Source organism: Legionella pneumophila subsp. fraseri (genome assembly GCF_000586315.1).
GTDB lineage: Bacteria > Pseudomonadota > Gammaproteobacteria > Legionellales > Legionellaceae > Legionella > Legionella pneumophila_B.
Genome location: NZ_JFIM01000014.1, coordinates 57,672 through 115,342, shown reverse-complemented (window position 1 = coordinate 115,342; position 57,671 = coordinate 57,672). Strand labels below are relative to the sequence as shown.

The window sequence follows — 57,671 nt, the reverse complement described above, 5'->3', positions numbered from 1 at the left end:
GTATTGCTGAGCCAAATTTAGGGGCAATTATTGAAGAATCAATCCTAAAACAAGCTCTATTTCGTCAAATATCATTAGAATCCAAAATTAGTTTATTTCCTCAAAGTGTAATAGACGAGGTGTGTAATTTAGAGCAGAGCATCAAGATCTCCGGCCAAAATACTGCCTGGGAAGGACAGTTATTGATGATCGCTGATGGCGCTAACTCCCCTATGCGCCATAAGCTCAAGGTGGATGTAACCAGTTGGTCGTATGAGCAGCAAGCGATAGTTGCGACCATAAATAGTGAGAAATCGCATCGAAATACGGCTTTTCAAGTATTTAATCCCGATGGCCCTTTGGCGTTTTTGCCATTATCTAATCCCAATCAGTGTTCTATCGTATGGTCAACTCATCCTGATAACGCAATGAGCTTGAAATTACTTGATGATAATGAATTTAGCAGGGAATTGACTAAGGCATTTGGAAGTGAGCTAGGGCAAATAAAGGTGGTAAGCGGTCGCCATCAATTTCCTTTACAAATGAGACATGTCAAGCAATATGCAGGGCATCGCTGGTTATTGCTTGGTGATGCAGCCCACACTATTCATCCATTAGCCGGTCTTGGGTTAAATGTTGGTCTGGCCGATGTGAAAAGCTGGATAAACTGTCTGGAAATGGGTAGAAGGGAATTGACATCAAATAAAATCTTGAGGGCATACCAAAGGGAACGGAAGTATTCTGTGTGGCAAATTATTTTACTTATGGAGGGATTTAAAAGATTATTTGGAACCGCCGCCTCTCCCGTTACCTCATTACGCAGCCTCGGATTGCGGGCATGCAATGAATTTATCCCGATTAAACGATTATTTATGCGCCAGGCTAGTGGTTTATAAGTAATTTTTTACCAAAATAAGTCATTTTTTTTTGCAATAGAGATGTTGCTTAATTTTTAGTTAATAATTGGAGTGTATAATTTTTTCGCTAACCTAAAAAACTCTCCGAGGTTTTTAAATCACTTATTCTTATTTCTGAAGTTTTTTAGGTTGCCTATCATTCCTGAGAGGTTAAGCAATGAACAGATTAAAATTTTTTTCCAAATTTCACAATGCGTTACTTAAATTTGAATCCAGCATTTCTAATTTAGGCGATCCTCTGGTTGGATTTAAAATCAAGGAATTACAGACTAAAAAAATATTGGTTCGGGCTGATGGACGTAGTTTAGATCATTTACACAAATTAGGTGGTTTGCCACAACGCGTTGAAAGCGAGAAGTTGGAAAAGGTTCGTGTTACCGATGTAGAAAGATACCAGAAATTTAATCTGAATCCATTTGGATGGGGTGCCTGTGCTTCTACAGAGGATTTACGAAAATTCCTGGAAACCTATCCAGAATTAACCAAACAAGCATGGGTTCATAAATTTTATGGAAGTTCAACTTCACTTCTTACTCTAAAGTCTGAAGTAGGAATAGGATGTGGTGAGCATGACGGGGAAAAAGAAGAACTCGTTGTCGATAGTGTCTCATTTGAGCAAATAATTGCATCAACTTGCCCAAAATACAGGGAAAAATACCTTGATGGGGGAGTGGTTCCCAATGCTATGAAGGATTTTAACCCCAAGGTCCCAGAAACCATGAAACTCGGCGATTTCAGTTCGGAAAAAAGCACTTTGGAATGGTTATTGATAAATGATTGTGAGGAAGAGTTTGCCAAGCTTTGCAAAGAAGTATACGGAGATACCCCTCTTAAAATTTTGTTGATGCGATTTGAGGGAGATAAGTATCTTGCAGACGCCGTAACTTATTATGCAAAGGAATCTTCATCATCCCCTAGGGTTTAATGCTTGATGAGGGTTGTGGCATAGAATTGGCTGTCAATTCAACGCCATGGTCCTTATTTATTTGTGCTTCAACATGATGAGATGGCTCTAAAATAAGCGGATTCATATGATGTACTTGGTCAAAGCGGATGGAACTATTATTTCCAATCATTGATTCAACGCTACCATATCCCCACTCATTTCCGGTTAGAGCAAACGCATCTGAAGGGTTAATAGCGGCAGGCAGATATTTTTCAATTTCTTCTTCACGAAACTCCAGAACATCGCGGGTGCTTTGATACACTTTGGTAGAACCATCATAGTCTTCAAAAATTGAATCAAACTGTTCTTGCTGAATTTCATTAAAAATGGGAAATTCAATTTTTGCAATCCATGGAAATTGGTGTTCAGTTAACAGTTTTTTATAAGCCCGTAAATAATAAGGAAAAATCATGTGTTGTATATCATAACCGCAATCAATTTTTGCAAAAAAACCCATTCCAACTGCAGTGGCTTTAAGCAAGGCCGCTTTTCCAGTTTCTTTTGCTGTTTGATTTACTGATGCCAACAGTAATGAAACGTCTTCCAGTTGATAGCGAAAATAAGCTTCAGATAGGAAGATAATAGCATTGGATTTGCTAAAGCTGGGATAAAAACCACCTGAAGAAAATCTTGCCAGATAAGGAAACCCCAAACGAATGCGAGCCATCACCTTGTCGGTATCATACTCACCCAACTCCTTTTTAGCCTCATCAAACTGAATGGGTAAACCATCATGCAAATGGCTAAAGAGTGGTGAATCAATTATCTTTTGTACAGGATCTAATAGAAATAAACGATAATGGAGGTAATTATTTTCAAAAGAAGGACCCGCTAGAGAAAAAATACTCACTTTAATTGGTTTTCGATAGGGTAATAATGGATTAGTTGACGGATAACCTCCAGATGCAGTGACCAGGCTGTGCGAAGAAACAACTTTCTTACTGCCTGTTAACCTTTCTATGGGGGATAATAATTCAGGATGTCCTACCGGGATTTTCTCGAAATATCCTGCTTCGTTCGGGAAAGGTAATCCATTTTGAAAATATCCGCTCTTATCTCCTGATACATCAACGGCCGTTATTTTAGTTAATGCCTCATTAATCTTTTGAGTGTCGGGAAGATATTTCTGATTAGCAAATACTCTGACAGAGGATTGGGTTTCTCTTAACTCATCTATGGAAAATTTTTTATCGAGGCCACTGTTTTTTAATTGTGTTTCAAACCAAATTTTAGGGGGGGTAGCTTTCATCGGTCTTGATGCACGTGTGAAAAATGAAAAAAATTTAGACCGCATAAGAAATCTCCCTAACAAATTTGGTATGCCAGCATTGCTCTGTTAATGATTTGCACTAAAGATGGACTTTAAACAAAATTTAATTCTCTCGTTTTCATATGCAGAAAGGGAGGGAAATTCTATTAATAAGACAATTAAAACCATCTGTTGTTTTATTATATTTCATTATGAGTCAAATTAAAACTTATGTTTTAAAAATTGTTAGTCGATTTATTTGCTAAATGTATATATTTTGCAATAATGCAATTTATTGATGATTTGAATGGAGAGTGCATGTTTGGACGATTATGGTTGCGTGCAGTTGGGCACCCCTCGACTCTTGACTTGTCAAAGATGGTTTTGGGTCGCATGCCTGCGGAGGCTACCTTTGAATCTGTAAAACGAGAGTTTGAACAGGAACTTCGTCGAGTTGGGTTGAAGCGATTTCAAGAAAACATTCATGCTGAGCAACTGATTTTGGAGCAATTATTAAAACAGCGGGAAGAGATGACAAAAAAAATTGATGAAAAATGTCTGCGCCCTGCATTACAGCGATCTGCGAACGGATACGATGTAACAGGATTATATTGGAGCAGGATTCAAGGGGATCTGGCAAAAATTCAGTCTAAAAAAGAACGTGTCGAGTTGGATGAAAGGATCGATTGGCTATGTGCTCGTCGCCGCTTTTTAAAGGAACGGAATAATTTGTCTCTGGATAAAGAACCAGATCATTCTGCTTCCCCCGCGCTTTAGCGTGCAAATTCTTTGCGGCAAAAACTTACTTTATCTGAAGTTGACTCTTTTCCACTTTCTTTAAAACGGGCTTCAATCGTTCTATAACGCTTTAGCCCGCCCTCGCGGTTGGCTATTTGTATATTTAATCCTGGTCTGGCATTCAATTCCAGCATTAATGGGCCATGGTCTTTATCAAGTACAATATCAACTCCAAGATAACCCAAACCAGTTAGCTCATAGCAACTGGAGGCTATTTCAAGAATTTGATTCCAATAAGGTACTTCGATGCCTACGATGGGATTTAGCGTGTCGGGATGGTAGTCTATGGTATCATTTTGAAACACGCCGCCAAGCGTTTTTCCTGTTGCAAGATCAACGCCAACGCCAATTGCTCCTTGATGTAAGTTGGCTTTTCCCCCGGATAGGCGGGTGGGAAGCCTTACCATGGCCATTGCAGGATAGCCTAGTAAAGTTATAATACGGATATCGGGTATGCCTTCATAGCTGACTTCTGCAAACACGGGGTCGACAACAACTCGTTTCTCAATGATAGCATAATCTGAAGACCCGCCAAGACTATAAGCTCCAGATAGCAAGCAAGATAAATGGTAACTCAGTTCCTGGACGGTGGTAAGCTTACCATTAATTTGCCGATATCGGCCGTAAACTTTATCCTTAAACACCAGTATCCCATCACCGCCTGAGCCTCTGGCCGGTTTTACCACAAAATCATTATAACTCGCAAATCGGGCTTCTATTGATTTGATTTGTTGCTCAGTTTCAATGATGTCATATAAGGCAGGAACTGCAATTCCCGCTTTTAAGGCCAGCTTTTTGGTTTTGAGCTTGTCATCAACCAAAGGGAATAACTTTCTTGGATTGTATCGTAATACAAAATCTGTATTCCGCTGGTTAATGCTTAAAACCCCATGATTTTTCAGGCGTCTAAACAGGTTAATCATTCTATCGCACTCGCAAGTGATTTAAAGCGTTTTAATTCGACTAAACGATAGCCGCGATATTGACCGAACCATAAAATCAAGGACAAAAGCACGAGAAGTAATTCGGGAAAAGCAAAGACCAAATATTGCAAGGGTTCATAACTCATTGCCCCATAAGAAATAACTGCTGCGGCAAGACTGCCAATTCCTGATTTTATTGCTTCGGAAGCTCCTCGCTCATCCCACGTGATGCACATGCGTTCGATAGTCATGGTTAAGATGACCATAGGGAATAATGCGACAGACATCCCGGTATCCAGACTAAGATTTTGGCATAGAACACTAATAAAGATCATTAACAGAATCACTACAGTGAGAATGGCTGCAAGTCTTGGGACTAGCAGCAGTCTTAATTGATCCAGATAAAAACGGGCTAATAGGCCAAAAGAAATAATAATGACGAATAAAGTAATACCCCACGCTACGTGAGTCTCTCTAAAGGCGAGTGCAATCAAGACGGGCATAAACGTGCCAAAAGTTTTAATGCCTATAAAATTACGTAGTATTAAAATGATGAATGCTCCAATAGGAACAGTTAACAAAATTTTATAGATCCCTTGTACATTGACGGGGAGCTGGAGTAGGGAGAAGCGTAAGAGTTGAGAGTCCGCTAATCCCCTCGATTTGGCTACACTTAAGGCATTAATAGGTGTTGGTGATACAGTTAATGAAAACTGGGCTCTATTGCCACCGACAACATTAAATAGAGGACCGTTCCCATATTGCCAAATAAGAAACTCTTTTGGCAAACCGGCACTGCCTGTTTTGGGGTTAATGTAAATCCAGTTTTTTCCGTTAAAAACGGTGAGCAAGGATTTCAAATCGGCCTTTTTTTGTTGGTTTAGATAAATCCCCTGGACTCTAATGGCTGGAATCTTTGATTGATTGAGAATCAAAATAGTGGCATTGATAATATTTTCATCATTGAACTCGTTTCCAACTAAAAGCTTCGCATTACCATCTTTTTTGTTTAACTCTTTAATCGTGCTTTGAGCAAATGTTTGAATATCCGCCGATGTGGATCTCACTTGATTGGTAATCGTTTCAACGGCTGATTTTTGACTATCATTCAAAGGTTGTGATTTGATTACTGAAGGTTTTGGCAAAGAAGACTCATCACTGTCCGTTTGACGGAAGATTGCTCTATAATAAAGTGATTGAGGACCATTACCACGCCGTATAGACCATACGGTTTCTCTATTGGAACCATTTAAATTGGTTGTGACGCCATAATTTCTGGACACAAAATATTCATCGAGTATGGCAAAATTGGGAGGCAGGTAAGGGATATTAAAACTTGCCTTTATCGGTGTATTTTTATCAGCGCTAAAACGTAGATTGGATTCAACCATCCAGCTATTGATCGTTTCAGTATCGGTCAGAGGGACATCCAGAACGATATGCCTATATAAAAAAATACCTGATCCTAAAACCATTAGAGTGAGGATCAAACCATAAACATGACGTTTGTTATTTTTCATTGTTCACTGGGCTCTTGGATTTAGTTGTGAAAGTAAGGGCAGGGTCAACGGCTCCATTAAAATCAATAATGGCATCTCTTCCCAACAATAAGGGATAGAGGAATCGTTTCCTGTTGGTTAAGTTGACTTTAATTGTTCTGACTTTATCGCCAAGTTTGATATTAAGTAAGACTACCGGTCTCTTGATGGGTGTTGTTCTTAACAATCCCGGATTGGCTTCACTCGACCTTACTTTAATTTTTACTTTACCCACGTACTCTCCTTCAAAGGAGTAATCACCGGTTTTAGTTGGAACGGTAAAGCGCAAATAAGGAACACCCTTTTTTTCAATTTCTGTGATATTTATGGCATGTAATGATGCTGATTTAGCACCTGTATCAAGCTTTGCGGATAGAGTGAGGTTTTGATCGATTAATGTGGCTTTCTCTACGTAGCCATAGATTTGAGCTTCACTGTTTGCCATAAGAGATCCTGTCAGTAGTGACATCAACATAAAGAGAACAAATTTTGATCTCATTTAATCCTCATATTGGGTTTTATTTTGGTGCAATATCGTAGCAGGTTTAAGGCATAAGTCACAGTCTGAGAGAGAATTTAATACAATTTTTTTATTTTTTTTTAATAATTTTGGCAAAAGGATGTGTTATGATGAAGGGTTTGAGGTCATTGTTGTATTTTTTTAATTCAGGATGAAAGCTTAATTGACATCAAGTCTAATTATGCATACAATAGCGCCCAATCTTAGCTGATAGCCCCATACCTATACATGCCTCATGCGAGTGATGAAAATCAGGCTTCCAAGCCTACTGATTTAGTTTTCATTTTAGCAATTGCTGGACGTATCGACGCGCAAAGTCGAATTCTCGCTCAAGAACTTGATAAAAGTCGCATTGTATATTATGCCTACGCTGTTTTGGATTCTCTAAGTTCTTCATACAGCATGTTCAAATATTTTTTTGATCTGTTTGCCTCTCCTAATGATAACGATGCAATGCATGAATTTTTAAATTCTCCGGCAGGCCTTATTACGATTACAGTTGAGTCTGTATTTTTAGTCACCTTTTCTTTTTTAGCCTGTCAATTTGAGAATGAAAAAGAAGATTCCTATAAAAAATTTATTGCTAGTGCCTGGCCCTATTTTCGTGACGTCATGAAAGGCTTGAAAAATGCTTACAAAGGCTGGAGAAGTGCTGTTGTTGCATTCAGTTTAATTGGAGGGGTGGATGCAAAATTTCTTATTCTTCCAATGGGAGTGATTTTGGGGGTATTTGCTGCAGCCAATAGATTTTGGATACGTAGCATGCTGGAAGATCGCAAAACAATGATGAGTGCGAATATAGCGCTTCTTATGGAGATAAAAAAATTAATTTCTTTATCTCATGAGGAATCCCTCTCTTATTTAAAGCGAATCAAATACCAGACCATGCCAACTCGTAATTTTGCATTCTGGGCTGTTGCTGCAGGTGGGCTTCTTGATGGTTTATATCTCTATGTTGGCGTATTGGGTCTGGCTGTATTGTCACCGCAGCTGCTTACGGCAATGGCTCTTATTTGTGTCTTTTATACGGTGGCTTGCGTCATTACACGTATTTATGAGGAATATGATTTCCAGTTGAGATTATTAATCACCCAAACCAAATGTCAATTGGCTTTAATTACTAAAGAACTGGAAACTCATTATGCCAGATTACTCTTCTTGCAAGAAAAACATGATCTAAGCAAAGTTGATCAGGAAGAACTCAAACGACTAAAAAGTTTAGTCCATAATTTAATAACCCAATTTGATGACAAGCGTAAGTTACTATCTCAACAATCGAACCGCACTTATTTGTCCTCTGCTTTATTGGGGATGAAAAATGGATTATACGCTTATGGTGCCTTGGCAAGCGTTTTGTTTTTAGTGGGTTCTATTTTAGTGTTGGTTGGTATTTCTTTTCCCCCTGCTTTGCTTGTCGCCAGCATTATTTTAGGCCTGGTGCTGGTTCTTGGTTTCACAAGCCATTCTTTGGTGACTAATTATTGGCATCAGAAGAAGCAGGACACTCAAAAGCAACGTCCATATGAGCGATTGATCGAATGGAAAAATAGTCTTAATGATGAACTTAATAAGGCTGAACTGTTGGAGCCTGAAGAGTTTCATGCATTACTAAATGATGGATTATCTTTAGACCCTTCACCACAATTTTTCTTTCAAGAATGGTTTGAGGTTTTGCGTTCCTTATTTTCCGGATTCGGTAAGGGGCAAAAATTTGTTGATTTTGCCGGGAGTTCATTACAAGAAATGGGTGAGGATGGTCATTATCGTGATACTCCTGTTATGTATGTGTTATCAGCCTTTAGTGCTTTATTGTTTGGGGTGACTCTGGCTTTGAGAGCTTTAGCCAAAGGATTGGGACGAACCCCCTTAGCCCAGCAGGCTAAGCTGACGGATGACAGCAAAGAAACGTCGGTTAACCCTGAGATAACAAAGGAAGTTATTCATAAAACCGAAGAACAAAGGGAATCAATCCAATATGCAAAGTGCCGGACTGATTCCCCAGGGCGTGCGGATTCTCTGTCTTTATTCGGTATATTTGAAACCAAAACTAAAAAAAATCAATCTAATTATCCTACAATTCCCCACTCCAAAAGCGAGTCAGCATTAAATCAATTAATACCTAGTCAGAGCAGTACAATTCTGGGTTTAGCTTAGGATCATTATACATCTTAAATTGATGGTAGACTCTGAACGTACGTGTTTTAGCTCGTACCTCATTAAGCAATTCATCAAGGCACAAAGCCAATTGATTTAATTGTTGTTGTATGATTTCCAGTTTTTGTGCGCAGGCCATTTTATGTTCTATGCTCACATCCTGGCGTTTTGTTTGTAAGTCCATATGATATGATTTCAGTGATAAAATAGATAACCTGTCAATAATCATTCCAGGCGACTCGGAATTGACGGGGCAATTAGTATGGTTTTCAGGTTCTAGTGCTTTATAAAGCCATTCATCCATTGCTTCCATGCGGTTATTCCGTTGTTGATTGTAGGCATCTATTTCTCGCTTGGCTTGGTAAACAAATTCAAAGCCCATATCATCTCGGCGTGCCTTGTCTTCTGCATGCCATAATTGGAAATTAAAAGCATGATTTTCTTCTACAAGTTGAAGGAATTGTTTATGTTGATACTCTATACCATTGGTTTTCCAATGTATGATGCTCGTTTTGTGAAGATTAGTGATAGTTGATGTATCAAAATGTTCTTGCATGTCATATCCTGCAGATTAATTTGGATTGTACCTTTTTCATAACTTGAATTCGACTGCTTTGAACTATATCTCATAAATTGAAGATCAATATTTTATGAGAGATCGGCTCAATTGGCATTAGTTTAACCTGAATCCTGGAATTGAATCCAGTTTAGCGTTTTTTGAAATGGCTGGTGAATTGTCTGTGATAATATCATCCTAATCACTAAAATAGGTATTATAGATTTCCAAATAAGTCCCGTCTTTTTCTATTTGCAATAAAGCCTGATTGATTTTCATAATGAGAGGTGCTTTATTTTTGAGGGCTAATATTCCATAGCCATTACCTATAGGAATTGGATCTCCTACTAATTTTAACTCGGTCAAGGAGTTGCTCATCGCATATTTGGCTGCATTCGAATTAAGTACTACTCCCTCGATTTGCTTATTTGACAATGCAATAGCCATATCAGGGATTTTGGAAAATTGTACCAGGTCAAAATAATCCTGAAAATGTTCTGCAAGGAGGCTACCATACAAAGTGTATTTTAAAGTGCCGACTTTTTTACCTTTCAGATCTGCTAAACTATTGATGTCATTGTTAGCTTTCAGGGTTATCACCTGTGCATTGCTCGGTAAATAGGGAAGACTGAATATATAATTGGTGTCAACGGTGGGTACGATTGGAGTAGGTGCCAGCATAATATCAAGCTTCCCTTGGTTAAGATTGGTATATAGCTGTTGAATATTCATGCCCTTGTATTGGCATTCCATTTCAATGATCTTGCAAATGGAATTCATCAAATCGATGTTGAATCCAAAATAGATCTCTCCTCCTCCTCCAGATCTTGATACAAATGGGGGCGCAAATTCCGGAACACCAATAATGAGTGGCTTTCCATAGGCGCAGAAATTTAAAAAGATCAAAAGAATGAACATGAATCGTTTCATGTTTTAAGTCCATTTAGGATGTACTTAAAATTTAGGAGGAGCAATCGATTTTGTCAAATTGAAATCAATATGTATTTTAATTGATGTTTTTATTTGTTTTTTGCCAGCCAACGATCCAGGGCATTGGCAAAATTTGTTTTTTCTTTTGCACTTAAAGCAGAGGGGCCTCCTGTGCGCTCTCCGGCTGAACGCAATTGTTCATTAATATCTCTAAGAGTGAGGCGCTGTTTGATATTATTGGCTGTAAATAATTCTCCTCTTGGACTCATTGCTAACCCTTCCTTAACTATTACTTCTGCAGCCAAAGGGATATCTGCTGTAATCACCAAATCTTTTGCTTTCATATGGCTCGTAATATAATGATCTGCGCGATCATAGCCTTTTTCTACAAGAACAGAACTAATAAATGGTGAATTTGGATAAACAAGGTAGCAATTAGCTACCAGGATAAGGTTGGTATTGGTTCGTATAGCAGCACGAAAGAGGACATCTTTTATCATTTTCGGGCAAGCGTCGGCATCAACCCAGATCGTCATTTGGTATCCTAAAGTTTTCAAATCAATGGTTTAAGGGTATAGTAAAACCATTATCCTTTTAAATCCCTATTGGAGAAAGGATTATTTTAGGATGTTAGGGAAGTGTCGTAATGAAGCGGTTAATAAATACAATAAAAGGACAAATTCAACAGATTCCCATTCCTGACTTGAAACATTTGTTGTTAAGTCACTTTAAAGAAGATGCTTATGATTTAACAGAACTTTTTTGTCAAAAAATCCCGGCTCAGAAAAATCAATTATCGCGTAATAGCCCTGTCTCTTTTAGATTACCCACTTCGTTATCTGTTCTTGCAATGGTTTTGCCTTATGTTCCTAATCCGCTGCACCAAGAGTTATTAGAGCAGTTGTCGACCGTATTAGATTCAATAAGAGAGACCGAAACCATTGTTGATAATCAATTGGCAGAGAGATGTACGGAACAATTGAATTATTATAGTGATGCAAAACCTATCATTATCGCGTTGAAGGAACGAGGAGCCAAGGATTTAATTCAGATATTGGAACAAGCCGATGAGCGCAGTTTGTTAGCTTTTTCTTACCTGGCTAAAGACACCGATTTAAATGTTTTGATTGAAACTTTTTTAGTTAAAAGCACACATGACTTGGACTTGGTCAATAGAAACCATTTGGTTCAATTTTTGCGTCAACCTGATTTGGCAGGATGGTTAACCCGTTTTCTTGATTCATTAATCGGTGAATCTGTCAATGCTCTCTCAATTCGATTATTGTTGACTTTGACCGCACCTGTGAAAGCGATTGATAGATTAAAGGAGGCTAGAGCCTGTCTTGCCCAGTATCCTTTTTCAATACATTTACAAGCCATGTGGGGTGTATTTGATTTTTATCAGTATGAATTAAAAAGAGATTTATTTTCTCCTGAAAGCCATTTAGTCATGCTGCTCCTGCATGATTTATTAAAGAACTCGGAATTAGACAAACAAAAGGAGTTTTTTCAAGGATTAAGTCAGGAAACAGTGCTTTTGATCATTGACTATTGTTTAGCGGAATATAACAAAACGACAGGGGAAGAGAAGCAGCATTGTAAAAACTTGCTTACCAAGCTATGTTCTGTGTTTTCAGATTTAAGCCAGGACTTCTTGGTTAAAATAAGAACGAGAATTAACCGGTTGGATCCCTGTCTCTTTGATACCCCTCAGTTATATCAATTGGCATCCGATTTAATGACTAAATCATGCAATTCAGGAAAGGAGCTGTTAGTCAGTTCTCCAATCGCTGTATTGTTATCCATGCCGCAATTTGTTGAGGTTTGCACACCTAAGGTTTTAAAACAATTAATTGAAAGGTATGGCCTGTATACCTTAACGATGAATCAGATGGACTACAGGATAGACCTGTTTTTTAAAGAACATGCTCCGTACTTTGATGAAATCAATGAGCATATGGCTCAGATTGAGCGTAATCTGCTTACTCATCCGGAAACTCAATCATTTTGGTTGGATAAAAAATACAGCTTATTACAGTTTAGAGTCGAGAGCAGTAAAAGCGCTTTGCTCCATCAAATGGAATGTTTACTGGAGGCGGACAAGGAAGGAAATGAGGTAAAAAATAAAGGATTAGATACTTTATATCGTTATTACATCTTGAATTATCCTAACTTACGCTCCGATTTATCCCTTAAAGCGATAAATCACATTTATTCTCAGTTTTTTATTAAGGGGAATACTGAAACCGAGGCTCGGAACGGGTTACTTCACTGGTTAAAACAAGATTTTCATTTAGATAAGTTACCCAAAAGATTAGACAGAAAAAAAGAAATTTTTTTATATAACTCTGCCGGGAAGAAGATTGGATTTCTAAATGAGTCTAATGTCGCCATGACTTTTGTGAATGAAGAAATCGTATTATTAACGCGAACGGGCTCCATGGATATCAATGAGCCTTTGTATGATCAAGAGGGTTTGATTCTAGGGTATTTAACTGAAGAGAGTTATCTAAGAAGCGAGAGTGAAACACACAAAAATGCTGCGGCATGGGTCTTGAGTGGTTTGTCCAAAAGTGATTTGGAAAACTCCTCTTTTGGATTGCAGTTGTTATTACGCAATGTATTATTCGAAAACTCGATAGGGGTATTATATCAATGTGACCTCATTTGTTCTGATGCCAATAAACGTATATGGTTGAATAATAAATTATTAAAAGAAATACAAGAGGCTCCAGGAGAAATCCCTGCGAGTGTTTTATATCCATTACTTGATCATTTTGATGATGAAACCTTATTTGAATTATTAGGAGCCATAAGGAACAAAACCAATGCACTTGAGCTTTTTCATTATATTTTAAATCGAGATTCCAGGCGTTCTATTTTGCTGAATGGCTTGTATGAGTCTGATTTTCAGAGATTTTTGGAGCATCAATGCGCTGATATTTGTTTGGCAGATTATTTGGTTAATTACTATGATAAATCCTGGTTTTCAGAAGGTTTAGTACGGTTTGCTTACTATGGTAAAAAATATAAAAAGCCAGACCTTCTAAGTAATGCTTTGACTTTTATTACTAAAGAAGTTTCTCAGGATAAGAAGCAAGAGAAAATCTGTGATGCGGTTTTGGAGCGTTTAATAAATTCTGAAGCCTGTGCTGCATTAGTGTTAAAAGAGTTTCTTGGTGACAGGACTCATAACTCAGTCCAGAGGGTAAGTAATCCAGAAATTGGCAAAGTAAGCCGGTTTTTTAATAAGCAGCATATAGTCTCCCTTTTTGCCCAGTTAAATAAAACTTCTTATTGGGAGCAAAATGCGCAGTATAAATTGGCATTACATATTTTGGCTAATCAACATGGCCGCCTTTTTTCTGAAAATAATTTTAATCCCGGTTCTACTCAGGCCTGGCAAGGCAAGGAATTAAAAGAACTGGCCTGTTTTATAAGCAGGCATTTAAGCAAGAAACGTCCTTTTGATAATAAGCATGATATTGGGCATCGTGTTTTAGGTGAGCTCATCTTTAGATGCGCAAATTTGGGGATAACGTCATTATTTTATACGCGAAAAACGTTGAATCGTGCAATAACCCGATTGTCATTCACAGAACCTTTTTTAGTCAGGATGGTGGATAAATTATGGATGCCTAAAGGAATCAGGGAACTTTATGGAAAATCTTTGTTTTTTAAGGGTTCCTGGTTTGATGATCCGGTTTTTTTACAAAAGGAATTAAAGGATCATCATGCTCTGCTGGACTGGAGCCATTTTATTAAGCAAACCTGGAATAAAAGGGATAAACAGAAGAAGTCACCCGTCCTATGTGCTTATTTGCTAAGTTATACTGGCCAGAAGAAGGAATTATCCCGGTTACTACAGGAGTATTTTAATTCTTTTCAAGGAGTGCCAGATTATATTAGGCCAGTCAGTCAATTATTAAGGCTTTTTCCTCAACGCGATGTGTCTGCAGTGATATACGATGTGTTGGAGGCTGAAATAATAAAAAAACCGCAGTTATTAGATCGGCAGATTTTAAGTGACATGGCATTTTATTATGGAAAACAGTTGACCAGGAAGAATACCAGTTTCCCACAGGCCGATATTAATTTATTAATGTATTGGGGCCAGAATAAATATTATTCTGTAGTAAAAAGAGGGTGTGAACTATTAATCAGGGATTGTGAGGATAAAGAGGTAAAGCAACGGCTGGGTAGTGCTGCCAAAGAAGCGGAAGTGGAACAGGATTTGAGCTCCAGTTTGCAAACATTTTATTTTGGATTAATTAAATTTTTTAAAAGATTATGGCATTATGGTTTTAATGCGGAAAACAACTCTTCAAAAATTATAAAGTTTTGTGATGATCCCACTCCTGGCCCTACTCGCAAACAAGCAGGAGACTTCATCAATGCACCTGCTACAGAAAGCCAGACAAATTCCCGGTATTTAGGTTTTTCTGAAAAACGCAAGCAGTTAATCAATCTTTTAGCTACTATTAAACGTAGTCCGGCACACTTCTCACAAGTAGTAAATTATTTAGACCGAACTCAAACATTCTTTGGGGAACAATCCAAACAGTCGACTGAGTATAATACTCCTGTAATATCAAGTACCGTTAAAAGTATAATGTAGAATTATCACTTATAGGGCGTTTGTACTTTCATATTCGTTTTGTTAGTCAGGTACATTGAAAGCATTAATCAATCCTGCTATAGGACATGTCAATGATTATCAATGGAAGTCTTATATTAGTAGGGATATTATAAGGGAGTTTATCTTACATCAATTGACTGAAGCAGATAAAAATAAGTATTAGATTTTATTTACAAGAAACCGCAGTCATGGACTGTAATGGATGTAGGTATTGATGCTAGATTTACTAGTGAAGATTGAATAACTTGTAGTTATATAAAAATTATGAGGTGAATCATGAGAATTTTGCTCTCTTTATATCTTTTATTACTTTCAACAGGGCTTTTTGCAGAATCCACTTTTCCTGATGGCTGTCGGGCTGTACCTGTACAAGGTCAATCAGTGACATTAAAAGCAAAGAAAAATAAGTTGGTGTTTATTCACAATGTGACCAATTTGGATCTATGGATTACTCATCCAGTCACAGATCCTGGGGCCAGTGCTGGTTGGACAAGTCGATTACAGGCTGGTAAATGGTCAGCTTTGGTAGTGGACAAACCTGCCTTTATTTTAAATTGTATAGAATCAAGGCCAGGACATGAACAACAAATACCCTGTGAAAATGCTATTGCCGTGTGTCAATGGAAAGGGGTAAAAATACCGGCAAGCGATCAAGGCACTTTCTGGGTAGCGGAAGACCTGTCATTAGCAGCGTTAACTGCCGCGGTTGGTGGAAGAGGGTTTGTATTACCTGAGAAGTAATTTATCGATGACAATCCTGGGCATGGCTATCGATTCTATGCTGCAACAAGTCATATCAATTTTCATTACAAATCAAGATGGCCGCTAATACGGCCATCTTGAGCCTTTGGCAAATAGTTTAGCCAGCTGTCATGCTTCTCAATCTTGATTCCTTATTAAAACTTAAAACGTTAATGATGGGCTATATGAGATTAGGCGATATAAAACAAATCCTATGAGGACTTCTTGCCTTGTAAGATTGGAAATAAGATAAATAAAGAGCGTTTTATGCAGAATTGTCCGATACTTGACAGCATATCCTTGCTAGTTATAGTGATAAATGGTAGAACAGGACTAAAGAGGTTTTAGTCATATGAAGTTTGAAGAGAAAAATGGTGAAAAGTGAGTAAAAAATCCAAAGATCCCTTTTATAAGAGGGAGCGTGAAAAATACGCCGAGCCAATTCCAAGCCGGGAATACATCATGGAAATCCTGGATGAATACGGTAGGCCTATGTCTCGCAGTAAACTGTTTGATAAATTGGATTTGAGCTCTGAGAGCCAGCAGGAATCCTTAGGTTTTCGGTTGAAGGCCATGCTGCGTGATGGCCAAATCATGCAGGACAGGCGTGGACGCTTTTGTTTATTACAAAAAATTAATTTATTGCGTGGGACTGTTCAAGGCCATCCTGATGGTTTTGGATTTTTCATCCCGGATGATGGTTCTGAGGATATGGTGCTCTCTGCTAAAGAAATGAGGGCTGTCATGCATGGCGATGTGGTGCTTGCCTATCAATCTGGGTTGGATAGGAGAGGAAGGCCAGAAGCTAAAATCCATGAAGTCCTGGAACATGCTAATGCCACGGTTGTAGGTCGATTTTTCACTGAGCATGGCGTGAATTTTGTCATTCCTGATAGCAAACGTCTGACCCAGGATATTTCAATTCCCCAAGAATTCATTGGCGATGCCAAAAATGGCCAAATAGTGCTGGTTGAATTAATCGCATACCCTAACAAGCGTTCGCAAGCTATTGGCAGAGTAATCCATATTTTAGGGGAACATATGGCCCCTGGCATGGAAATTCAGGTAGCAATCCATGCCCATGGCATTCCTTTCGAATGGCCAGACGATGTTCTTGCAGAAGTGGCTAAAATTCCACAACAAATTTCCGAGGAACAATTAAGGGGTCGAACCGATTTGCGTAATCTTCCTTTTGTAACCATTGATGGAGAAGATGCAAAAGATTTTGATGATGCTGTGTATTGTTACAAAAAGCCCAAAGGCGGCTTCCAACTGTATGTTGCTATCGCAGACGTCAGTCATTATGTGGCCAAAGATTCTGCTTTGGATAAAGAAGCGGCAAGGCGAGGAAATTCAGTTTATTTTCCCGGTAAGGTAGTGCCCATGCTGCCGGAAGCCTTATCTAATGGTGTTTGCTCATTAAATCCCCATGTTGATCGATTATGTATGGTGGCTGAATTATCGATTAGCCAAGAGGGAAAAATATCTCGCTCTCGTTTTTATCGGGCAGTCATCCATTCTCATGCTCGTTTGACCTACACGGCAGTTGGCAAGTGGTTGGAACAAGGTAAGGCAGATGAAAAACATCAAGCCTTGTGGCCTATGCTTGAATCTCTTTATGATTTATATCATGTTCTGCTCGACACCCGTAAACTTAGAGGTGCTATGGATTTCGAGACCACGGAAACTCGAATCGAATTTGATGAAAACAAGAAAATAAAATGTATCGTGCCTGTAATACGCAATGACGCACATAAATTAATCGAGGAATGCATGTTGGCAGCGAATGTTGCAACAGCAAGATATTTAGAAAAAGCTGAAATTCCTACTTTATATCGAGTTCATGCGGCTCCCGAAGAAGATAAAATTACTGCATTGCGGCAGTTTTTAGGTGAGCTGGGATTGTCATTAGGAGGAGGAAGAAAACCTGGGCCTAAGGATTTTCAGCGTACTATGAACATGATTGGTGACCGACCGGAGAAGCATCTTATTGAAACGGTAATGCTGCGTTCTTTAAAGCAGGCTCAGTACGTTGAATCGAATGAAGGTCATTTTGGTTTGGCTTATTCCGCTTACACGCATTTTACATCACCAATCAGAAGATTTCCCGATTTGTTAATTCACAGAGCAATAGGGCATTTGCTGGATAATCATCCTGTTTATGAGTTTGAGTATAGTCATGAAGATATGAATCGTTTGGGTAAACATTCCTCCATGACGGAGCGCCGTGCTGATGAAGCAACTCGGGAAGTGATTACCTGGTTAAAGTGCGAGTATATGCAAGACAAATTGGGACAGGTGTTTAAAGGTCGAATATCCGCTGTGACCAGCTTTGGTATTTTTGTGGAGCTCGATGAAATTTATGTAGAAGGCTTGGTTCATGTCACTTCTTTAAAGAATGATTATTATACGTTTGACTCTGCAAAACATCGTTTAATAGGGGCTCGCGGCGGTCAGGTTTATCGTTTGGGAGATAGAATGACCGTGTTGGTAGCTCGTGTTGATTTAAACGAACGTAAAATAGATTTTGAGCCTGTCGAGGATGAAGTTTGTAATGAATGAGCAGTATGTTTACGGGTTGCACGCAGTTTCTGCATTATTAGCAAACCCGCATCGAATGATAAAAAAACTCTTTGTTAATCAAGACAGAATAGATAAAAGGCTTCATGAATTTTTAGTCAAGGCAGAAAGCGCCCATGTCCCTATTGAAAAGCTAAGCGCGCAAAAAATGAATCAGCAGTTTCCCGAGTTTACGCATCAGGGGGTTGTTGCACTTGCTTCGGCATTACCCGAATACGGTGAAAGTGATCTGATTACTTTATTAGAAAGAAGTAAAAAACCTGTATTGATTCTTATTCTGGATGGGATTACAGATCCCCATAATTTAGGCGCTTGTTTGCGATCAGCTGATGCAACCGGTGTTGATTTTGTTGTGATTCCTAAAGATAAAAGTGCGAGCATTACTCCCGTTGTCAGTAAGGTGGCGTGTGGGGCTGCTGAATCGATTCCCTTGGTGAGAGTCACTAATTTAGCAAGGGCTATGGACATTTTAAAACAACAGGGCGTCTGGATCTTTGGAGCAGCTGGCGAAGCAGAGCATTTACTTTATGCAATGGATTGTTCTGGAAACATCGCTCTTGTCATGGGAGCAGAAGGAACCGGGTTAAGAAGATTGACTCGCGAGCATTGCGATGGATTGTTTTCTTTGCCTATGATGGGAAGTGTAGAGAGTTTAAATGTGTCAGTGGCGACTGGTGTTTCATTGTATGAAGTAATTAGGCAAAGAGGGCTATTTCGTGAGTGAATTAAAAATCAAAGCAGCTAAAGCAGCTATAGCTTATATTGAAGATGATATGGTAATAGGTGTTGGAACCGGCTCTACAGTTAATTTTTTTATAAAAGAATTAGCTGCAATCAAACATAAGATAGAGGCTTGTGTCGCCAGTTCAAAAGCAACCGAAGCATTGCTTCGAGAAGAAGGTATTCCTGTAATTGATTTAAATTCAGTACAGGATTTACCTGTCTATGTTGATGGCGCTGATGAAGTCAATGAGCGCGGTGAAATGATAAAGGGGGGCGGAGGAGCCCTGACTAGGGAGAAAATTGTAGCGAATGTAGCTACCCAATTTATCTGTATTGTTGATGAATCCAAGACTGTGAAGCGTTTAGGAGAGTTTCCCGTTGCTGTGGAAGTCATTCCAATGGCCCGTAGTTTTGTTGCACGACAAATTGTTAAATTAGGGGGAGACCCTGAATACAGAGAAGGTTTCGTTACTGATAATGGTAATATTATTCTGGATGTGTTTAATCTGAATTTCTCAACACCTATGGCCTTGGAAGACAGTCTTAATGTAATCCCGGGTGTTGTTGAGAATGGAGTGTTTGCCAAACGTTTGGCAGATAAAGTGTTAGTGGCTTCAGCAAGTGGTGTGAATAATTTAAAATAGTCGACTTGTATACGTTCATATCTCAAAACATTTATTGCCAATAATTTTATAGGTTCCTCAAAAATGGATACGCACAAGGTTTTTGTAAATCGAATTATAAATATGAAAAAAATTAAACTAATTGGTTTGGATATGGACCATACCCTAATCCGATATAATTCGAAAAATTTTGAATCTTTAGTTTACGATCTCGTCAAGGAAAGACTGGTGGAGAGCTTTCACTATCCTGAAGAAATTAAAAAATTCAAATTTAATTTTGATGATGCTATTCGTGGTTTGGTGATTGACAGTAAGAATGGCAACATTTTAAAACTGAGCCGATATGGTGCCATTAGATTGAGTTATCATGGCACGAAACAGATCAGTTTTAGTGATCAGAAAAAAATTTACAGAAGTATTTATGTTGATCTGGGTGATCCTAATTACATGGCAATTGATACTTCTTTTTCCATAGCATTTTGCATCCTGTATGGCCAGTTGGTTGATTTAAAAGATAGCAATCCCGATAAAATGCCAAACTATCAAACCATAGCGCAAGACGTACAATATTGTGTGGATAAGGTTCACTCAGATGGTACCTTGAAAAACATAATTATTAAAAATTTAAAAAAATATGTGATAAGAGAAAAGGAAGTGGTTGATGGATTGAAGCATTTTATTCGTTATGGGAAAAAAATATTTATTCTGACCAATTCAGAATATTCTTATTCTAAATTGTTGTTGGATTATGCCTTGTCTCCATTTCTGGATAAAGGGGAACACTGGCAAGATTTATTTGAGTTTATTATTACCTTGGCAAATAAACCGCGATTCTTTTATGATAACTTACGATTTTTATCGGTTAATCCCGAAAACGGAACGATGACCAATGTTCATGGCCGAATAGTTTCTGGCGTATACCAAGGAGGTAATGCCAAAAAATTTACTGAAGATCTTGGGGTTGGCGGAGATGAAATTCTCTATATAGGAGATCATATTTACGGTGATATATTACGATTGAAAAAAGATTGTAATTGGCGTACTGCTCTGGTTGTTGAAGAGTTAGGTGAGGAAATTGCATCCCAGATAAGGGCTTTGCCAATTGAAAAGAAAATTGTTGAGGCCATGGCCATTAAAAAAGAGTTAGAGCAGAAATACGTCGATCTGTGCACGAGAAGTATTGACGAAGATTCGCAAAAGTATGATCAGGAAATTCATGACTTGCAATTGCAAATAGCCACTGTTGACTTACAAATTTCAAGATTATTACAAGAACAAAGCAGTTTCTATAATCCCAAATGGGAAAGAGTTTTTCGCGCCGGGGCGGAAGAGAGTTACTTCGCCTATCAAGTTGATAGATTCGCCTGTATCTACATGGAGAAATTATCCGATTTATTGGAGCATTCTCCAATGACCTATTTTCGTGCCAACAGGCGATTGTTGGCCCACGATATAGACATTTGATTTTTTCTATTAATCAGGTACCGGGATCGGACGAGGGGGAGTGCTGTTCATCCCCAGCAAAGTGATTCTATGACGTGGTATGTGCAACGGAACACGATCTTTATCGCGCAAGATGCTGGATATGCTATAGCGAAGTGTGCCAACCTGGCTGGTTGGCGCTTTTTCATAACTAATATCATGCAGCCACACACCAAGTCGTTTCACGTGGTGATCTTTACATGGATAACGCAACTCCCATGCTGTTAACACAGGAATAGCATAATCATAAGGCACATTTTCAATAACATGTTCTTGGGTGATTACATCACCGCCAAGCTCTCCGCAATTGCCATAATCCTCCTTTGGGATGATAATAAAAGGAGGCTGCTTCGTTTCAATGCCACGACCAGCAAGAATGCTCACGGCTGACCCAAAGCGGAAATCACGTTTAGCACTATTATCTTTAAAAATGCCATGTGTTTCCCAGCTGACAAAACGAGAAGCTTGGCTATTGCTAACATTTGGTGCAGGTCCGCTCCAATCGCGGCCAGCTTGCAGAAAGGCTTCGCTATGGTCAAGGTTGTAAGCAATTTGTAAAAGATGATGATCCGCTTGGCTAAATCCCTCTTCCCAACCATAAACAAAACCTCGGGGAAGCACCGCTGCTTTTACATCACCAGAAAGAAAGTCACTATTGAGAAAACCTGCTGCTGAAACGAGAGCGACATGCTCAGTATCATTATAAAAAGAAAAGGTAGTATTATCCCGAGATCCTAAAACTCGAGCATCGATACGATTTCGATTCCATGCGATTACCGTATAATAATAGCACCAGCGATACCCGTCATCGAAATTTTTATCTCTTAAAAGACCTATTGCTTCCCAGGTTAATCTGGAGCCTTCCAGTTGCGGGCTCCTAATGATTGAGACAACACGACCAATATGGTGATCACTACTTAAATATCGAGTATCCCAACCGTTGAGAAACACAGTCGCATCGGTTGCGTAATCCGGTAAATCATAGCTTCCTTGTAAGTTGATGGCATTCTCGCTGCCGGAGCGATTGGATTCACCACAGGCTGAACCGTCAATCACTTGAATGATTCCAGTATCCTCCAAAGCGGTGGTTCTGAATTGAGAAAGAGGTTGAACCGCAACGGTTTGAGTTAATTCGGCTATCTCTTCAATAGGACGTTGTATTGGTTGTGATAAGGAGGTAGTTAAGAATGAACAAAGAACAAGAAATAATAATCCCTTAACAAAGTGAGTGATTGAACACATCTCAAGACCTCCAATTTGTCTTAATGAAAAAATTTTGATAAAGCATCATCAATACAGTTTATTGCAATTTGTACAGGGAAGATAGCCTAATAATTTCGCAATTTTTTGTATTTAATATTCTCTTAATTTAAATTTTGTACAATGTGGGGTCGTTTAAAATTAAGAGAAATAGTAAGGAAATGCAATGCCTAAAGTTATTATTTTTACCGATTTTGATGGTACAGTAACCGGAAGAAGCGGTAACGAAACTGTATTTACCGAGTTTTATCAGTCACTGTTGCAAGGCTATCAAAAGGATGTGGAACAGGACTATAAAAGTACTCCAATGAAAGATCCAATTGAAGTTCAGGCTTTGATCGAAGCAAAATTTGGAGAATACAGCGAAAATTTTGATCATAGCCAGCAAGATGTTGATTTCCTGATGAGACCAGAAGCGGTGGCATTTTTCCATGAAGTATTAAAAAATGATGATGTCACTGTCAATATTGTCACTAAAAACCGAGTTGAATACATTAAAGCAGTTTTCAAATATCAAGGTTTTTCTGATGAAGAAATCAGCAAGTTAACCACGCTGGAGTCAGGGTATAAATTTAATGATGTCAATTCCCGGCTTAATCACCAAACAGAGAAAGCTAATCGGGTTTATATCCTTGATGATAGTCCAACAGACTATGCTGAGATGCTGCGTGCCGTAAAAGGTAAGGGATACAATGAGGAAGAAATTCGTGGGTATCGTAAGAATCCCGGGGAATTTGAATGGTCCCAATATTTGGAAGATGTTAGGGAAATTTTCCCGCCTAAAGTAACCCCCCCTGAAGAGCTTAGTTTACCAGATGAGCGAGGAGATGAGCTTTCTATCGGTGAAGAAGAAGCCCCTGTATTACCACAAGAGGATAATTTATCCCCGCGCGAAGAAACGGTTACCAGTGTTTCTAATCAGCCTGTTTCATCTTCTGATTATCGTACCCTAAAGATAATGGGTGCTTTTGCAGGTGTTGGATTTGGTTTCGGTTTTGCCTTAGGTGTTACGTTGGTTGCTACCGGAGTTTTTGCTCCTTCAGGTGTTGGTCTCTTAGGAGCTTTGACCTTGGGTGCTATAAGCGGTACTGGCGCTGCTACATTATCAAGTGCCATTGGATTTGCGGTTGCTAAAGGAACAGAGTCTATAGAAGAGCCTGCACGTAAAGAGTCTGTTTCTGATGTTGATCAAAGCAGTCATGAGGCTATGCGTGGTTTGGGTGGTTCTCAATTACTGAATACAAACAGTATTCATCCTGTTGGTCATTTCCCAAGTGTTCTATCAAGAAGAACACCAAAGCAAGGTAAAGAAGAGCATTATCAAGAAGAATACGTATTGACTAATCCACTTCATAATTCATAGTATTTCTATTTTGTTGGATAAATAATGATTAAAAAATCATTATTTATCCGGCCATTCCAGAATTGTTCAATTGCAGATCAATGTAGTCAGAAATTTTTAAAATACTTTCTATTGGAGTAAAATAGTTTGTAATCAATTTAATTCAGGCCTTTTCAAAAAAATGAACCAATTGCCCAATTGCCCTAAATGTCTTTCTGAATACTGTTATGAGGACGGTGACATACTAATTTGCCCTGAGTGTACGCATGAATGGCCAAAAAACAGTAATAACAATGACGAAGAGTCTGCAAAAATTATCAAAGATGCCAATGGAAACCTGTTGCAAAATGGAGATACGATAACGGTCATCAAGGATTTAAAAATAAAGGGTTCTTCTCAAGTGATAAAGGTAGGAACTAAAGTAAAAAATATCCGTCTGGTTGAGGGTGATCATGACATTGACTGCAGAATCGATGGAATAGGTGCCATGAAATTAAAATCACAATTTGTAAAAAAAATTTAATAGGGGACTGCGTTAATTTCTCAATTTGCAATTTTTAACTGGATTAATTCCTTTTTCTTAAGATTTTCTTAAGGTTCACACATTATACTTCTCTCGTAGTTAAGAGGGAGCTGTGATGCGTGTATTAATTGTTGAGGACAGTGCTTTTAATGCCTTTTGTTTGCGCCGATTGTTGGAGTCGGTGGTTGCATCAATTTCAGTGACTATTGTAAATAATAGTCAAGCTGCTTTATCCTTTATCAATAACTATTGTCCCGATATCGTCGTTATGGACGGTGATCTGGGCGCCAGCCCTGATGAAATCAACTGCAATGGCCCTGAGCTTGCAGGAATTCTATTACAAAAATATCCGCAACTTCCTATTGTAGCCTGGTCTGATTCGGATACCATGCGAGAGAACTTTATTAAAGTATTTAAGAGTCATGGCCGGTTTTTGAATGAGTATAATACCTGGCCCAAAGTCATTGGTTTGGAGCGCATTCATAAAACATGGTCTTATTATTTTGGTGAGTTTATAGGTGGTCAAAATCCTTCCTTTGCGAGTCAAACTTCTATTAATTACTATTAAATACAATAAATTAAACGCTTTTATGCGCTTCAGTGCGCATCATCCCAGTTAGAACCTGTGCCAATAGACACAACAAGAGGTACAGATAATTTTACAGTTTGTTCCATGAGCTTGTGGATAATGGCGCGACATTCTTCAACTGCTTCCTTTCGGACTTCAAAAACCAATTCATCATGTACCTGCATGATCATCTTTGCAGAAGGATTCTTTTGCGAATGCTCCCAATTGGAAATAGCCAGCATGGTTTTTTTTATGATATCAGCTGCGGTTCCTTGCATTGGTCCGTTGATGGCAGTGCGCTCAGCTGCTTTTTGTCTCATTAGGTTACGTGAATTAATTTCAGGTAAATAGAGACGACGACCGAATAAAGTTTCAACATAACCAAGTTGGTGTGCTTGTTTGCGAGTACGTTCCATGTATTCAAGTACCTTAGGATAACGACGGAAATAGGTATCGATATAATGTTGAGCATCCTGACGCTCCACACCAATTTGTTTTGCCAGGCCAAAGGCAGACATCCCATATATCAAACCAAAGTTCACTGCCTTGGCTCGTCTACGTTGTTCTTTGGTTACAGCATCCAAATTCGTTTGAAAGATTTCACTCGCTGTTGCGGCATGTATGTCCCAACCATTAGCAAAAGCTCGTAAAAGGTTATCATCCTGAGATAAATGCGCCATTATCCTTAACTCGATTTGCGAATAATCAGCCGCCATAATCAGGCTGCCCTCTGGTGCTATGAAGGCAGTTCGAATCAATCTTCCTTCTTCACTCCGTATAGGGATATTCTGTAAGTTAGGATCACTGGAAGATAACCGGCCTGTTGCTGCTACCGCTTGATTATAGGATGTGTGTACTCTATGTGTTTTGGGGTTGATTCTTTTGGGTAAGGCATCGATATAGGTACTGACTAATTTTGATAAGCTTCGGTATTCCAGGATTACAGCCGGGAGGCGATAATCAAAAGCTAATTCCTGTAAAACAGATTCTGCAGTTGAAGGCTGTCCCGTGGGAGTTTTCGCTACAACAGGCAGTTTTTGTTCATCAAATAGTATTTCTTGTAATTGTTTTGGGGAATTGAGATTGAATGCTTTTCCAGCGAGTTGTACGGCTTCATTTTCCAGGGACTTCATTTGTTCTTTCAAACGACTTCCGTGCTTTTCTAGAATGATGGGATCGATGAGAACGCCATGCATTTCCATGTCTGCGAGAACAGTCACCAAAGGCATTTCGATATCATGCAATACCTTACGTAAAGACTCATCCAGCATAGGGTACAGTTTATGATGCAGTTGCAAAGTAATATCAGCATCTTCCGCCGCATAGACCCCGGCCTTCTCTACTGGAATTTGGTCAAAACGGAGTTGTTTTGCTCCTTTTCCCGCAACATCCTCATAACTTATTGTTTTATAACCCAGATATTTTAAAGCCAAAGAATCCATATCATGTCTGCCTGCACCACTATTGAGCACATAGGATTCCAACATGGTGTCATAAGTGATGCCCTTTAAAGTAATGCCATAATTTTTAAGTACGCTGTAATCATATTTAATGTTTTGCCCTATTTTTCCTATGGCAGGGTTTTCCAAAATGGGCTTTAAAGCAGTTAAAACTTCTTCCCTTACTAACTGTGTACTGCCATCAGTATGAGCCAGAGGAATATAAGATGCTTTTTTTTCCTCAACTGCTAAAGAGATGCCTACCAGCTCAGCTTGCATGACATCAAGATTGGTTGTTTCAGTATCGATACAAAATTGTTTACTTTGCTCCAGTTTATTGAGCCAATGATGCAACTGTTGATGAGTAGTTATTATTTCATAGGATTTATTACTGTCGCTATCCCTGTCTTTGGGGGATTTTTGATTATCTTCTTCCTGTAGTAACTCTTTAAGCCATGATTTAAATTCCAATTCACGAGTTAATTTAATTAATTGCTCGTTATCAGCCGGTGTGGGCATCAATTGGTTTAAATTTAAGGGTAGATCCAAATCCGTTTTGATAGTGACCAATTTTTTTGAGAGTGGTAAATGAGGGATGCTGACACGCAAATATTCACCAATTTTGCCGCCAATTTCGTTGGCGTGTGCAATCAAATTGTCGAGTGTTTGATACTCTGTCAGCCATTTTACAGCCGTTTTGGGTCCGCATTTCTCTACTCCCGGAATATTATCTACGGTATCTCCAATGAGAGTGAGGTAATCAATGATTTGCTCAGGTGCTACACCAAATTTTTCTTTGACTCCGTCAATATCCATGTTGTAATTACTCATCGTATTGATGAGAGAAACATGTTCATTGACCAGTTGTGCCATGTCTTTATCACTGGTTGATATTACAACGGGTATGCCTTGCTCTGTGGCTTGTTTTGCCAAAGTGCCAATCACATCATCAGCTTCGACTCCATCAATGATAAGCAAGGGCAATCCCATCGCTTGCAGTAACTGGATTAGCGGTTGAAACTGAGAGCTCAATTCTTGAGGCATCGGTGGTCTGTGTGCCTTGTATTCCGGATACCATTCATCACGGAATGTTTTCCCTTTGGCATCAAAGACAACGGCTATTTCCTCCGGCTGATAATCTTTGATTATTTTTTTTATCATATTGGCAACTCCATAAATTGCGCCAGTAGGTTGGCCTTTGGAGTTTGTCAATGGTGGCAGAGCATGAAACGCCCTGAAGAAATAGGAAGAACCGTCTATTAGAATCAAAGGCGGCTTCATAGTTACTCTACCTCTTTTTCTTTAATATCGAGTTTTTTGTTAATTACAGCAATTTGCTCGGTAAGTGATTTAATGTTTTTTCGTATTAATGGAATACGATTGACTGATAGTTCATGCTTAATCGCAACATCTTTGGGTTTTGCAGGATTACCAAGATATACAGTCCCTTTCTTTAAGAGTTTGTGGGGGGGAACTCCTGTACGCGCACCTAATATGACTTCATCTTCAATGTGAACATGGTCACTTACTCCCACGTTGGCGGCAAAGATGACATTATTCCCGGTAGTGGTACTGCCGGCGATGCCAGTAAAAGCACAAATAATATTATGCTTGCCTAACTTGACCGAGTGAGCGATTTGTACCAAATTATCAATTTTTGTTCCTTCACCTATCACCGTAGCGCCTAATGTAGCCTTGTCTATCGCTGTGTTGGCTCCAATTTCAACATTGTTTTCAATCACTACATATCCTGAATGCGGTACTTTGAGATGCTGGCCATCAACAAAAGTATAACCAAAGCCATCAGAACCTATTACTGTAGAGGCATGGATAGTGACATTGGAACCGATACGGCAATTATCATAAACAGTGACTTGGGGGTGAATGGTTGTGTGATCTCCAATGACCACATTATGGCCGATATGAATATGACTTTTGAGCACCGAATGGTTACCTATAATACTTCCTGATTCAATGACCACGAATGGCCCAACATAAACCTCATCGCCTAATTGTACCTCTTCACCGATTACAGCAGTGGGATGTATCCCCGAAGTTATTTTTTGGGGGGGATAAAAATGGTTGAGTAAAGTAATAAATGCTTTAAAAGGGTTTTTTACCTGAATTAATGGCTTTGGGGAATCGATGGTCCCTTGACCAATAAGAATAGCAGCCGCTTCAGAGTGTTCAGCGAGTTTGATATTGTCTTCACCTTCAGCGAAAACCAAAGCTCCGGGAAGTATATTATCTATAGGCGATAGTGTGGAAACAGTGATGGTATCATTGCCTATTACAATACCTTGAACAAGGTTTGCTATATCACGAAGAGAAGAATTCATTAGTTTACCTTTCAATTCCGCAAAATAGAGCGATTATATACCTCTTATTGTCCATTTTCGAGTGAATTATCCTCAATTCAAATGGCTTTCAGATTAATAATTTTTCTTATTATGATCCTGCCATTCTGGTGATTCAGATGAATTGTCATCGCACCCTAGAAAAATGAGATTAATTAAGGTATAAAATCAAATAACTGCTATTAAAATCAGTTCATTAAAGCGCCTGAATCAGGAAGGCTGATTTGTAATCAAAAGGACGGGATATGCTGAAAAAAATATTGCTCACCGGATTATTTGTTTTGTTTAGTATGAATCTTTCTGCTTCGGAACCGATTTATGATGAGGAAATTCCCTTACTTTGGTCATCTATTATTACCGTGAGTGGGGGCCCTTCTTGGGTTACACCCGGACAAAATCAGTATATTTATCCAATGTCTCCAATCTATATAATTAATTTTAATCCTAATTTACCGCCAAATTATTATCTCTATTTTACGGATGATTCTCCTACTAGCGTTTTAGCCAACGGTGAGGTATTTTTTGGCCTGCAACGCGCGATCAATCCTAAAATGATTGGCCAATTAGGTTTAGGGGTAGCTGGAGTAAGCGATGCCAAGGTCACTGGCGACGTCAACCTTAATGGGCTGTTCCATGTATATTCCTATGATTACAAGGTCAATCATGCGCGAGTAGAGCTAAAAGGCAAGCTGATTGGAAGCGCCTTTACACCCGTACAACCCTATCTGAGTGGTAGTTTTGGAATAGCATTTAATAATGCTCATGATTACAGAACTCTTTCTATCAACCAATTCCTCTTTCCTGCGCCGTGGTTTGCCTCAAACACCACTTATGCTTTTGCTTACAGTGTGGGGGCTGGTGTCCAAAAAATGTTAAATCGTAACTGGCAGGTTGGCGTAGGGTATGAGTTTGCAGACTTAGGGAAAAGTTATTTGGGTGGCGATGGAGTTAATATTACCAAAGGGCCACGATTGACCCATTTGTATAATAATCAATTGCTGTTTAGCGTGAGCTATTTATATTCTTAACTAATGTATTTGCGCAGAACCAAAGCGGCATTGGCTCCACCGAAAGCGAAATGGTTAGATAAGGCAATATCAATGGTTTTTTCTCGTGCTGCATTAGGTACATAATCCAGATCACAGGCCGGGTCTGGAGTATGCAGATTGATGGTTGGTAACAACGTATTTTTTTGCAAGCTTAGTGTTGTTGCAATAATTTCCATTGCTCCTGCCGCCCCAATCGCATGTCCTGTCATGGCTTTTTGAGCAGTAATTGGAATGTCATAAGCTCTTTTACCGAAAACCATTTTTATCGTTTCGGTTTCCGTGCTGTCATTGAGCTGGGTTCCTGTCCCATGTGCATTGATATAATGAATATCGTTAATTGATAACTTGGCATCATTTAAAGCTGCAAAAATAGCTCTTGCTTGTCCTTGTGAATTTGGTGCGGTGACATGGAATGCATCGCAACTGGCGCCATAGCCAATGATTTCTCCGAGAATTTGTGCTCCTCTTGCTTTCGCCTGTTGTAATTCTTCAAGAATTAATATCCCGGCTCCATCTGCCATGACCATCCCATCGCGATTGAGATCAAACGGTCTGCTGGCTTGTGAGGGATTTTCATTGTTGGTCGACATGACTCTAAGCTTACACCAGGCAGCCATAACTGATTCCCAGACTAAAGATTCTGTTCCACCGCAAAGGGCTGTAGTCAAATTACCATGGGCAATTTGTTGGTAAGCCATGCCTATGGCTTCTCCGGATGAAACACAGGCATTGGAAATGGTTGAGTTTGGTCCACCAATGCCAAAAGCAATTGCGATATGGTTGGCTATTGAATTGGGCATCCCTCTAATCACACTAAGAGGAGGGATTTTTTTCCAACTGTCTGTAAAGAATAATCTATAACCTACTTCCAATTCAGGTTGGCCGCCAATGCTTGTGCCTATAAAGGTGCCTGCTGCATTGAGCTCAGTTTGCTCAAGCCCTGCTTGCTCGATGGCATGATGCGCGCAAAATAATGCGTATTGAGCAGCACGAGGATAGCGTTTGCTTTTGTTGAATTCGGGGAGATGATCTAGGGATAAGTCAGTTATTTCTCCTGCTATTTGGGTAGAGTAGGGTGAAGGATCATAGGATTGGATGCGTTTAATTCCGCATTGACCTTGAGATGCAGCAAGCCAAAATTTATCAATGCCCGATCCTATGGATGACGTTATTTCCATACCAGTAATAACAACCCTTTTTTTCATTAATTATCCTTATTTTTGATAAAACAAGCCTTCCTCTACCGCCATCCGCAATACTAATGGTGAGATTTTAATTATGTCAAGCCATATTTATAATATGTGATTTGTAAATAAAAATTAATGGTTTATTTTGCAAGTTGATTCACATTAATTGACCAGTAATCACAAGCATTTTGAATATGAAATCCAAGCTGAATATACAGGTTTAATGCTTTTTTATTATGGGTTTCAACATCAAGATCCACCCGAGATTTGCCTTCGCTCAATATCATATTGATACAATGAGCAATCAGGGCAGAACCAAATCCTTTTCCTTGTTCTTTAGGCAATATGGCAATATCAGACAAGGTAGCCCTTTTGGTTTGCCAGCGGATATGGGCTTTTCCTATAGGATGATTATTTAGCATAGCTATTACAATTTCATATTCTCTTTCGTTAAGTATTTGCTGGAATCGGTTAACCAAATCTTGATTTTTATCAGGAAAACACACTTCATCGAGGCCACATAATATGGGAATGTCCTCTAAAGTCGCCATGCGAAAGGACAATGAACGCTTGTAATCGAGTATGGGATTTAAGTCATCACGCTCCATGAAATATTCACTGTGCAGATAAGTAAATCCTTTTTGGGCAAGCCAGCTATCATTGAGGCGTGAGGGGCATGAAAAAATCAAGTTAAAGTAGTTTTGAGACTTAATTAAGGGTAATGCTGCCATTACTAATTGTTTGGCAATCCCTTGTCTGCGATATTGGGGATTAACCAAAACAGCGACTTCAACGGCATCGTCATAAAAGAAATAAACGCTCAAAAAACCAATCAAGACCCCGTTTTGATAATAAAGGAAGCTTGTGGGAAGGGAGCGATGTTGCTTCAAGATATGGATATATAGATTGGGGACGCTGCCATCGTTTTTTTTACACTCCGCTCTTAATGCTTTTAAGTCTTTTAATTGAAGTTCATCTAATTGGTTAACTTGAGTAATCATAATTGTATAGTAAAAAATTAAAAATTATTATTTATTAGATTAGCGTGTTTTCTCATGATTTGCTTATTCTTTTTTGATAAGCGATAAAACTATGGATCATGATCAAGAGTTATTCTTGTATTTTTTATTATCCCAAACCTCTTGAACTCGGGCATCCCGACCACAGCGATATCGATAATACTTATAACGTATAGGATTTTTTTTGTAATAATTTTGATGATATTCTTCTGCCGGATAAAAAGAAGTCGATGGGACAATTTCTGTATAAACTATGGGGAATTTTTGCTCTAACTCTTTTTTATATTCCATGGCAATTTTCTTTTGTTGATTATTCAAATAAAAAATGGCACTGCGATATTGACTGCCATGATCACAAAATTGGGCATTTTTGACGGTAGGATCAATGTGCATAAAGAAATACTCAACCAGTTTTTTATAACTTAATTTATCGGAATCAAACTCCACCATTACCGATTCGGCGTAATGGGTATTACCGGCAGAAACTTGTTCATAACTTGGATCTTTAAGAGTGTCTCCATCAAACCCTGATGTGGTCGATAGGACTCCAGGAAGATGGTCAAAATCTGCCTCCATGCACCAAAAACATCCACCTGCAAAAATGGCTTTTTCAGTCTTTGCCAGGCAAAATGTAGTATTAACGAGTAAGAGAAAATACAAAAAAATACGCAACATTGTAAGCCTCTTTTATGAATTGTTATAAATTATACAAGATTTTGTATTGGAGTCAGCATTAAAAGCAGAGAAAGTTTTAAACCAGGTTTCGGAAGGTTTATTATTTCCCTAACCTGAAGCCTGTGCGCTCCTTTTAAATTCAAAAAGTCTTATCAAGGCTGTTAAACAGACCAAAAAACAAAAGACAGCGGCAAGAAAATTAAAATAGTCAGGAAATAATGTCATAACAATAAAGAATAGAAATGCTTCCGCACGTTCCATTATCCCGGGACTGTAATAAAAACTTTTTTGAGAGGTATTGTTGGAAAAAATTCCCACAACCAGAAAGCTTGTAATACAGAGCAAAATACTGCCTAACATTAAAATGGTTAAAGTAGCACGGTGTTGCGGATCAAAAAGATATAAAGCAAGAACAGCAGAAAATTCTACAATTCGATCCATGACGATATCCATTGCTGAGCCAAAATCAGAAGCTTTGTTTTGAAAGCGGGCCAGCGAACCATCAAGAGTATCCAAATATCCCGAAAGCAAGAGAAAGCTAATGGCAATACAAGGTTTGTCTAATAAGACAAAAGGAATAAACAGCAAGCCTAATATCCCCGACAACCAGGTAATGGACAATGGCGTTATCCTGTCACGTAAAGCAGGTAGTATGGGATCCACCAAGGCGAGCTGATAATAATGTCGTAAAGATTGTTCAAGCATGATATTCCATTACTATGAAGCCAACTACGGGCTTATGGCAGTTATTTGGCTATCTAACGTGAGTTATGGATAAGTATTATATAAGAAGCAGTCGATATCCGGTGTCCGTTTGGGCTGAGAAGATGCCTAAGCATCGTCTCGAAGCCATGGCACGAAACATTAAACGAACGATTCAAGATAATAACCTATCTTATACATAACTCACCTTATTTAAATACTACTAAATTCAATAAATTAAAGAAACTTATGTTTGTAGTTTTTAAGAGTAGCCCTGTTTTTTATCGAAAAATGATTTTTGGTTTATCCAGAATTTAAAAAATACACTCACTTAGCTAATCAAAAAGAAAACCATAAAAACAAGGCTTAAAACAATAATTAAAGGATTTGGTTTTTGACGGGTAAATAATTTAAGAAGGGTATAAAGTATAATTCCCAAACCAATCCCATCGGCAATCGACGCGGTGAATGGCACCATCATGATGATGACCATGCAGGGTGCTGTTTCTGTGATATCCTGTAATTTCATATTAGTAATATGTTTTATCATGCAACAGGCGACGTAGAGTAAAGCCGGCCCTACTGCAAAGCTTGGAATCATTTTGGCAAGTGGAAAAAGGAATAGCATCAGAATAAATCCTGTTGCAATCACCAGCGCAGTGAGTCCAGTTCTTCCACCGGCTTCGATTCCGGTTGCTGATTCAATATAAGGTGAAGTACTGGCAGAGCCCATTAGACCTGCGAGGGAAGATGCGGCTGCATCGGCAGTTAAACTGCGAGTCAGGCGTGTATAATAATTTTTTTCGTGTTTAAAAATGGTTGGACTCAGTAAGCCAATTAATGATCCCGTCGCATCAAATACCGTGATTAGAAAAAAGGTAAAAATGGTTTTTAAAGCGACGATACTGGCAAGACCAGAGAAATCCAACTGCAAAAAGGTAGGCTTGAGCGATGGTGGCAGGGCAATCAAGCCTTGCCAATGGGTCAAACCCAACATCAAGCTTAAAACACTGATACTCAATATTCCGATGATTATGGCACCGGGAATCTTATAGTAATCCAGAGTAAGAATAAGAAGAAATCCCAGGAAAAAGAGTCCTGTTTGTGGTCTGATGATCTGTCCTAACTGCATTAAATTGTGTTGGTCACCAATAATGATTTGATTATTTTCTAAAGCAATTAAGGCGATTAGCAAACTGATACCTATAACAATGGCTATTTGTAAATTATGAGGGATTGCTTCAATCAGGAGGCGTCTTAATTTGGTGAGGGTAAGAAACAGGAAAAGCAAACCGGAAATGAATACCATAGCCAAGGCGTGTTGCCAGTCAACTCCCATTCCTTGGACTACGCTGTAAGAAAAGTAAATATTTAAAGCCACACTTGGCGCTACACCTATTGGTGTATTGGCTATGAAACCTGTTAATGCGCAGGCGAAAGCGGTTATCAAACACGTGGCTGTAAATACAGCGCCTTGGTCCATTCCTGCGTCGTGCAGAACCTTTGGATTGACAAAAACGATATAAACCATGGTAAGGAAGGTCGTCGCCCCAGCAAGTATTTCTGTGCGCAAAGAGGTGTCTTTGAGAAAACAGGATTTTAGAGTGGTCATAAATTCAGGGAAAAACCCTAAAAATGGAAATTCATAACCGCAATTATAATTTCTACTGCAATTAATACAATAATAATTATTTCCAAGTGATGGCCATGGCGATTTTCCAAATAACCATTGAACATATCGAAAATTTCATTAAGCGTATCAAGACGATGGTTAATGGCATTGACACGTCTTTGTATATGTAAATAACGCTCAAGCATGGAAAAATGCTCTTCTAAAGTGGGGTGTTGCCAAAAATATTTGGGGTGATATAAGAAATTACTAATCAAATTCAACTCACTTTTGGCACCTAAAATTTCACCAATAACTTGTTGAATTTGTTTTCTGCTTATAGGCATTTCTCCTTTATGAGATAAGGCCTGAATGAGTGGATTATATTTTTCAATCAATGCGTCAATAATGGTTTCGAAATACTGTAATTTTACCGATTGAGAAAAACCATAGGATAAGCTGAGCTTTAGTTCATCACTGTCTTCTTCAATAGTTAGGCAATCCACATCGTAAAAACCATGCGGTTCTATGGCTGTTTTATCACCAATTTGATAATGAAATTCATCATGTACCAATAGCGCTACAGGTTTGTCTACAAGCAGTTTAATAATATCCAGGTAGTCATGGATTTGGTACCTTTTTACCCCCCAGGATACGACAGTTCCATTTTTAAAAATGAACAGGGTGTGATCTTTGTTTCTATGAGAATTTAATCGTATTACATCCCTGGTTTTTACAGCGCTAAATTCCTTAGAAACGTTTTTTAGATGAAGATCAAGACGAGTCAAATCTATGGTTTTGGCCACGCAGAAACTTAAGCATTCCATGATTTTAATAACCTAACAATGAAAAAAGCGTTTGCAAAGTAAATAATTTTAGCAAACGCTGTCTATTAGCTTTCAGTATACATGAAATTCCAGGTTTATTACACACTATCAGCCGTTTCACGGCCTGAGTATGCCTTTTTTCTATCTGTTGCCCCACTTAGCCATTGGGGACAGACTTCCAGAATTTCTGCGATTTTATCCAGTTCCTCTTTATCAGGAAGAACATGACCAAATATCATTGAATTAGCCAAATGGCGTGTGACACCAAATACTTTTGATACGGCTTTTGTCTTTTCTGCTAAATCCTCTGGGAATCCCAGAGCTGCCAACTCGCGATTAAAGCGTTGCGAAAATACTTTACTATTCATTTTTCACTCCATGAAAATAAATTGGTTAACTCAGCATGAATTTACTGAGGTGTTGACCCAACATTTGCACTAATCAATCCTTGATGTAGTTAAGAGTGTTATAACTTATTTTTTTTTAATAGCAAAGGGATTTTTGCTATTAAAATCAATTATTTTTCATTGAGATAATAGATCTTCTCCATAATCTCCCCTTTTTGTTTTATTGCTGCATTGCAAACAGTTCTATGGTGCTTATTTTACTATAGAGATTTGATTTTTAAATGACTCTTCAATCAGTTAACGCACCTTGGTTTGCATGAGGCATCGGAGCGCACTTTGTCGATCCTGCTGAGAAGCTGGGTTTAGCTAAAAATCAGTTATCTTAGATTCTTGAGACTGGTGAAATACTCATCGAGAAGATAATTTTAAGAAGTCTTTTTTATCTGAGCGGTATCGCAATTTTTTGTCCATGGTTATTTTTCAGGCTGGAATCCAGTAGCAATTACACTCAGTATATGACAATATCCACAAAAAACGCTTTTATAGTACACTTCCCATTAAGTATGTCATTAGTATATGCCACGGAAGAGTGTAGGCGTTTACAATATAACAAATGGATTGGGGTTAATTTATGATTCAGTTAAGCGATTTGCTAAAACCAACTTGGGTTGCCGAGAAGTCTTTAAAGAATGCTTGGTCTGTATTAAATGACGAGGAAAAGGAATCCATCAAAAGTCGAATTGATAAGATATTTTACAACGAAATCCCTTTTCAACTTGAGCATGACAAGCTTATCTATATTCATTTATTTTCCTTGTTTGCTCAATTAGAAACAATTGGCTTAAGAGGGCTTATAAAATCACTAGAGAAACTCCGTGGAACGGATTTATATCAACAAATGCGTCAACAAATTACCGACGAGATTTTCCATGCCACGGCTTTTGCAAAAATTGCGTTTCAATTGTCCGCTCCTTACGCATTGCCACTTGGTCATCAAAAGAGTATCAATCATTTTATTTCTTCTCTTGAAGGCGAAGAGGATTTGGCAACTTCTATTACCTTGGTCAATTTGGTTGGAGAAGGATGGGTAGAAGAATTATGTATCGCAATGAAAGAGAAAAACATCGCAGTAACTATTTTTGAAACAGTTCTTGAAGATGAAAGCCGGCATATGAATGAGTACGATTTATACCGTCAGATTGGGTTGCCAAATAAAGACTATTTAAGAAAAAAATTAGCAATTTTTGAAGATGAGTTGATAAATACCGTATTTGCTCATGAGCAATATGTAACTACCCTTGGCATTCTATTAGGTAAGGAAGGGGCGCTGAAACTGCTCAACAATATCAATAATAAACACCATTGGATGCTTAAAAAAATTGGCGTAACACCCTCAGCCCATTGGCAGTTGTTTATGGATACCATGCCTTTATTGATGAAGAATTTATCGCATGATTTTGAAAAAGATAAAGCAATTGAATCGACCAATATTCGTAAATTACTTTCAGCGATGTGGAATGACCCCGAATTACCTACTGAGTCTGCAATTTTTAATATAAATGTTACTCCTGTTTGTTTTTTTGAAAAGAAATTTAAACCGGAAACAATAACTTGCCTCATGTTACAAGCATTGAGTAAAGCTTGCTTTGATAACCCGCAGACGAGAAATTATATTTTCAATCATAAACTGTACCACTCGCACAATAGTTACGTAGCGCTTGCGGTAAAGATTCCAGGTAGTGATCAATTAGGTGCGATTGAGTTTAAAAACTGCCATGAGATGACTACGACTGAATTAGCGCAACACATTCAGCATGACATGCGCATCATGAAGTACTGTTATGAAAAAACACAATTATTACAAAAAGAGCATCCCTATTTAATCGAGGTAGTCAATCGCTTGCTAACTCCACGGCACGAGCGAGTGTACCGTGATTTCTTATTTGCCAGACCCGCTATTTCTTTGAGTAATATTGGTCATTGGGGGTATCAAGCAGCGGTTTCACCCTTATTTCCAAATGAAACGTTTAAAATAACCTTGACAGAAATCGAAAGAAAACAAGTCTGGAATAAAACAAATAACAAATTTGAGGTACAAGATATTTTGCCTGTAGGCATGAGTGTTGATCACCGAGTTTTTGATGGCAATATCCCGTTCCCGCGTTATATGCAGGAGGCTTTTGATCAAATGTTTCAAGACATGGAGCAATCCAGGATAAAGCCACTGTCAAAGCCATTTTCAAATTTGGATAACTTTATCAAGTACAGTAATACATTATTGGAAAACGACCTAGAGTTTGGTTTTATGTATTTATTTTCTTTAATGCATGTATGGAAAAATTATATTTCCTATGATGAGTTGTCAAAAACAGTGGAAGAAAATTACCAGAGAATAAAAGAGACATTAGCGAAAAGCGAACATCAATTTGGCTGATGTTATGCGATCGTTTTCTTTTTATTATCAACATTTAGAAAATGTAAGTAGAAGTTTTAGTTTTTGTATAAGCCAATTAACTTCTCCCTCAAAAGAATGGGTTGCATTGAGTTATTTGCTTTTGCGTATTGCAGACAGTATTGAAGATGCCAAATGGCAAGATCTGCAAACACAAAATGATTCATTTGCTGCTTTTAAATCATTTTTAGCTCAAACACCGACAAACGATCAATTCATAAAATGGCTTTCCAGCTTTCCTTCGCAACTTCCATTAGGAGAGAAACAACTTTTATGTGCCGTCCCCCTTTTGTTGGAAGAAAAAGATAATTTACCTGAATCCATCAAGCAATCTATGATAAAAACTATATTGCAAACAGTTGATGGAATGCACTATTTCCTTAATCATTATAGTATGGAAGGTAAAATCGTATTTCCTTCATTAGTGACCACCAATCAATATTGTTTTTTTGTTGCGGGATTAGTTGGCAAATTATTGTCACAAATATTTACTGATTTAATATCTAATTTTAAATGGACAGCTGGTCTGTTAAATCAAGCCTTTCATTTTGGTTTCTTTTTACAAAAAATCAATCTCTTGAAAGATAAAATGGATGATGAAGCAAATGGGCGTTATTATATTTCTTCAGAAAATAGCTTGCGTGAGAGTTTAGTCATTCATGCGCACCATTCACTGGCTTATGTAAAGAGCATCCCAATTATTGAAGGACGCCCGTATCGCTTATTTTGTGCCTGGTCTTTATTTATTGGTTTGGCTTCATTGAAATGGCTTGATAAATATGGCTACCGACAAAAAATTAAACCTCGAGAAACGTATTATCTGGTTAACCAAATTAATCTGCTAATAGATGATAACCGCGCTTTAGAAAAATTATTTAACAGCTATCTTCCCGAACAGTACAAAGCAGATTCGCGATCTATTTCTGAATCAACAAAACAAATACCAGCTTGGTTTAAGAAAATTTACGATAATGAGATGGATTCTCTGGCTTTGTTTGAGCTGGATGTCCAAGTATGATGATTAAAGAGAATTCTCCTCTACTGACCAATAGTTTTAAATACTTGGATTTAAAAGCAGTGAAGGCTCCTTGTCCTCTTTTCTTTTATACTTAAATAGCCCATTAGTTGCTAATTGTTTACCAATTTCGCGGGGAGAATCCATCTCATCAACGGAAGTATCTGTGAGTTTTGATTTGCCACTGGCTTGGCTTCGCAAGTAATCGGCCAAGTCCGTTTGGTCACTGGAAACGGCTTTACTAACAGCAATTCTTAGTGCTTTTCGACTGGGTGTCATTTCCAGAGATTCACAGAGATAGCTAACAATTTCCACTTGTTTGGATTTGACTGCTGAAATCAATGCTTGATCAATCTTGCTTTGATTGACACCATACCTTTCATGACGACATAGATAGTCTAAAATCGGTAATTTCCCGGTAGTAATAGCAAGTTGAAAGGATTGCTCAATAGCATGCTTTCCCGGAGGAGTCTGGTGGTTTGAATGAATAGCCATAAAAATGGCTGTTTGTCCGTTTTTAGCTGCCATAACTAATGTCTGATCAATTAAGCGGGGAGTCGGTTTATTGCTCCCTGTCATCGAGCAGAAATAATTAACTAAGGATAATTTGCCTGCCTGGACAGCAATTTTCATTCCTGAGTTGATCACTGGTGGTCTCAGTGTTGTGGTGCCTGGCTCACAGAGACAGGAGACAATGTCCAAATGTCCTTGCGCTGCTGCTTGCTCTAAAGCGTCTTCAATAGCTCGCTTGGTTAATAATTCTGGAGGCAGGCTACAAATAGATTGAACAACCTTTGTATGCCCTAGTTTACTGGCTTTCAGTAATGCCCGTTCAATAACTATTGCGCGCACGGGTGTTTTTTCCACATTACCAAGAATTTCTACTGCCTCATGCTGCATAACCAGCGCGGTTTGTTGAAAAGCTTTTTCAAGAGTGGTTTGCGATGGAGAATAATGCTTTGAATTGGCAAGATACTTAACAATATCCCAATGCTGTAATTGAATTGCCAATTTAAATAGACGGTCAAGCATTGATTGTTTGGGTGATTCCACTGGGAGTTTGCAGAAATATATGACAACCTGTAAATTATCATTGGTTATCGCTTTTTTAAGAATGGTGCTAATTAATTCTGTGGATGGCTTATAATCGTATAATTTTAGGAGTTTTTTTACATTTTCTACTCGTCCATGTTCTGCTAGATAGGCCACAAGGTTATCCATTTCATCTTGACTTAGCTCAATTTCAGGAAGACTATAAAGATGATCCAATATTTCCCATTGGTAGTTTTTGGCTGCGACTCTTAGCGCTTTGTTAAGCACAGAAGGCTTCATCTTATCTTCAAGCAAATTGATTAAACCTAAATTGCCCTTTTTTGCTGCTTTAATAAAAATGGTTTGATTTCCATATTCTTTTTCATGCCAATTCAGTCTATTGAAAGGCGTTGTTTCCAACTTGTGAATGATTTGTTTTCTGATGAGTTCATTATCTATCGTTGCAAGAATTTCGATAAGAGCTCGCTCGTAAAGACTGATTTCTTCAGATGAGGTGACGGGAGGCAAATCCAATGCATCCATGAAGTTATCTAAGTCAAACAGGTCTCCCTGATTGATAAAGACAGCCTCGGCAATTCTTGCTTGAAGGGCATATTTATGCCCAAGGCTAAACTTCATTTGTGGGTTGATTTGATTGAGCACTGCAAATTTTCTTAAGGCTCCAAGCCAAACATCTTCGATGGTGTTGTAGTTATGATTGCCAAAGACGGAACCTGATGCTTGTTCAGCAATGCAAAAATTAAGCTGTTTTTGCAAATGTTCACAACGCTCCTCTAAAAGGAGCTCACAATCCGGATATTTTTTAAACTGCGTTAAAAGTTCTTCATCCTCAAGCAGCTGAGGATGATTCACGAGATTATCAATAATTGCTTCGAATACCGCTTTAGTCGCTGGATGTGTTTTCTTCAATAACACCCTAAACAAAGCCATTAACTGATAAATGATTTCCGGATCATGAGTATCCAGCCGAGTGAGGTGCTGGATATACTCAATAACATGTTCTTCTGTAATATCATGAAGTAATCTTGGTTTATGCTGTAATAAATGGAAAACACAGCTTTGATTAAGAATAAGAAGTTGATGGGCAGTAGAATCCGTAATTAGTTCTGCAAGAGTTTTTAAGATTTTCGGTGAATACTCTCTGGCAATAATATTGATAATATCAGGCAATAATTTGAGTGTTTCTGGCTGGTTCAACGTATGCTTTAGCATATCTAGCCAAACCACGTCACTATGGTTCGTTGCAGTAGCAACTCCTGCCGTTAAAAAAGCTGGGCCAAAAGTTCGGTATAATGCGATAAAATTGTCTCTGCTTAAAGAAAATTGTAAATGGGGGATTTCCAGTGGAATAGCAGGGAGATTTTCACCCCGAAAAATGCCGTCAAGAGAGTATTGCTGAAACATTATCTCTCCACAGCTTATCCTTTGCACTGCCATAACGAGTTCCTTGGTTTCAGGGAAACGACTGAGTAGAGAATATAAGCGAGAAACTTCATTATCCTTGGAGTGCAACGTGAATAAATGATATTTAAGAAAATCCTGCAGCAGATTAGTAAGAAGAATTTTTTCAACGCTTACTTTGCGTTCTAACATCCAGAGTATAAAAGCAGCGATTTTTTCTGTTTCACCAATCCAATTTCGGCATAGCGCAATGATTCCTAAAGGATTTTCCTGGTAGGCTAGTTGCTCATTAAAATAATCTAATTGAGATATTACTGATTTGCTGTCGGCTTCTATTTTTTGCTGGAGAAGTTCAAACGCTACCTTTTCTTGAATTTCTGTACAGTGTCTGAACAACTCTTTGTTCTTATCATAAAAAGAAAGAGTACTTTCTTTATTATCTTGTAATAATACTCTGAACAACTCATTGATTTTAGGCATGAGACGAAGTTGCTCTTCATGAGACTGAGATAACAGGTTTCTTAATGCAATTAAAAATAAAGTGTTTTTTTCATCCTTAACAAACTCTTGTTTATACAACTGGAGATAATCCATAAAAAGACAATGCTGCTCTAATTCTTTAATCGCCTCTGTACTGGATGTACCGCTATATTTTAAAAGACGGACGTTACCTAGAAGTATACGATTTGTTTGTTTGGCTTGTAATTCCTCTTGTTCAATAAGCTCATGTTCAACCGTTTGATCACTAAGATGAAGGGTTGCGCTATCATTGTGTATCCAATTAAACAGTTCATGTATGATCATAATTTGAAACAAGAGGGTAAATTCAACATTCTATGAATTATAAATAAACAAGAGGAAACATCAAGTTATTATTTGATCGATAAGATCAATTTCAGATCTTTGTGATTTTAAATAAAATTTAGTGGCATATTCGTGACATGAGCAGGACTTACGAAAAACCCCAAGGTCGAGGCAAAAAATGTTGTTAATGAGGGAGTTTAGATAAACTAAATGACCGAATTAAAAACTTTTTTTAACAAAGAGATTGGGATTTATCGTAAGGCCTGATGAAAATCCTTTTTGTCTTATCTGATATGGACAATTTCCATAGGACTCTCTTTTCTAAAACAGGTTAAATACTTAATGAATACCAACAGGATGAAAATTATTTATTAATAATATCTAGCACATGATTGGCGTATTCAATTCCCTTGAGATAAGATTGGGTGAGGGTTTCGCTCTTTATAGAAAGACGCTCTAATTGATTAAAATTTGCTTGTTCATAATCTATGGCAAATTTCAGGACTTTGCCTAAATCCCCTTTATAGTTCAGCAGAGCCTCATTGAGTGTTTCACTTAATCGAATTTTCGCCAATAGTGAAGGCATAGGCTCATTTAATATACCATCTAAAGTAGAAAGTATGCCTATAGTATAAGCTTGATGAGTGTTGGGATAACCCATTGATTTGGATAAGGACTCACACATTTTGGCACGAATTAATGTTCGTTCTAACAAATCAGGTGCCATATCATCGAGACTTGCCAATAGCAATAAATTTAGCCAATTGCGAATTTGCATCAAGCCCAATTGAGAAATGGCATCCATTAATGATTCTATTTTTTTACTCATGTACAAAGAAGCAGAATTTGCCAAACGCAAGATACGATAACTTAGTCTCGGAATCTGTAAGATAATCTCTTCAATGCGTTGGATTGGTACGTCTTCATTGTTTATTTCCGTTAATAATCTTAAAAGCTGCATTTTATTTTCAGTAATGGTTTGTCCTTTCAAGGGATCCGGTTTGTTTAGAAAAAAACCTTGAAAAAAATCAAATCCAAGATTGATGCAATGATTGAATTGTTGTTTGTCTTCAATTTTTTCTGCGAGTAGCTTTCCCCTAAAAGATTTCAGCGGTAATAATTGTTCTGCGATTTGTTGCTGGTTAAGATGAAGCACATCAATTTTAATAATGTCGGCCATATCAACCAGTGGCGCTAACTCATTCCTGAAGACAAAGTCATCAAGAGCAATTTGGTATCCTTGTTTCTTTAATTCTATTAAACTGAGCAGTAATGGTTGGTCTATCGCCACCGTTTCAAGAACCTCAATGACGATTCTATTTTTGGGAAGTAACATCGGTATTTTTTGTACAAGATGACTGTGAGTGAAATTAATAAAAGCTCGTTTGTTACCTATTATGGTGTTCACATCAAGATTTGCGAATAACTGCAATAGAACAGATGAGGTAGCTATTTCACCTGACGAAGGATTGCGGTTATCGATGTGTGAATTTTGTGCTTCGCTATTACGGTATAAGAGTTCGTAGGCAAAGATTGCGCTATTCCTATCATAGATTCCCTGGCGCGCTAGCAATGTTCTGACTGGTGGTTGATCCAATTCTACAACCATTTATTTAACCCATTTGAATTACATTATAACATTATTTTATAAAGTTATAATGCAATGCTTGAGAACCGTCAAACGGCAAGGTTTGTAATTTGCTGTAAAAATATATCAAATATATCAAATTTCTGGTGAAAGAAGGTTGGCAACCATAAAACGCAGCAACTGTCATCAAAAGAAAGCGGCTGCGCTAAAATTAGAAAAATCTGTTGTATAGCTTATTCGCGAGTTGCAAAATAATTTAAATCCAATTCGCGAGCTGCTTTCACATCATCCAGTCTTTTGACTGGTAAAGTGTGGGGAGCTGCTTTGAGTATATCAGGTTGCTTGATAGCTTCTTCACGGATTGTTTTCATCACAGCAACAAAAGCATCTAATTCCTCTTTACTTTCTGTTTCCGGTGGTTCAATCAACAAGCACTCTGGTACCAGTAAAGGGAAATAAGTAGTGGGGGCATGAACTCCATAGTCCAATAACCTTTTTGCAAAATCCATGGCAGTTACGTCATAATTTTTCTTTTCGGAATTTAAAGTAAGAATAAACTCATGAGATGCACGTCTGCCAGGATAGGCTGCTGTATAGCCCACTTTAGTCAATTCTTTAAGTAAATAGTTGGCATTAAGCGTTGCAAATTCTGATACGCGCAACAGCCCCTCTTTACCAAGAACAAGCATATAAAAATAAGCACGTAATAAAATGCCGGCATTGCCCATAAAACACGATAATCTTCCTATGCTTTGTGGATAATCCTGGCGAGTTGCCCAGTGATATCCAGAGTCGGTTTTTTTCACAATGGGTAGAGGCATGTAAGGAATAAGACGTTTACCAACAGCAACAGGACCGGCACCAGGCCCCCCACCCCCGTGAGGTGTCGCAAATGTTTTGTGTAAATTAAGATGCATGACATCAAAACCCATGTCACCCGGTCTTACTTTACCTAAAATAGCGTTGAGATTAGCGCCATCGTAGTATAATAACCCTCCGGCCTGATGTACAAGACTGGCTATTTCTTTTATCTGACGCATAAATAATCCCAAAGTAGAGGGGTTAGTTAGCATAATTCCGGCAGTTCTGGGGCCTACTTTTCTTTTTAATTCGTCAAGATCAATGTCGCCGTCTGCAGCAGTTGCAATTTCAACTACTTTGAATCCACACATCACGGCAGAGGCGGGGTTTGTTCCATGAGCCGCATCTGGAATGAGAATTTCATCTCGGGCGGTGTCTCCGCGAGACTGGTGGTAGGCTTTAATCATGGCGACGCCGGCAAATTCTCCTTGTGAGCCAGCCATTGGAGTAAGCGAAACACCAGGCATCCCCGTAATTTCAGCAATATAATTTTGCAATTTATAAAGAGTTTCCAGAAATCCTTGGCTATCATGATCCATAGCTAGCGGATGGCGATTTATAAAGCCGGGAAGCGAAGCTGCTTTATGAACACCCCGGGGATTGTATTTCATGGTACATGAGCCCAAAGGATAAAAATTGGTGTCTATGGAAAAATTCTTTTGAGAAAGGCGGGTAAAATGTCTTACCACTTGCAATTCGGAACAAGCCGGCAATCTTGGGGGCGACTTTCGTTGAAATTCTTCAGGTATTGAATAGTTATTGCCTACTGCTCTGGGTATCTGTGCTTTTGCCTGGCGACTAGGTTTAGATAATTCAAAAATCAACATAATTTGCCTTCCGTTTTTTGAATAAGTTCCTTGAGTTCATCCCTGTGCTTTACTGGAGTAAACTCGATAAATTGATACTCAGCAATTTCTGCTAAATAATAAGGGTCTTGTTTAAAAACTGACTCTAAATGGCCCCTGTCATTTGTCGCTGCTATAATAATTCCACCGGTTCGAGGTTTCATGGGGCCAGAAACAACCAATAGCCCTTGTTTATAGTGGTAATCAAGAAATTCCCTATGTGCTTGCAGATATTTGTTTACTTCATTGATGGGAACCAAATAGGTTAATTGCACAATAAACATCAGGCACCTCGCTTGGATATTATGGTTTTTAATGTTTTTGCATATTTCGCGATATCCTCCGTGGTACGCACTTCTGTCGCGCAAACCAACAGCGTATTGGTTAACTGAGGGTAGTGTGGTTCCGGTGCGTAGCCTCCAGCAATTCCTGCATCGGCCAGTTGTTGCAATACAGATTGAACCGGTTGGTTTAGTTTAATTAAGGCTTCATGGAAAAACGGAGCCTTGAAAACCAGTTCTACTCCCTCGATTTGTGTTAAGGCAGCAATCAATTCATGAGTGTTTTGGTGGCATTGAGTTGCTACTTGACTTAAACCTTCTGGCCCTAAAAGACTCATATAGATAGTTGCTGCTGTGACAAGTAAACCTTGGTTGGTACAGATATTTGACGTGGCTTTAGCACGACGAATATGCTGTTCCCTTGCCTGGAGAGTTAAGCTAAAGCCGGTTTTTCCATCTTTGTCCACCGTGCGGCCAATTATTCTTCCAGGCATTTGCCTGACATGGGCCATACGAGTACTCAGAAAACCAAAATAAGGACCTCCTGATGCCATAGGAGAACCTAAAGGTTGTCCTTCGCCGCATACGATGTCTACACCATGATCTCCCCATAAGCCGGGTGGCTTTAATAAAGCCAATGAAGTCGGGTTAACGCAAGCGACACTGACTGTTTTGTTATGATGCGCCCAGGAAGTCATTTTATCGACTTGTTCGAGGCAACCAAAGAAATTCGGCTGGGCTATGACCAACGCTGTAATATCTTCTCCAGTATATTGATTAAGAGAGCCAAGATCAGTGATTCCCTGTTGTTCATCAAAGGGGAGGGTAATGACTTCAATATGCTGATTACGTACTATCGTTTCAATGGTTTCACGATAAAAAGGATTTACTGTGCCTGCAATGAGCACTCTGTTGGTTTTGCTGTGCTTATTAAGTCGGACTGCCATTAATACTGCTTCAGCTAAGGCAGTTGCTCCATCATACATTGACGCATTGGATACATCCATGCCAGTCAACTCACAGATCATGGTTTGATATTCATACAATAATTGCAAAGTTCCCTGGCTAGCCTCCGCTTGATAGGGTGTGTAAGCAGTTAAAAACTCACCTCGAGATGCAATATCCCACACGGCTGCTGGAATATGATGTTCATAACATCCAGCACCAATAAAACAGATCCCGTTACGATTCTTTTGGGCTTGATTTTGGGCCTCTTTGAGCATTTCCATTTCGTTAATGCCAGCAGGGATATTCTGAAATCCCGCATATTGTAAAGAAGCTGGTATTTCATCAAATAAATCCTGAATATCTTGAGCACCAATTGCCGACAGCATCTCTTTGGTATCATTGGGTGTGTGTGGAATATAAGGCATGATTAATTTTCCTCAGCTATCTCATTTTGATATTGTTCGTCGCTCAACAGGCTTTTGATCTCATCAGGATGGGTAGGCTTTAGCTTCACGAGCCAACCCTCATGGTAGGGGTCGTGGTTTACCAAGGCAGGGTTTTTACCAACGGCTTCGTTAACCGCGGTTACAACGCCACTAATGGGAGCATAAAAATCAGAAGCTGCTTTCACTGATTCCACCACACCTAATTCTTGACCTGCGCTCACTTCATCACCTATTTCGGGCAGTTCTACAAATACCATATCCCCCAATAATTCTTGCGCATGATCTGTAATTCCTACTATGACCTCTTCCTCATCTTCCCTAAGCCACTCATGGGTTGTTGTGAATTTCAAATCATTCATTTTTTTATATCCTTAATATTAATATTACTAAAATTTAAACTGGTTTTCCTTGTTTGATAAAGCGAGGCTTCCCTACTTTTGCCGGGATTAACTTTCCGCGTATGTCAACAAGTACTTGTTCCCCTGTTTCCACGGGAACTCGCGCCAAAGCGATTGATTGTTGAAGAGTCGGTGAATAACTGCCGCTTGTGATAATTCCGTCAGGGCAGCCTTCAATAATAACCTTTTGGCCATGACGCATAATGCCTTTGTCCAACAAGGTTAAACCGACCATCTTACGTTTAATTCCTTGTTGTTTTTGAGAAACCAAAGCGCCCATTCCAATAAATCCTCTATCCTCTGGTTCCCACTTTACTGTCCAGGCTAAACCAGATTCCAATGGGGTTGTTGTTTCATCCATATCCTGGCCATACAGAAGCATTCCCGCCTCTAATCTGAGAGTATCCCTGGCTCCCAATCCGCAGGGCGTTACTCCAGCGTTTAGGAGATCATTCCAGAGTTGAGTAATGAATTCATTGGGGACAATGATTTCAAGGCCATCTTCTCCCGTATAGCCGGTGCGAGCAAAAAACCAGTGGTCCACATCGACGCACTCAAAAGAGATAAGAGTTGAAACAGCATCTGCATGGGCGGGCGCAAGAATGCTTAATGTTTTCGCTATGGCATTTGGGCCTTGTACGGCAAGCATGGATAATTCACGCCTTTCTTGTAAGCCAACGGCAAATCCTTCGCTTTTTGCGCGAATCCAGGCCACATCGTTTTGCCTGGTTGCCGAATTAAGTACTACTCGATAATTATCTGAAGCGCGTTGATATACAATGAGATCATCTATAATTCCGCCGTGTTCATTACACATACAGCTGTATAGAGCTTTTCCATTGTGAGTAATCTGATCAACATCATTGGTCAAAAGTTTTCGTAGAAACTGACGACCGCCAGCGCCTAAAATATCAACGATGGTCATATGTGAGACATCAAACATGCCAGCATCGTTTCTGACCGCATGATGTTCGTTTAACTGGGATCCATAATGGAGAGGCATATCCCAACCATGGAAATCCACCATTTTGGCACCACAAGCTAAGTGCGTCGCGTGAAGAGGAGTTTTAGCAGTCATTGCATTTCCTTTTTTTATCACTTATTGGATGTGATTATACCTGTTGGGATTAATTTTGCGAGGTTTCCAATTTGATTTTTTTGCATGATCCTCTCCCTGGAAATAGCATATAATATAAATTTATGGGAAAGAATATGGTGTGGCCGATAATTTGGAGATGGATCCTTGATTTAGGATGGCTGTGTTTTCTTTTAATTCTTTTTTGGTATTTTTGGAAAAAAAGAAAAGATTTGGTTGAAGCAAGATCCTGGTTAAAAGCGAAGGGGCATATCACGCGCTGTGAGTGGACAAGAGTAGGGCATAGTGTTTGGCCTAAAATAGAATATACCTATGAAGTTTATGAGAAGGATTTGACAGGAGAGTATTTGTTTCTCGATACAACGCTTAATACGCCTAACAGTAAATATTCACGAAGTATTGCCTATAAAGTGGCAATAGCTTACAGAGATAACTCAGAAATTGATGTGTATTATAATCCCAATCATCCTGAACAATCTGTTTTAGATGTCACCATACCTAAAAAACTGACTTTTATTTTAATTTTAATTAGCGCACTAGTTTTGTTGCATATCGGTATTATTGTTTGGCGTCTCCTTGCTTAGCGTTTCCAGGTGTTTCTTCGTTTTTACACTGGCATGGCGGGCTAATGGGTGTGGATTGCAGACTGGTTACACTGAAACCTCTTACACCTTGTCCGGAGGATGCAACAGTAAATCCTAAGATAACTTTTAAATTTTGTTTCTGCTTGTATTGAGGATTTTTATAGACGACCAGTATGGGCATGATGGCTTGCCAATGTGTGGGATCAAGAGTGATAAGTTTTGGTGGTTCTGTAGCAACGGCATTGACGTAATAAGCATTTTTTTGTACTACTTCAGGCAGTTTTGATTGATTGAGCGCTTTACTGTAGGCTATCCAGCCATCAGCAGAAAAATATTTGGCTATTTCCTTTTGCTGTTGCATGTAATTTTTATAATCAAAAGTGTAAGTGGCGATAATCGCTTCATTAGCCCAAACAGCTAATTGCGCTCTATCGGGTTCTGCATAAGTTAACTTTGCGGTAATACTTATGAGTAAACTAAGTGCAATAGTGATTTTTTTGTCCATAATAAATTCTCATCGATTATCTCAATACTGCCAGTTTAGTCATTTTTTCATTATAAAAAAATCCCCGGTCAATATTCCGGGGAAAATTATATATCTGGATTTGGTGCAATCCAGATATTACCCCGCATAAAGAGGGGGAAAGCGGGGTAGAGCACTCGGGGGGGAATGCTCACTATATTAGACACATGAATCGCAAAAAAGTTCAAAATTTAAACAGGATTATTTGTAAATACGGCTGGATGTGTTGGTTTGTCTGGTATCGATGAAGTGGTATTTATGGTATTTTATATTCACAGGACCTATGAAAAACCCCAATCTCTTTGTTAAAAAATGTTTTTAATTCGGTCATTTAGTGTATCTAAACTCCCTCATTAACAACATTTTTTGCCTTGACCTTGGGGTTTTTTGTAAGTCATGATTCAGGAATGGGATAAATATTTTTAGATTTAAGGATTAGATTAAAGGACACTTGTAACGTCAATTTTAAGAGAGGGCATAGTGGGCAATAGTCGGTTTTATTTTGCTAATCCTGATAAATTTAGTCGATTTATAAATCGATGGGATTTGCTATTGCTTATATTGACTTTTTCCGTGATATTTTTCCTGGGTTGGGCTGGTTCACAGATGGCTACCCCGTATCAATTGGGAGATCAAATCCCTATTTCCTTGGAACCTTCCAACCTTCCATTTTATGCATTACGCACCGTTTTGCGCATGTTTATTGCATTGATTTTTTCGATTCTGTTTACGTTTATTGTAGGTGCCTTAGCTGCCAAAAACCGTAGGGCTGAGCAAATTATTATTCCGGCGATTGATATTTTGCAATCCATTCCTGTCCTGAGTTTTTTATCTATTACCGTCACCGGGTTTATTCATCTATTTCCCAATAGCTTGTTAGGCCCAGAATGCGCCTCAATTTTTGCTATTTTTAGCGCCCAAGTGTGGAATATGACTTTTGGATTTTATCAATCTTTAAAAACAGTTCCTCATGATTTGATTGAAGTCTCTGCCATGTTCAGGTTGTCTGCCTGGCAGCGCTTTTGGAAGGTAGAAGTTCCTTTTTCCATGTCTGGACTGTTATGGAATATGATGGTTTCAATGTCGGCAAGCTGGTTTTTTGTGGTTTTGTCAGAAGCTATTTCGGTGGCGCACCAAAATATCAGATTACCCGGTGTAGGTTCTTATATCGCATTGGCGATAGCCCAGAGGGATTTGCATGCTGTGGGATATGCCATTCTGACCATGGTTATCGTTATTTTTTTGTATGATCAAATACTTTTCAGGCCACTTATTGCCTGGTCTGAAAAATTTAAAATGGAACAGTCTCCCGATGAGTCAGAATATCAATCCTGGTTAATTGACTTGATACGCAGTAGTCGTTTGATGAAGAGAGTGACGGAATGGCTCGCGGTCTTTACCAATAGTTTTGTAAATGCTCGTTGGCTGAGGATTGGTGAGGTTAAGGCTGTTAAGGAAATTGATTTTAAAAGGCAAAAGCGTTTGGACCGATTGTGGACAGCGTTGGTTTTGATAGCCGTTATTACTGGCGGGTGGTTTTTGTTGAAATTTATTCTCGCTGAATTGAAGGTGAGTGATATATTTCATGTCTTTTTATTAGGTGCAGCAACAGGATCTCGAGTCATTATACTAATTTTGTTAAGCTCCATGTTATGGATTCCCGTTGGGGTGTGGATAGGGTTAAGGCCACGCTTGGCTCAAAAAATACAACCTATTATTCAATTTGTGGCAGCATTTCCAGCGAACCTGTTTTATCCTTTATTTGTAATTGCTATTGTCAAATTTAATTTGAGTGTGGAAATCTGGGTAACTCCGCTCATGATCCTGGGCACGCAGTGGTATATTTTATTTAATGTGATCGCAGGCGCATCAAGCATACCTCGTGATCTTTATCTGGCCGCTGATAATTTCGGGTTAAAGGGTTGGATATGGTGGAAAAGATTGGCTTTGCCGGGTATTTTTCCTTTTTATATTACCGGAGCTATTACAGCAGCAGGTGGCGCATGGAATGCCAGTATTGTGGCTGAATACGTGAGCTGGGGAAATATTACTCTTAGAGCCACAGGACTGGGCGAGTATATTCAAGCCAGCACAACAGCGGGGGACTTCCCGCAAATTGCGTTAGGAACAGCAATGATGTGTGTCTATGTGTTGGCTTTCAATCATCTTATTTGGCGCCCGCTTTATCGATTAGCCGAAGAACGATTTAATTTTAATTGAGACTCCTATGCCGGAAACAATTATTAACATAGAAAATTTAAGCAAATCTTTTAAAAAAGCTCCTTCTCAGAACCTTCTTGTCCTTGAAGACGTTAATTTCAAATTACAGGAAGGCGAAATAGTTGCTTTGTTAGGTAAATCTGGTTCAGGAAAATCAACTTTACTCCGGATTATTGCAGGTCTTATCGCTCCTTCCAGTGGAACGGTGACTTACCGCGGTAAACCTGTAACCAGGCCGGTAGAGGGCATTGCTATGGTATTTCAATCGTTTGCTTTAATGCCATGGCTTACGGTTCTGGAAAATGTGGAGCTTGGCTTGGAAGCGCAAGGAATCAGCCGTGAGGAAAGAAGGCATAGAGCTATTGAAGCGATAGATATTATAGGCTTGGATGGTTTTGAATCCGCTTTTCCCAAGGAGTTATCCGGGGGGATGCGGCAACGGGTTGGTTTTGCTCGCGCTTTGGTGATTAATCCGGATGTGTTGTTAATGGATGAACCCTTTTCCGCGCTTGATGTACTGACTGCGGAAAACCTCAAATCAGATTTATTGGAATTATGGAAAGAAAAGAAAACGAATACCAATGGTATTTTATTAGTAACACACAATATAGAAGAAGCGGCGACCTTAGCGGACCGGATAGTGATTTTTGGTAATGATCCCGGCTATATTCGCGCTGAATTACCAGTGACTCTCCCACAACCCCGTGACCCGGAAAGCCCGGAATATCTGGCTTTGGTTGACAAGATTTATACTTTGATGACGACCGGCCCCAAAGAAAAAGCCAAGCGAGCGCAAAGGGAGCGTCAAATAGGTTTAGGCTATCGTTTACCTGATGTAGAGCCCTCTGAATTATCTGGTCTGATAGAAACCATGAAATCCTTTGAAGAACGTATTGATTTACCTGAGTTGGCAGACGAGCTGATGATGAATATTGATGATCTGTTCCCAATTCTTGAAACTCTGGAGATACTTGGTTTTGCCAAGGTGTCTGCGGGAGATATTCAGTTAAGTGAATTAGGGAAACAATTTTCAGAAGCTGATTTGCAAGAGCGTAAGCAATTGTTTGCACAAAGATTATTAGAAAAAGTTCCTCTGGCTCGTTATATAAGACGTGTACTGGATGAAAAAGCGGGGCATCGTGTCTCGGAAGAGCGCTTTTTGAGTAAGCTGGAAGATTATTTAAGCGAGAAAGAAGCCGATCGTGTTTTGAAAACAATGATTGACTGGGGACGATATGCCGAGATTTTTGCTTATGATTTCAATACTGGTATTTTGAGTCTGGAAAATCCCGGCAAGGGAGCTTAGCAAGAAAGCCAGGTCAAAATGACCTGGTCTACGGTAAATTATCTCGACGTGGAATATCTTTTATAACATATGTTAATTAGGCTGATTTTCTTACCAGGTAATTCAAAATTTCAAATAAACGCGCTTCGCTCCCTGCCATTTGTAAGTCAGTTTTGTACTTGTTATTGACGACAAAGGCTGGTACAGCGTTAATTTGATAATGCGCCATCAGCGACATACCGCTGTTAACGCGCATATCGATTGTTGGTGAGTTTTCGAAAGCGCTCTTGGCAATTTCTCTGTCTACTCCATGAGCAACAAAAAAATCAACCATCGATTGTTTCGTCGCCAAGGGATTTTTATCTTCTTGGATTGCTTTGAATAATATGGGATTCATTTTATCGGACATTGCCAGGGTTTTTGCTGTGTAATAGGCTTTGGCATACAAATCCCAGTTTGGTTTAAAAACAACCGGGATGCGCTCGAGGTGAGCGCTTTTTCCCATTCTGGTTGCCCAATCATTTAGTGGGGCATCAATTTTATAACACCATGGACAGCCATAACTAAAAAATTCGGTAATCAGGGGTGTTTTGTCTTTATTGGCGGACAATTGCGCACTTGCAACGGTTTGATAATCTTTGCCTTCAATAAATTGAGTTGCCAAAGCAGTCATTGGCATAAGAAATAATAGGGCAATCAGTTTTTTAAACATAGTCAATTCCTCAATATAACCCTTGAATATAATAAGCAACGGCTTCCATATCTTCTGGGCTCATTTTACTACTGATGTCTTGCATAATTTGATTTAAGTCATTCGTTCGCTTGCCGTCTTTAAATGCTTGCAGTTGCATTACAGTATAAGCTGCATGCTGACCCGAAAGCAGCGGAAAGCCTGCTTGAGCATTTCCACTGCCTTTAGGACCATGGCAGGCTATACAGGCTGCGATGCGTTTATTTAAATCACCACCTCTGTAAAGTTGTTCGCCTCTTTTTAAATATTTTTCAGGAGTTGAACCTTCAGCAAGGGGCATTTTAGCATAATAGGCTGCCAAGTCATCCATATCCTGCTCACTCAGGTTAGCGACTATTGCAGTCATAGTGGAAGCAGAGCGTGATTTGCCTTCTTTTATGTCTTTCAATTGTTTCACAAAATATTTTTCATGCTGGCCAGCAAGATTAGGCCATTCAGGATTTGTACTAATACCTTGCGGGCCATGGCAGGCGGTACAGACTGTTGACTTATTTTGTCCAGTCTCTTGTAGGTTTTCCTGGGCAAAAATGACTGATGAAGAGCACAGGATTAATACGAGTGCTAATTTTTTCATGGATTTCTCATAATAATTTAGTCAATTAATGGTACACTGCCTGGGTCAAAATCCCAAAACTAAAATGATATCTTATGCCAATCAATTTATATTCTAAAGCAGTATTTTTAAAAAGTGCAGCCCGTGTCAATCAATTACCTGAAGATTCCGGGTATGAGGTAGCGTTTGCTGGCCGCTCCAACGCTGGAAAATCCAGTGCCTTAAATTGTCTGACTAATAATAAAAATTTGGCAAGAACCAGTAAAACACCAGGCCGTACCCAACTCATCAACCTGTTTTCTCTTGATGAGCAAAGACGCCTTGTTGATTTACCAGGTTATGGTTATGCCAAGGTGGCAATGGAAGTAAAATTGGAATGGCAAAAGAATTTAGCCCACTATCTTGAAACGAGACAATGCTTGAGAGGATTGATTTTGTTGATGGATGTACGCCATCCATTGAAAGATTTGGATCAAATATTGGTGAATTGGGCTTTGCACAGAGAACTCCCAGTGCATATTTTACTGACAAAATCCGATAAGTTAAGTCGTAGTGAAGTCAAAAATGCCGTACTTAAAGTTCGTCAGTATTATGAGTTGGCAGAGCATTTGGTTTCCGTGCAAGCGTTTTCTTCTGTGAAAAAGGATGGTGTTGAGGAGTTGATTTCCTTGCTTGATGGTTGGTTTGAGTGGAATTAGCTTATAGAATATTAGTTTTTGACTGATTTCAGACCATTTCTTTTAATGATTATCTAATATTTTGCTGTTATAATGTCCTCTTTATGACCGCTATGTTTTTATGAGGACCACAATGACACCTTTATTCCCAACCAAAGGCCCTATTACCATCCGACAAGGTATTGGCGGTAGTTGCTATCTTTTATCATCCCTGGATTGTATTTTAAATCTTGGAGAGGAAGGGGAGCAATTAATTAAATCACTGTTTACCCAAACAGAAGATGGCAAGGTTATCGTAAGAATCAAACGTCATGAGGCATTAAAAGATAATTTACAAAAGAATAAAATGACTGGGAAATACACCCATTACGTGGATGAACTCAATAATGAAGATGTGTTTGAGATTAGTCCGGAAAGATTAAAGGAAATTGATAATCAATACGGCGGGGTAAAAAGTAATTCACTGGCAATAAAAATTTTGGAGCGTTTGGTTTCTTATTATTATGCGGGGGATTGGAGTAATACTAATCCTCTGGCAAGCGTTGTTGCCCATGATATACCAGACAGAATCGCCGGTTTTACTTCCACGGCTTTTTTAGGCAAATTTTTTGGCATTCAAGCGGAAGACATTCCATACTCCAAGCTTGACGATATCATCAAATTGAAATTAATGAATCCTGATGAGCCTGTTTATATTAGTATGTCTTATGGAAAGGTCGATGGCTTTGGGAAGTTTCATGGCCGCCATGCTTTAAGAATAGACAAAATTATTCCTAAAAGTTCCGGAAATTATGATTTTGTTTTAATCAATCCGCACGATAACTCTAAAACAGAAACTTATAGCTTAGATGATCTTAACAAGCGAAACTGCCGATTTTGCCTTTTTAATACCAATATCCATAGAGCCAGTTTGACAAAAAAATTATTGACGCTTTCCAACGAGGAGGGGAGCTATGTTTTTGCCAATTCTGGGTTGCAGAAAAGGCTGATATCTTTGGAGGAAATGAATCTTCTAACTAGCAACAAAATTATTTCTTCTTGTATTAGTTTGCATAAGCAAATCCCTTATCTTGAAAAATTTTTCCTTAAGCTGTCAGTGGATGAAAAGAAAATACTAACCACTTGCATAGCCAATGCGGATGGTTCTAAAAAAGAATTCCTAAAATTACTCATAAGCCGTATCCCCGCACTGGACTTGCTTGAGCTGGTTCTTGGCGAAGAAACATCTCAAGAATTACTAGGCGAGGTTTTGACGGAATTAGCCTTGACAAACCCCGTCGAAGAAAACAAATTAAGTCCCAAAGCGGGTATAAACTTTAATGACGAGGCTTTTCTCAATTTCATAGTGAAGTCCGCAATACAACAAAAAATCAATCAATTAGGCTACACACCTGAAAAAGCGAAACAAGAAATTGAATCCGGGATAATCAATTTTTACTTTGGTGGAGCATCTTCCTGTTTGACAAGAGCATCAGGATTAAGAGCTTTATTTATAGCCAATGTTTTCTCTAAAAAATCAATAGAAATTTTATTTGCGCCGAAAGTTCGTTTTGCAAAAGCAATTGCCAACTATCTCACACTAAAGACTTTACCAGATTTATTGATTGAGTACATAAAAAGCAAAGACGCATCGACCATTGATGAGGAGTTTTTTGATGTCGTTTTTGCCAGTGCAATGTTTAAAGAAC

General features: G+C 38.8%; 48 protein-coding genes (2 of these 48 cut by a window edge). 21 read left to right on the top strand and 27 right to left on the bottom strand.

Translation table 11 applies throughout. The annotated features are described in order from the left end of the window. Window positions 1–875, top strand: the 3' portion of a protein-coding gene (locus tag CC34_RS0104335) for a UbiH/UbiF/VisC/COQ6 family ubiquinone biosynthesis hydroxylase (protein WP_028378840.1). Its footprint begins 289 nt before the window's first position; only the last 875 of its 1,164 coding nucleotides appear in the window; its start codon lies beyond the left edge, outside the window; it ends in the stop codon at window positions 873–875. A gap of 178 nt (window positions 876–1,053) precedes the next feature. Then, window positions 1,054–1,821 carry a Dot/Icm T4SS effector Ceg3 gene (ceg3, locus tag CC34_RS0104330; protein WP_027228041.1) on the top strand — a complete coding sequence of 256 codons (768 nt, stop codon included), beginning with the start codon at window positions 1,054–1,056 and terminating at the stop codon, window positions 1,819–1,821. Here the strand turns inward: ceg3 and CC34_RS0104325 are convergent. After that, window positions 1,811–3,136 carry a lpg0081 family Dot/Icm T4SS effector gene (locus CC34_RS0104325; RefSeq protein WP_027228042.1) on the bottom strand — a complete coding sequence of 442 codons (1,326 nt, stop codon included), beginning with the start codon at window positions 3,134–3,136 and terminating at the stop codon, window positions 1,811–1,813. The two genes, ceg3 and CC34_RS0104325, sit on opposite strands and share 11 nt — an antisense overlap. 273 nt (window positions 3,137–3,409) lie before the next feature. Here CC34_RS0104325 and CC34_RS0104320 point away from each other — a divergent pair, with 273 nt between their 5' ends. Further along, window positions 3,410–3,868 carry a hypothetical protein gene (locus CC34_RS0104320; RefSeq protein WP_027228043.1) on the top strand — a complete coding sequence of 153 codons (459 nt, stop codon included), beginning with the start codon at window positions 3,410–3,412 and terminating at the stop codon, window positions 3,866–3,868. Here CC34_RS0104320 and CC34_RS0104315 read toward each other — a convergent pair. The 3 genes from CC34_RS0104315 to CC34_RS0104305 are packed head-to-tail and all read right to left on the bottom strand — an operon-like array spanning window position 3,865 to window position 6,849. Further along, complete coding sequence (locus tag CC34_RS0104315) at window positions 3,865–4,812, bottom strand: alpha-L-glutamate ligase-like protein (RefSeq protein WP_027228044.1); 948 nt, start codon at window positions 4,810–4,812, stop codon at window positions 3,865–3,867. The two genes, CC34_RS0104320 and CC34_RS0104315, sit on opposite strands and share 4 nt — an antisense overlap. Continuing rightward, a complete protein-coding gene (locus CC34_RS0104310; RefSeq protein WP_027228045.1) occupies window positions 4,809–6,332 on the bottom strand; it encodes an inactive transglutaminase family protein in 1,524 nt (507 codons plus the stop codon). Before CC34_RS0104310 ends, CC34_RS0104315 begins: the two co-directional genes overlap by 4 nt. Continuing rightward, window positions 6,322–6,849 (bottom strand): ATP-dependent zinc protease family protein, encoded by a 528-nt coding sequence (locus CC34_RS0104305; protein ID WP_027228046.1) that lies wholly within the window; start codon window positions 6,847–6,849, stop codon window positions 6,322–6,324. The genes CC34_RS0104310 and CC34_RS0104305 overlap by 11 nt, the downstream gene beginning before the upstream one ends. A gap of 249 nt (window positions 6,850–7,098) precedes the next feature. Here CC34_RS0104305 and CC34_RS0104300 point away from each other — a divergent pair, with 249 nt between their 5' ends. Further along, window positions 7,099–9,024 carry a hypothetical protein gene (locus CC34_RS0104300; RefSeq protein WP_027228047.1) on the top strand — a complete coding sequence of 642 codons (1,926 nt, stop codon included), beginning with the start codon at window positions 7,099–7,101 and terminating at the stop codon, window positions 9,022–9,024. On the opposite strand, the gene CC34_RS0104295 is transcribed toward CC34_RS0104300, so the two are convergent. The 3 genes from CC34_RS0104295 to CC34_RS0104285 all read right to left on the bottom strand — a co-directional run bounded on the left by CC34_RS0104295 (window position 8,990) and on the right by CC34_RS0104285 (window position 11,046). Then, window positions 8,990–9,580, bottom strand: a complete 591-nt coding sequence (locus CC34_RS0104295; RefSeq protein WP_027228048.1) for a DUF4254 domain-containing protein — start codon at window positions 9,578–9,580, stop codon at window positions 8,990–8,992. The genes CC34_RS0104300 and CC34_RS0104295 overlap by 35 nt on opposite strands. 198 nt (window positions 9,581–9,778) lie before the next feature. Beyond that, window positions 9,779–10,510: a transporter substrate-binding domain-containing protein gene (locus tag CC34_RS0104290; RefSeq protein WP_027228049.1), complete on the bottom strand. Its 732-nt coding sequence runs from the start codon at window positions 10,508–10,510 to the stop codon at window positions 9,779–9,781. Window positions 10,511–10,599: 89 nt separating this feature from the next. Next, window positions 10,600–11,046: a YaiI/YqxD family protein gene (locus tag CC34_RS0104285; RefSeq protein WP_027228050.1), complete on the bottom strand. Its 447-nt coding sequence runs from the start codon at window positions 11,044–11,046 to the stop codon at window positions 10,600–10,602. A 110-nt stretch (window positions 11,047–11,156) separates the two neighbouring features. On the opposite strand from CC34_RS0104285, the gene CC34_RS0104280 reads away from it, so the two are divergent. From CC34_RS0104280 to CC34_RS0104255, 6 genes are all read left to right on the top strand, one after another. Beyond that, window positions 11,157–15,128: a hypothetical protein gene (locus CC34_RS0104280; RefSeq protein WP_028379194.1), complete on the top strand. Its 3,972-nt coding sequence runs from the start codon at window positions 11,157–11,159 to the stop codon at window positions 15,126–15,128. Between the two features lie 297 nt (window positions 15,129–15,425). Continuing rightward, window positions 15,426–15,890, top strand: coding sequence for a hypothetical protein (locus tag CC34_RS0104275; RefSeq protein WP_027228052.1), 465 nt, complete (start codon window positions 15,426–15,428; stop codon window positions 15,888–15,890). 381 nt (window positions 15,891–16,271) lie between these two features. Further along, on the top strand, window positions 16,272–18,452 hold the full coding sequence (rnr, locus tag CC34_RS0104270) for a ribonuclease R (RefSeq protein ID WP_028378842.1): 2,181 nt from the start codon (window positions 16,272–16,274) through the stop codon (window positions 18,450–18,452). Beyond that, the gene (gene rlmB, locus CC34_RS0104265; RefSeq protein ID WP_027228054.1) at window positions 18,445–19,194 is read left to right on the top strand and encodes a 23S rRNA (guanosine(2251)-2'-O)-methyltransferase RlmB; all 750 of its coding nucleotides are present in this window, start codon (window positions 18,445–18,447) and stop codon (window positions 19,192–19,194) included. Before rnr ends, rlmB begins: the two co-directional genes overlap by 8 nt. Continuing rightward, entirely contained in the window at window positions 19,187–19,837 is a 651-nt protein-coding gene (rpiA, locus tag CC34_RS0104260; RefSeq protein ID WP_028378843.1) for a ribose-5-phosphate isomerase RpiA, read from the top strand. The genes rlmB and rpiA overlap by 8 nt, the downstream gene beginning before the upstream one ends. Before the next feature lie 63 nt (window positions 19,838–19,900). Beyond that, window positions 19,901–21,280, top strand: a complete 1,380-nt coding sequence (locus tag CC34_RS0104255; protein WP_027228056.1) for an HAD-IG family 5'-nucleotidase — start codon at window positions 19,901–19,903, stop codon at window positions 21,278–21,280. A gap of 9 nt (window positions 21,281–21,289) precedes the next feature. Here CC34_RS0104255 and CC34_RS0104250 read toward each other — a convergent pair whose 3' ends face one another. Next, a complete protein-coding gene (locus tag CC34_RS0104250) occupies window positions 21,290–22,540 on the bottom strand; it encodes a hypothetical protein (RefSeq protein ID WP_028378844.1) in 1,251 nt (416 codons plus the stop codon). A 184-nt stretch (window positions 22,541–22,724) separates the two neighbouring features. Here CC34_RS0104250 and CC34_RS0104245 point away from each other — a divergent pair, with 184 nt between their 5' ends. The 3 genes from CC34_RS0104245 to lerC all read left to right on the top strand — a co-directional run bounded on the left by CC34_RS0104245 (window position 22,725) and on the right by lerC (window position 24,991). Further along, window positions 22,725–23,921, top strand: a complete 1,197-nt coding sequence (locus tag CC34_RS0104245; RefSeq protein ID WP_028378845.1) for an HAD family hydrolase — start codon at window positions 22,725–22,727, stop codon at window positions 23,919–23,921. Window positions 23,922–24,081: 160 nt separating this feature from the next. Then, a complete protein-coding gene (locus CC34_RS0104240; RefSeq protein WP_027228059.1) occupies window positions 24,082–24,423 on the top strand; it encodes a zinc ribbon domain-containing protein YjdM in 342 nt (113 codons plus the stop codon). A gap of 115 nt (window positions 24,424–24,538) precedes the next feature. Further along, window positions 24,539–24,991: a response regulator LerC gene (gene lerC / locus CC34_RS0104235; protein WP_027228060.1), complete on the top strand. Its 453-nt coding sequence runs from the start codon at window positions 24,539–24,541 to the stop codon at window positions 24,989–24,991. A gap of 29 nt (window positions 24,992–25,020) precedes the next feature. Here lerC and polA read toward each other — a convergent pair whose 3' ends face one another. Further along, window positions 25,021–27,711, bottom strand: a complete 2,691-nt coding sequence (gene polA, locus CC34_RS0104230) for a DNA polymerase I (protein WP_028378846.1) — start codon at window positions 27,709–27,711, stop codon at window positions 25,021–25,023. A gap of 2 nt (window positions 27,712–27,713) precedes the next feature. Next, complete coding sequence (gene lpxD, locus CC34_RS0104225) at window positions 27,714–28,769, bottom strand: UDP-3-O-(3-hydroxymyristoyl)glucosamine N-acyltransferase (protein ID WP_027228062.1); 1,056 nt, start codon at window positions 28,767–28,769, stop codon at window positions 27,714–27,716. Between the two features lie 263 nt (window positions 28,770–29,032). On the opposite strand from lpxD, the gene CC34_RS0104220 reads away from it, so the two are divergent. Beyond that, complete coding sequence (locus tag CC34_RS0104220) at window positions 29,033–29,815, top strand: outer membrane protein (RefSeq protein ID WP_027228063.1); 783 nt, start codon at window positions 29,033–29,035, stop codon at window positions 29,813–29,815. Here the strand turns inward: CC34_RS0104220 and CC34_RS0104215 are convergent. The 7 genes from CC34_RS0104215 to CC34_RS0104185 form a co-directional block, all read right to left on the bottom strand. Continuing rightward, window positions 29,812–31,041, bottom strand: coding sequence for a beta-ketoacyl-[acyl-carrier-protein] synthase family protein (locus CC34_RS0104215; RefSeq protein WP_027228064.1), 1,230 nt, complete (start codon window positions 31,039–31,041; stop codon window positions 29,812–29,814). The genes CC34_RS0104220 and CC34_RS0104215 overlap by 4 nt on opposite strands. A gap of 122 nt (window positions 31,042–31,163) precedes the next feature. Further along, window positions 31,164–32,024, bottom strand: coding sequence for a Dot/Icm T4SS effector N-acetyltransferase VipF (gene vipF / locus CC34_RS0104210; protein ID WP_027228065.1), 861 nt, complete (start codon window positions 32,022–32,024; stop codon window positions 31,164–31,166). Window positions 32,025–32,126: 102 nt separating this feature from the next. After that, window positions 32,127–32,717 (bottom strand): peptide-methionine (S)-S-oxide reductase MsrA, encoded by a 591-nt coding sequence (gene msrA / locus CC34_RS0104205; protein ID WP_027228066.1) that lies wholly within the window; start codon window positions 32,715–32,717, stop codon window positions 32,127–32,129. Between the two features lie 108 nt (window positions 32,718–32,825). Then, window positions 32,826–33,422: a CDP-alcohol phosphatidyltransferase family protein gene (locus CC34_RS0104200; protein ID WP_027228067.1), complete on the bottom strand. Its 597-nt coding sequence runs from the start codon at window positions 33,420–33,422 to the stop codon at window positions 32,826–32,828. A 328-nt stretch (window positions 33,423–33,750) separates the two neighbouring features. Then, window positions 33,751–35,031 carry an NCS2 family permease gene (locus CC34_RS0104195; RefSeq protein WP_028378847.1) on the bottom strand — a complete coding sequence of 427 codons (1,281 nt, stop codon included), beginning with the start codon at window positions 35,029–35,031 and terminating at the stop codon, window positions 33,751–33,753. Between the two features lie 17 nt (window positions 35,032–35,048). After that, window positions 35,049–35,855: an RMD1 family protein gene (locus CC34_RS0104190; protein WP_027228069.1), complete on the bottom strand. Its 807-nt coding sequence runs from the start codon at window positions 35,853–35,855 to the stop codon at window positions 35,049–35,051. A 98-nt stretch (window positions 35,856–35,953) separates the two neighbouring features. Next, window positions 35,954–36,223 (bottom strand): hypothetical protein, encoded by a 270-nt coding sequence (locus CC34_RS0104185; RefSeq protein ID WP_027228070.1) that lies wholly within the window; start codon window positions 36,221–36,223, stop codon window positions 35,954–35,956. A 610-nt stretch (window positions 36,224–36,833) separates the two neighbouring features. Here CC34_RS0104185 and CC34_RS0104180 point away from each other — a divergent pair. Both CC34_RS0104180 and CC34_RS0104175 read left to right on the top strand, forming a co-directional pair. Beyond that, the gene (locus tag CC34_RS0104180) at window positions 36,834–38,636 is read left to right on the top strand and encodes a 2-oxo acid dehydrogenase subunit E2 (protein WP_028378848.1); all 1,803 of its coding nucleotides are present in this window, start codon (window positions 36,834–36,836) and stop codon (window positions 38,634–38,636) included. A 4-nt stretch (window positions 38,637–38,640) separates the two neighbouring features. After that, window positions 38,641–39,672 (top strand): squalene/phytoene synthase family protein, encoded by a 1,032-nt coding sequence (locus CC34_RS0104175; RefSeq protein ID WP_028379193.1) that lies wholly within the window; start codon window positions 38,641–38,643, stop codon window positions 39,670–39,672. 36 nt (window positions 39,673–39,708) lie between these two features. Here the strand turns inward: CC34_RS0104175 and CC34_RS0104170 are convergent, their stop codons facing one another. From CC34_RS0104170 to gcvT, 7 genes are all read right to left on the bottom strand, one after another. Further along, on the bottom strand, window positions 39,709–42,927 hold the full coding sequence (locus CC34_RS0104170; protein ID WP_028379192.1) for an ankyrin repeat domain-containing protein: 3,219 nt from the start codon (window positions 42,925–42,927) through the stop codon (window positions 39,709–39,711). 364 nt (window positions 42,928–43,291) lie between these two features. Next, on the bottom strand, window positions 43,292–44,536 hold the full coding sequence (locus tag CC34_RS0104165) for an EAL and HDOD domain-containing protein (protein WP_028378850.1): 1,245 nt from the start codon (window positions 44,534–44,536) through the stop codon (window positions 43,292–43,294). A gap of 212 nt (window positions 44,537–44,748) precedes the next feature. Further along, window positions 44,749–46,203 (bottom strand): aminomethyl-transferring glycine dehydrogenase subunit GcvPB, encoded by a 1,455-nt coding sequence (gene gcvPB / locus CC34_RS0104160; RefSeq protein WP_028378851.1) that lies wholly within the window; start codon window positions 46,201–46,203, stop codon window positions 44,749–44,751. After that, window positions 46,197–46,505: a YciI family protein gene (locus CC34_RS0104155; protein WP_028378852.1), complete on the bottom strand. Its 309-nt coding sequence runs from the start codon at window positions 46,503–46,505 to the stop codon at window positions 46,197–46,199. Before CC34_RS0104155 ends, gcvPB begins: the two co-directional genes overlap by 7 nt. Then, complete coding sequence (gene gcvPA, locus CC34_RS0104150; RefSeq protein ID WP_028378853.1) at window positions 46,505–47,875, bottom strand: aminomethyl-transferring glycine dehydrogenase subunit GcvPA; 1,371 nt, start codon at window positions 47,873–47,875, stop codon at window positions 46,505–46,507. Before gcvPA ends, CC34_RS0104155 begins: the two co-directional genes overlap by 1 nt. Before the next feature lie 2 nt (window positions 47,876–47,877). After that, window positions 47,878–48,255, bottom strand: a complete 378-nt coding sequence (gene gcvH / locus CC34_RS0104145) for a glycine cleavage system protein GcvH (RefSeq protein WP_027228078.1) — start codon at window positions 48,253–48,255, stop codon at window positions 47,878–47,880. A 34-nt stretch (window positions 48,256–48,289) separates the two neighbouring features. Then, window positions 48,290–49,372, bottom strand: coding sequence for a glycine cleavage system aminomethyltransferase GcvT (gene gcvT / locus CC34_RS0104140; protein WP_028378854.1), 1,083 nt, complete (start codon window positions 49,370–49,372; stop codon window positions 48,290–48,292). 134 nt (window positions 49,373–49,506) lie between these two features. Here gcvT and CC34_RS0104135 point away from each other — a divergent pair, with 134 nt between their 5' ends. Next, window positions 49,507–49,974 (top strand): DUF3592 domain-containing protein, encoded by a 468-nt coding sequence (locus CC34_RS0104135; protein WP_027228080.1) that lies wholly within the window; start codon window positions 49,507–49,509, stop codon window positions 49,972–49,974. Here the strand turns inward: CC34_RS0104135 and CC34_RS0104130 are convergent. Next, entirely contained in the window at window positions 49,949–50,479 is a 531-nt protein-coding gene (locus tag CC34_RS0104130; RefSeq protein ID WP_028378855.1) for a DotI/IcmL family type IV secretion protein, read from the bottom strand. The genes CC34_RS0104135 and CC34_RS0104130 overlap by 26 nt on opposite strands. Before the next feature lie 498 nt (window positions 50,480–50,977). Here CC34_RS0104130 and CC34_RS0104125 point away from each other — a divergent pair, with 498 nt between their 5' ends. Continuing rightward, a complete protein-coding gene (locus tag CC34_RS0104125) occupies window positions 50,978–52,717 on the top strand; it encodes an ABC transporter permease (RefSeq protein ID WP_027228082.1) in 1,740 nt (579 codons plus the stop codon). A 7-nt stretch (window positions 52,718–52,724) separates the two neighbouring features. Continuing rightward, window positions 52,725–54,023 carry an ABC transporter ATP-binding protein gene (locus CC34_RS0104120; RefSeq protein ID WP_027223229.1) on the top strand — a complete coding sequence of 433 codons (1,299 nt, stop codon included), beginning with the start codon at window positions 52,725–52,727 and terminating at the stop codon, window positions 54,021–54,023. A 76-nt stretch (window positions 54,024–54,099) separates the two neighbouring features. Here CC34_RS0104120 and CC34_RS0104115 read toward each other — a convergent pair whose 3' ends face one another. After that, window positions 54,100–54,714: a thiol:disulfide interchange protein DsbA/DsbL gene (locus tag CC34_RS0104115; protein WP_027228083.1), complete on the bottom strand. Its 615-nt coding sequence runs from the start codon at window positions 54,712–54,714 to the stop codon at window positions 54,100–54,102. A 10-nt stretch (window positions 54,715–54,724) separates the two neighbouring features. After that, window positions 54,725–55,327 carry a c-type cytochrome gene (locus tag CC34_RS0104110; protein WP_027228084.1) on the bottom strand — a complete coding sequence of 201 codons (603 nt, stop codon included), beginning with the start codon at window positions 55,325–55,327 and terminating at the stop codon, window positions 54,725–54,727. A 74-nt stretch (window positions 55,328–55,401) separates the two neighbouring features. Between CC34_RS0104110 and yihA the strand changes: the two genes are divergently transcribed. Continuing rightward, entirely contained in the window at window positions 55,402–56,004 is a 603-nt protein-coding gene (gene yihA / locus CC34_RS0104105) for a ribosome biogenesis GTP-binding protein YihA/YsxC (RefSeq protein WP_027228085.1), read from the top strand. A 112-nt stretch (window positions 56,005–56,116) separates the two neighbouring features. Then, window positions 56,117–57,671, top strand: partial view of a coiled-coil domain-containing protein gene (locus CC34_RS0104100; RefSeq protein ID WP_027228086.1) — the beginning only. 1,754 nt of this gene lie beyond the right edge of the window; the window shows 1,555 of its 3,309 coding nt (coding positions 1–1,555); its start codon is at window positions 56,117–56,119; the stop codon falls past the right edge of the window.

What these genes read in the sequence shown, in the direction of transcription:
- CC34_RS0104135 (WP_027228080.1), top strand. Translation starts at nt 49,507, where the DNA reads ATGGTGTGGCCGATAATTTGGAGATGGATCCTTGATTTAGGATGGCTG.
- CC34_RS0104215 (WP_027228064.1), bottom strand. Translation starts at nt 31,041, where the DNA reads ATGAAAAAAAGGGTTGTTATTACTGGTATGGAAATAACGTCATCCATA.
- gcvPB (WP_028378851.1), bottom strand. Translation starts at nt 46,203, where the DNA reads ATGTTGATTTTTGAATTATCTAAACCTAGTCGCCAGGCAAAAGCACAG.
- CC34_RS0104250 (WP_028378844.1), bottom strand. Translation starts at nt 22,540, where the DNA reads ATGTGTTCAATCACTCACTTTGTTAAGGGATTATTATTTCTTGTTCTT.
- CC34_RS0104275 (WP_027228052.1), top strand. Translation starts at nt 15,426, where the DNA reads ATGAGAATTTTGCTCTCTTTATATCTTTTATTACTTTCAACAGGGCTT.
- CC34_RS0104315 (WP_027228044.1), bottom strand. Translation starts at nt 4,812, where the DNA reads ATGATTAACCTGTTTAGACGCCTGAAAAATCATGGGGTTTTAAGCATT.
- CC34_RS0104165 (WP_028378850.1), bottom strand. Translation starts at nt 44,536, where the DNA reads ATGGTTGTAGAATTGGATCAACCACCAGTCAGAACATTGCTAGCGCGC.
- ceg3 (WP_027228041.1), top strand. Translation starts at nt 1,054, where the DNA reads ATGAACAGATTAAAATTTTTTTCCAAATTTCACAATGCGTTACTTAAA.
- CC34_RS0104130 (WP_028378855.1), bottom strand. Translation starts at nt 50,479, where the DNA reads ATGGACAAAAAAATCACTATTGCACTTAGTTTACTCATAAGTATTACC.
- CC34_RS0104190 (WP_027228069.1), bottom strand. Translation starts at nt 35,855, where the DNA reads ATGGAATGCTTAAGTTTCTGCGTGGCCAAAACCATAGATTTGACTCGT.
- yihA (WP_027228085.1), top strand. Translation starts at nt 55,402, where the DNA reads ATGCCAATCAATTTATATTCTAAAGCAGTATTTTTAAAAAGTGCAGCC.
- CC34_RS0104290 (WP_027228049.1), bottom strand. Translation starts at nt 10,510, where the DNA reads ATGAAACGATTCATGTTCATTCTTTTGATCTTTTTAAATTTCTGCGCC.
- CC34_RS0104280 (WP_028379194.1), top strand. Translation starts at nt 11,157, where the DNA reads ATGAAGCGGTTAATAAATACAATAAAAGGACAAATTCAACAGATTCCC.
- CC34_RS0104285 (WP_027228050.1), bottom strand. Translation starts at nt 11,046, where the DNA reads ATGACGATCTGGGTTGATGCCGACGCTTGCCCGAAAATGATAAAAGAT.
- CC34_RS0104155 (WP_028378852.1), bottom strand. Translation starts at nt 46,505, where the DNA reads ATGTTTATTGTGCAATTAACCTATTTGGTTCCCATCAATGAAGTAAAC.
- lpxD (WP_027228062.1), bottom strand. Translation starts at nt 28,769, where the DNA reads ATGAATTCTTCTCTTCGTGATATAGCAAACCTTGTTCAAGGTATTGTA.
- CC34_RS0104120 (WP_027223229.1), top strand. Translation starts at nt 52,725, where the DNA reads ATGCCGGAAACAATTATTAACATAGAAAATTTAAGCAAATCTTTTAAA.
- CC34_RS0104170 (WP_028379192.1), bottom strand. Translation starts at nt 42,927, where the DNA reads ATGATCATACATGAACTGTTTAATTGGATACACAATGATAGCGCAACC.
- CC34_RS0104220 (WP_027228063.1), top strand. Translation starts at nt 29,033, where the DNA reads ATGCTGAAAAAAATATTGCTCACCGGATTATTTGTTTTGTTTAGTATG.
- CC34_RS0104320 (WP_027228043.1), top strand. Translation starts at nt 3,410, where the DNA reads ATGTTTGGACGATTATGGTTGCGTGCAGTTGGGCACCCCTCGACTCTT.
- CC34_RS0104325 (WP_027228042.1), bottom strand. Translation starts at nt 3,136, where the DNA reads ATGCGGTCTAAATTTTTTTCATTTTTCACACGTGCATCAAGACCGATG.
- gcvT (WP_028378854.1), bottom strand. Translation starts at nt 49,372, where the DNA reads ATGACTGCTAAAACTCCTCTTCACGCGACGCACTTAGCTTGTGGTGCC.
- CC34_RS0104300 (WP_027228047.1), top strand. Translation starts at nt 7,099, where the DNA reads ATGCCTCATGCGAGTGATGAAAATCAGGCTTCCAAGCCTACTGATTTA.
- CC34_RS0104200 (WP_027228067.1), bottom strand. Translation starts at nt 33,422, where the DNA reads ATGCTTGAACAATCTTTACGACATTATTATCAGCTCGCCTTGGTGGAT.
- gcvPA (WP_028378853.1), bottom strand. Translation starts at nt 47,875, where the DNA reads ATGCCTTATATTCCACACACACCCAATGATACCAAAGAGATGCTGTCG.
- CC34_RS0104245 (WP_028378845.1), top strand. Translation starts at nt 22,725, where the DNA reads ATGCCTAAAGTTATTATTTTTACCGATTTTGATGGTACAGTAACCGGA.
- CC34_RS0104305 (WP_027228046.1), bottom strand. Translation starts at nt 6,849, where the DNA reads ATGAGATCAAAATTTGTTCTCTTTATGTTGATGTCACTACTGACAGGA.
- lerC (WP_027228060.1), top strand. Translation starts at nt 24,539, where the DNA reads ATGCGTGTATTAATTGTTGAGGACAGTGCTTTTAATGCCTTTTGTTTG.
- CC34_RS0104295 (WP_027228048.1), bottom strand. Translation starts at nt 9,580, where the DNA reads ATGCAAGAACATTTTGATACATCAACTATCACTAATCTTCACAAAACG.
- polA (WP_028378846.1), bottom strand. Translation starts at nt 27,711, where the DNA reads ATGAAGCCGCCTTTGATTCTAATAGACGGTTCTTCCTATTTCTTCAGG.
- CC34_RS0104180 (WP_028378848.1), top strand. Translation starts at nt 36,834, where the DNA reads ATGATTCAGTTAAGCGATTTGCTAAAACCAACTTGGGTTGCCGAGAAG.
- vipF (WP_027228065.1), bottom strand. Translation starts at nt 32,024, where the DNA reads ATGATTACTCAAGTTAACCAATTAGATGAACTTCAATTAAAAGACTTA.
- CC34_RS0104110 (WP_027228084.1), bottom strand. Translation starts at nt 55,327, where the DNA reads ATGAAAAAATTAGCACTCGTATTAATCCTGTGCTCTTCATCAGTCATT.
- CC34_RS0104185 (WP_027228070.1), bottom strand. Translation starts at nt 36,223, where the DNA reads ATGAATAGTAAAGTATTTTCGCAACGCTTTAATCGCGAGTTGGCAGCT.
- CC34_RS0104240 (WP_027228059.1), top strand. Translation starts at nt 24,082, where the DNA reads ATGAACCAATTGCCCAATTGCCCTAAATGTCTTTCTGAATACTGTTAT.
- CC34_RS0104115 (WP_027228083.1), bottom strand. Translation starts at nt 54,714, where the DNA reads ATGTTTAAAAAACTGATTGCCCTATTATTTCTTATGCCAATGACTGCT.
- CC34_RS0104195 (WP_028378847.1), bottom strand. Translation starts at nt 35,031, where the DNA reads ATGACCACTCTAAAATCCTGTTTTCTCAAAGACACCTCTTTGCGCACA.
- CC34_RS0104175 (WP_028379193.1), top strand. Translation starts at nt 38,641, where the DNA reads ATGCGATCGTTTTCTTTTTATTATCAACATTTAGAAAATGTAAGTAGA.
- CC34_RS0104310 (WP_027228045.1), bottom strand. Translation starts at nt 6,332, where the DNA reads ATGAAAAATAACAAACGTCATGTTTATGGTTTGATCCTCACTCTAATG.
- CC34_RS0104255 (WP_027228056.1), top strand. Translation starts at nt 19,901, where the DNA reads ATGGATACGCACAAGGTTTTTGTAAATCGAATTATAAATATGAAAAAA.
- msrA (WP_027228066.1), bottom strand. Translation starts at nt 32,717, where the DNA reads ATGTTGCGTATTTTTTTGTATTTTCTCTTACTCGTTAATACTACATTT.
- gcvH (WP_027228078.1), bottom strand. Translation starts at nt 48,255, where the DNA reads ATGAATGATTTGAAATTCACAACAACCCATGAGTGGCTTAGGGAAGAT.
- rlmB (WP_027228054.1), top strand. Translation starts at nt 18,445, where the DNA reads ATGAATGAGCAGTATGTTTACGGGTTGCACGCAGTTTCTGCATTATTA.